The following is a 57,671-nucleotide window of genomic DNA, read 5'->3' as shown; positions in this document are numbered from 1 at the left end:
ACCGAAGATGACAATGACCTGTTTTACGGTAACCTTGCTATAAATACAACTGCACGGATCACGGGTACATCCAATCAGCCTGATATACAGCTAAACGTAAGCCCGAAGTCGGGCAGTAACCTGACCTATGTTATTCCGGAAGAGGAGATCCAGATCCAGGAACGTGAAGGCGTGGTAGAATTTTTTGACAAAGACCTTGAGGAGGATCCGTTTCTCGAAGGAAAGGAAACCTCAGCAACCACTGACTCAATAAGTGCTGCATTGCAAGGGTTAAACCTTACGGCAAAAATTGATGTAAACCGTAACAGTACCTTTAGCGTGGTCATAGATCCGGTTACCGGTGATAAGCTCACGGTGCAGGGAGATGCCAACCTTACCCTGGGGATTAAGCCATCAGGCGATATTACACTCACAGGCCGCTATGAGGTATATGACGGAGCCTATAACCTAAACTTCTACGGTTTGGTCAAAAGGGAGTTTGATATCAGGCAGGGCAGCTACCTCATATGGACAGGCGACCCTCTCAATGCCCGAATGGATATCACAGCCACCTATACGGTTTCCGCGGTATATGAAATCCCGGGCGGCATCAATGAAACTTCTACCCAAAAAGCTCCTTTTATTGTTTATCTGGATATCAAAAACGAATTGCTTAATCCCGATATAACATTCAGGTTGGGGCTGGAAGAAAGCGCGGCAGCATCAGGAGCCGAGGCCTTTGTGGCGCAGGTTAATAAAAATCAGAATGATGTCAATACCCAGGTGTTTTACCTCCTGTTATTTAAATCAACCAAAGACCTGGAGTCATTCAGTACCACCGGCTCAGGTGGCAATATAGCAGAATCTACTGCCAGAAGCAGTGCCAGCCGAATATTGAGTAATCAGTTAAATAAACTTGCAGGAAAAATAGAAGGAGTGGAGCTAAGTCTTGATCTTCAGTCATATAATACTTCAGGCACTGCATCAGGGGGCACTACACAATTGGAACTAGGGCTGTCCAAACAACTTTTCAATAATCGTGTTGTGGTGAAAGTAGCCGGAAACTTTGGGCTGGAAGGTGAGCAGGCCGAGCAGCAGCAAAGCCTCTCGGATTTTGCAGGAGATATTCGCATAGAATACAAACTCACTGAAGACGGGCGTTTCAGGCTCGTCGGATTCCGAGAAAACGAATACGACAACCTGCTTCAGGGAGAGGTAATTAAAACTGGTGCGGGTGTTATTTTTGTGCGCGATTATGACTCTTTTAAAGAACTGTTCAAAGTGAAGGATAAAAAGAACGAGGAGAAAAACCGCCAGACGGAAGAAAATAAAGAAGTAAAACAGTCTACAAACCAGTGAACCGACACCATACAAATATTTTAGTTTTACTAATTATTGCCGTGCTTTCAGGGGCCTGCAGTGGGGCCAAATACCTGGGCGAAGGCCAGAAATATTATGATGGTGCCGAGGTTAAAATAGTTTCTCCAAAGGGAATAAAAGGGAAGGTAGAAATGAAAATAGATCTGGAAGAAATGCTGACCCCCGAGCCCAATGTAAAGCTGCTGGGATCCCGGCCAAAAGTATGGTTTTATAATATAGCAGGGGAACCTAAAAAAGAAAAAGGCCTGAAATACTGGATGAAAACAAAACTGGGAGCCCCGCCTGTTTATTACTCTGATGTCGATATTTCGCGTAATGTTAACCTACTGGAAAACAAACTAAATAATGAAGGGTATTTTCAGGCCTATGTTACTTACGAAGTTAAGGAAGGGAACCTGGCCAATACCATTGTTTTTAAGGCGCATGTGAGCGAGCCCTATCGCTACGATACCGTACGTTTCCCTCCCGGAGAAGAGACGCTACCACGGTCGATCAGAGGAATAAGAGAAGGCACGCTGCTGGAAACCGGACAGCGGTACGATCTGGATAAAATGAAAAGCGAAAGGGCAAGAATAGAAAAAGAACTCAAAGATCAGGGATATTTTTATTTTGACGACAGGTATTTGCTATTCAGGGCCGACAGCACCCTTGGTAACAGAAGAATAGACCTGCATATGACCGTAAAAGAAGATGCACCGACCCAGGCACAGGAAATATATCGCATTGGTGATATTCAGGTTTACCCAAATTATCAGTTTGACGGGCAAGGGACCACGCAAAGTGTGGACACCACTATGGTGGACGATATCCATTATATCCATAGTGACAACGCCTTTAAACCTGAGGTCATTACCCGGCATGTCAGGCTGAGAGAAGGTGATATTTATACCAAAGAGGCAGAGTTGGTTACACTTAACAGGCTCATTCAGCTTGATGTTTTTAAGTTTGTGAATGTTGATTTTAAAGATATGGGGCATAATGAGTTGAGGGCGGATGTATTCCTCACACCTTTTAAGAAAAAGTCCATAAGACTGGAGTTGCAGGCCGTATCAAAGTCGAATAACAATGTTGGTCCGAACTTTACCGCATCCTTTCGAAACAGAAACTTTCTCAGAGGAGCCGAGCGCTATGAGCTTAACCTCACGGCCGGATATGAGGTGCAGGTAGGCGGGCAGACCGACCAGCCACTAAACTCTTATATTCTGGGAGTAGAGAATGTACTGACGGTTCCCAGGTTCGTAACGCCGCTCAAAATCGAAAATGTTTCATCCCGGTTTGTGCCCGAAACAAAATTTAAGCTGGGATTCAAAACCCTTCAGCGCGTCGACCTTTTCAGGTTAAACTCAATAGATATTGACTACGGGTTCTCCTGGCACGAAACAAAAACAAGAAGACACGAGCTATATCCCGTAAGCATAGATTTTATCCAGTTGGGCAATGTTTCAGAAAGGTTTGATAGCGTACTGCAAAATCGCCCCACCTTTGCCAGAAGTTATGAAGAGCAGTTTATAATGGGTACCACTTACTCATTTTACTACAACTCTCAGGGTAAGGAAGAAAGGGTAAACAGAACGCACAATTTCTATTTCAATGGCAATATTGACGTTGCCGGTAACCTGGTACACCTGCTGCAGTCATCCACCAGCTCCGAAAACAACACTGATGACAACCCATATCAGCTGCTGGGGTCGCCATACTCACAATTTGTAAAAACGGATCTTGATTTCAGGCATTTCTGGCGTTTGAGCTCTACCACTAAGCTTGCGTCCCGGCTGATAGCCGGAATAGGATATGCCTATGGCAATTCGGTAGTTATGCCTTATACAAAGCAATTCTCAATAGGGGGCTCAAGTAGTATCAGGGCATTTAGAGCCAGGTCCGTGGGGCCGGGTATATATGAAGCCCCCGAAGATCAAAATTATATAGACCAGACTGCCGATATCAAGTTAGAAGGAAATGTGGAGTACAGATTCGATATTATTGGTGCCTTTAAGGGGGCCGTGTTTGTAGACGCCGGTAATGTCTGGACCATTGAGGAAGACGAAAACAGGCCCGGATCCACATTTGACTCCTCGGAGTTTTACAATCAGATTGCCGTGGGTACTGGTGTTGGCCTGAGGTTCGATGTTCAGTTTTTTGTGCTCCGTTTTGATCTTGCCTTTCCATTGAAAACCCCCGCAGACGACAAATGGCGTTTTGGCGACATAGCCATTAGCGACAGAGAATGGCGCAGCCAGAACCTCGTGCTTAACATAGCCATAGGGTATCCTTTTTAATCAATATGTAGATTTTGTTCTACAAGTTTAAGTGCTGCATATCAGGTAGGAATAGGATAAATGGCATATTCAAAACTGGTATTCATTTTGGTTTCTTTTAAACTAAGATTAAAAAACAGAATTATGGAACAAGTTAGAAATAGACTAATATCACTGGCTACCGCAGCTTTTATATTAATGGCATTTGTTTTTGGCTCTTACCTGATGTCCGGTTGCCAGGCCAGCAATACTACTAAAGGGGGAGCCATAGGAGCGGCTTCAGGCGGGGCTATTGGAGCAGCCATAGGTAGTGCATCGGATAATACCGCTGTTGGTGCCATTATAGGAGCGGCCGTAGGTGGTACTGCCGGAGCCTTAATCGGGCGACGCATGGATAAGCAGGCCGAAGAGCTAAGAAGAGACCTTGAAGGTGCAGAGGTTGAGAGAGTAGGTGAGGGTATTAAAATTACTTTTGATTCGGGACTGTTATTTGACGTAGACTCCTATAACCTGAAACCTGCTACAAAGGCAAACCTGAATGATCTTGCCAATACCTTGAAAAAATATGAAAACACTGACATTCTCATAGAAGGACATACGGATAATACAGGTTCGGACAGCTACAACCAGTCCCTGTCAGAAAACCGTGCCGGTGCTGTGACTAATTATATCAGTGCCCAGGGTGTAAGCAGAAGCCGGATCACTACTATGGGCTATGGCGAGGCACAACCCGTTGCTGATAACGGTTCACCCAGTGGCCGTCAACAAAACAGAAGAGTTGAAGTGGCTATTTATGCCAATGATAAAATGAAGAAGATGGCTGAGAGAGGTGAACTTTAATAAATAAAAACTGATTTAATAAGCATTACTAATATCCATAAACCGTTATACTTTAATTAGAGAAATTAATTTATCTTAAAACCCCGGTCTTGCCTTTTACTGGCAGATGGGGTTTTTCTTTATATAGTGGAGTTTTTTACGTTGAGACAACTAATTATTTTTATTGTAGTGTTTTGGGCTTGTTTACCATTAATGGCACAAAAAAAAGGTAAACAGCTCGTTGACAGTGTTCATGTGAAGGGGCGGAGTATTTTAATTTTAGGAGACTCTTCTATTTATGTGGAGCACGATACTATTTTGGTGTTGCCCGATACAATAGCTGCAAGGCTCAAGCGAGATGAAACTAAGAGGAGTGAGGAGTTTTATAGAAAAGTAAAAGAGAGGCTATATAAGACCAGATTTACCAAAGAACTGTACCGCCTGCTCTTTAATGATGTGAAAAAACCGGAAGAGAACACACCGGAACCCAAGGCAATCATTACCAACGGCAACTATAAAAAGTACGAGGGGAAGGTAATCAACAGTATAAGGATAAAGAAGCTTGAGGTATTCGGAACAAGAATTAGCGACACCACCAAAAATTATGATTCCTGGGCCATAAATCTGGCCAATGATATGCACGTATACACCCGAAGCCGGATTATAAAAAGCAATATATTCTTCACGGAAGGTGACCGCGTAGACCCTGATGCATTAGCTGATAGTGAACGGATACTGAGAAATCTGCCATATGTCAAAGATGCGCGTATTTATGTGATATCCAGGAAAGGAGTGCCTGGTGTGGAAGTGCTGATTATTGTTAAAGACATCTGGTCCATTTCAGGCGAGATCAGCGTCGACAATATCGAAAGGAGCGATTTTGCAGTTATCGATAAGAATTTTCTGGGACTGGGACATGAGTTCAGAAACGAATTTTTGTATAATACCGAATATGTCCCGAAAGTGGGATACAATGGTACCTACAGTGTCAATAATATCTATAAGACGTTCATTACAGGAGAAGTTAATTATGCCCGTTCAGAACCACTGGATAGGGTAGGTTTCCGCCTTTACCGCAATTTTATTACACCCGAGATTAAGTATGCAGGAGGTATTGAAATAGATAAAAGCAATATACTTCTCAGCAGAATATTTCCGGATACCACCATAGAGTTCTATACCAAATTCAATCAGCAGGATCTCTGGGTCGGCCGGTCATGGCTGATCAGTGAAACAGAAAACGGAGGAAGGACCAACCTGCAGCTTGGGGCCAGGTTTGACAGAACAAGGTATCTTGACAGGCCAATGGTAGAAAAGGATACCAATCAGCAGTTCTTCGATAGAAATCTATATTTATTTTCTGTAGGTATCTCCCATCGTAGCTATGAAAAGAGCTCGCTCATATTAGGTTATGGGCGTACAGAGGATATTCCCAGTGGATATCTTCTGGAGTTCACTACCGGTAAAGAGGTTAATGAATTTTATAACCGTGCTTATCTGGGATGGCGCCTTTCCACGGGGCGCTACTTTGGGCGACTCGGATACATCAGGCCATCCCTCCACCTGGGAGGTTTCGTCAGGAAGGGCCGGGTTGATCAGGGAGTATTCACACTGCAGGGAGATTATTTCAGCCCTTTATACAGGCTAAAAAAATTTAATTTCAGGCAGTTCCTCAGGCTGCGCTATACTACCGGCATCAATCGCTACGACAACGAATATGTTAATATCAATAACCAAAACGGTATAAGGGGCCTTAATTACACCTTCCTGCGAGGTACCCGGAAACTGTCCTTCAGCTCCGAAACTGTGGCTTTTACACCATATTATATCATAGGTTTCAGGTTTGCATTTTTTGCATTCTTTGATTTGGCGCTTGTCAATGCAGATCATGGCAAGCTACTCAAAAACCAGCTATACCAGGGGTACGGTTTGGGTGTACGCTTGCGAAATGAAAACCTTGCGATTAATACCATTCAAATCAGGCTGGCCTGGTATCCGGCAACCCCACCCGGCCTGGCTGGTGTTGGATTTGATCTTTCAGGGCAGACCCCTTTACGCATTTCCGATTTTAGAGTTGAAGAGCCATCCGTCGTAGAGTTTGACTAATTTCATTTCATCAACAAATCTGTAGAACCACTTACACGGACCTAAACAAAGTATCTGTGCTAAATCAAAGAGAGCACTGTTTTTGAGGATGGCATGAATTTTTTACTTATATGCTTGAAAGAGGCCTGTTCATCTGAAGTTCAAGGCTGATATCTATCTTTAAACAGAGTTACAAATGAAAAAGACACTGGTAATCATAGGCATATTTATGGTACTCTCATTGGGATGTGAACCCAAAAAGGGGACCATTGAAGATAAGGAAGCCGTAAAACAAGACACCGTTGATCCCAGAGAGGGCGAAGGAGAGGGGGATGTTGGAGAAGGTGTTTATGGCAGGTAAGTAAAAACGTTAAATTTAAACCTAACGGATATGACAAAGGAGGAGCAACAACTACACCTTAATAACATTATCAAAGGCATTGAAGAAATTCAGGAAGAGACGCGTGGATTGAACTACCGGCAGTTTACTGAAGAGGAACAGGTTAAAGAATCAGTCTATATGAATTTCCAAATGATAGGGCAGGCAGCTCATGAACTTGAAAGCGGCTCGGATGATGTTCCCGGCCTGAATTTTAAATCAGATATTTTGAGCGGTTTCAGAAATGCGAGGTACAACGGGGAAGCCGAGCTCGACCACCAGATGATCTGGAATGTAATTGAAAATGATCTCGAAATCATCAGAGATGAAATCATGGAAACTTCTGCCGAAATGGACCGGCCTTCCGAAAACGAACTAAAAGAAGCTGATATTGAAAACACCGATCGCAGGGATTAATCTGAGCGAAGGTAGTTAATATCTCATGAAGGAAGTATTCTTGAAATAATCAAACCAAAAAGTCATGTTATACGATTTAGATAAACGCAAAAAGAGAGAAGATTTAAATGAAGGGTTCTGGGATGATTTCACTAACAGGGATTTGTTCGAGGACTTTCCTGTCAGAGCACGGAGGCAAAGCAGGCCGGCAATAAACATCATAGAAAATAGCAAGGAGTTTATTATGGAAATGATTTCACCCGGCATGTGTAAGAAAGATTACAAACTAGAAGTGGAAAACGACATACTTTCAATATCCGGAGAAAGAAAGCCGCAAAGTACAGCAGAAGGAAAGTATACCCGCCGGGAGTACCAGGCAGCAGCTTTTACGAGATCGTTCCTTTTGCCCGAATATGTCAATAGTGACGAAATATCGGCGCGCTGTGAAGACGGCATCCTTACTATCCACATACCCAAAAAAGAAGAAGCCAGAATACAGCAAAAACGAAATATCAGTATCTCCTGAAGAGTATAGCGTATAAATGCTTAAGTATCATTTTTAAGCCACGCACCTTGTAAATTTGCCACAAGGTTTAGCGTGGCTTTTAACTTCTGTTAATCAGGAATACATAGATTGTATTTCGCTACAATCAGTTCCCCGACAGTTTGCCCTTCTGCTTTAAATCCACTAACTTTTGAGAGTCATAAAAAAAATGGGAATATTAGTTTGATAAACCGAATATATTCCCGGATCAGATTTTGTGTTTTATTGATACCGTTTATCAAAAAAATATGGGTAAAAATGACAGTATAAAGCGGTGTTATTATTTATAAATATTCTAAATAGTTACCCAAAACACGTTTTTTACTTGTATTAGGGCATTTTTGATCTTCTCATACGGTAAAAGCCAGCATCTGGTTGCAAATAGAGTTAAATGGTGTTCTAAATATGTTTGAAATAATAGAATCCGATAGTAGATTTGTGCCCGGGTTACGATATGCAAGAGCTGCATTAACGAGTTATAAAATACATTAACATGACGCCAAACAAATTACTGACTCGCGTTTTTTTAGCATTTACACTAGCAAGTTCACTTTTACTTTTTCACAATTCTCAGGCTCAGGAAGCCGCTCAACAAGATACGGCAGTTGCTGAAGGTAATGATGAGCAACCGGCTGCACAAGGTGCTGCCTCAGGGTTGCCCACAGAGGCTGATCGCATAAGCGAAGGTCAATCATTATTTAATGCCAACTGTAAAACCTGTCATAAGGTTAAAGAGAAACTTGTAGGGCCTGCGCTACAGGGCGTTTATGACAGAGCTCCATCCATTGACTGGATTGTTGACTTTGTGCATAACTCATCAAAAGTAATTGCTAGCGGCGACGATTACGCAAATAAATTATACCAGGAGTACAACCAGACTCAGATGACAGCGTTTCCTACGCTTTCAAGAGATCAGATTCTTAATATTTTAGGGTACATCAAGCAAGAGGCCGAAAAAGCCCCTGAGGTAGTTACTCCAACTGAAGGAGCTGATACTGCACAGGCAACGGGTGAGGGCGTTCCTGCAGGGTACCTAAATGCAATTATGATTGGGCTGGTTATAGTGCTGGTTCTGATACTTGTTGTGTTAATATTAATAACTACTGTACTCAGAAAGTATCTTAATCAACAAAAAGACCTTGACGAAGAGGATAAAGAGATAGTAAACGCATCGTTCAAACTGGATGCGGTATTCAAAAGTAAGCCATTTCTGTTTCTTGTCGTTTTCATTACAACAGCAATCGTTTTCAAGGTTGTAATAAATAATCTTTATGCCGTAGGCGTTCAGCAGGGATATGCCCCTAAGCAGCCGATTGCATTCTCGCACAAGCTTCATGCGGGAGAAAATGATATTGACTGTAACTACTGCCACACAGGTGTCAGGATCAGTAAAAACGCCAATATACCTTCTCCCAATATTTGTATGAACTGTCATACAATGATCAAGAATGTTGCCGGCCAGTCAGGTGTTTCTCCTGAGATCCAGAAGATATATGATGCCATTGAAAATGACAGGCCTATTGAATGGGTAAGGATACATAACCTTCCTGATCTGGCTTATTTTAATCACTCCCAACACGTAGAAGTTGGAGGCATCGAGTGCCAGACTTGTCATGGTGAAATACAGGAAATGGAAGTTGTACGTCAGCATTCATTGTTGACTATGGGATGGTGTATCGACTGTCACAGAAAGACAGACGTTAACACCAAAGGCAATGAGTACTATGATAATTTAGTTGAGTTGCACGAAGGGCAAAGCAAAGAGGCATTGAAAGTAGAAGACATCGGAGGCTTGGAGTGTTCTAAGTGCCATTATTAAAATAAAAAACTGATTATAAGATTTCCATCTATTGATAGATTATGAGCGATAATAAAAAGACATACTGGAAAGGCATTGAGCAGTTATCAAATGACCCCGCATTTGTAAAAAATGCAGACAAGGAATTCCCCGAATTCCTTCCCATCAACCAAAACGAAGGAGGCGGAAGCAGTAGAAGAGACTTCTTGAAAATGATGGGTTTTGGTATAGCGGCAGTATCATTGGCAGCCTGCGAGGCTCCGATCCGCAAAGCTATTCCTTATGTTAATAAACCTGTTGACGTAGATCCCGGTGTCCCTAACTATTACGCGTCTACCTATACCAGCGGTGGCGACTACTGTAGTATTTTGGTTAAGACCAGGGAAGGACGTCCTATAAAGATCGAAGGAAACAAACTTTCTAAAATTACTCAAGGCGGAACCAGTGCTCAGGTACAGGCTTCCGTTCTTACTTTATATGATAATGAGCGCCTTGTAGCGCCTGTTATAGGTGGAGAAAAGGGTAGTTGGGAAGATCTTGATAAAGCTGTAATAGGCAAGCTGGGCAGTATAGCGGCTCAGGGAGGGCAGATCAGAATTGTTAGTAACACAATTCTTAGCCCTACAACCAAAAAGGTGATTGACGATTTTAAAGCAAAATACCCTACAGCACAGCATGTTACCTATGATGCAGTTTCTGCACACGGTATACTGGCAGCCAATGAGCAATCGTTCGGTGAAAGGGCAATACCTTCTTACGATTTCAGTAAAGCTGATATCATAGTAAGTTTTGGAGCTGACTTCTTAGGTACCTGGGTGTCACCTGTTGAGTACACTAAGCAGTACATTAAAACGAGAAAAATTGGTCCTAACAAAAAGACCATGTCCCGTCACTACCAGTTTGAATCAAACTTATCCACAACCGGTGCCAATGCCGATTACAGAACCCCGATTAAACCTTCTGAAGAAGGTAAGGCTGTAGTTGCACTTTATGAAGCCATTACGGGAGGAAAAAAATCGCAGATTAAATATATTGATAAAGCGGCAGCTGAGCTTAAAAAGGCAAGAGGCAAGTCTCTCGTTGTTTCTGGTTCAAATGATCCCTCCGTACAACTTGTAGTCAATGCCATCAATAATGCTCTCGGCAACTATGGAACTACCATCGATATGTCAACACCTGCATACTATCGCCAGGGAAATGATGAAGAGATGAAAAAGTTTGTTGCTGATGCTAAGGCTGGTCGTATAGCGGGAGCGATATTCTACAATTGCAATCCTGTTTATAACTACAAAGGTAGCGAGGACCTTGCAGGTGCATTGAGCAAGATATCTCTTAAAATATCTACATCAGACAGGCCCGATGAAACGGCAGTTGCTTCTGATTATGTGGCACCAGACCACCATTTCCTTGAGTCATGGGGTGATGCTCACCCAAAGAAAGGGCACTACAGCCTTATACAACCTACTATTACACCAATTTTTAAAACCAGACAGGCTGAAGAGAGTCTCCTGAAATGGTCAGGAGTTGAAACCCCTGATTATTACACTTACCTGAAAAATACCTGGAACAGAGATTTGGGTGTTAGTAACTGGGATCAGGCCCTTCATGATGGTGTATACTATGGCAGCGGTGTAAGCAATACAACAGAGGCCGACACAGTGGCAACTGATATATCCGCAGCGGTGGGTGCTGCAGTAGTTACTTTCAGTGGAAATGTTAGCGCAGCTGTTCAGGCTATAAATAAGAACTATAAAGGCTCAGGTATTGAGCTTGCTTTATACCAAAAGGTAGGAATTGGAGACGGTGCACAGGCCAACAACCCATGGTTGCAGGAGATGCCGGATCCCGTTACAAAAGCTACCTGGGATAACTATCTGACAGTATCCAAAAAATGGGCAGATGAGAACGGCGTAGAGTGCTTTGAAGGAAAGTGCAACATGGCCAAGCTTACCGTTAAGGGAGCATCAGTAGTAGTTCCTATACTCATTCAGCCAGGACAAGCCGAAGGTACAGTAGGTTTGGCCTTGGGGTATGGTCGTTTAAATGCCGGTAAAGTTGCTAATGGCCGGGGTGTGGATGCCTATCCTTTCGTAACCACGCTTAATGGTACTGTTAGCTACAATGTACTGAGTGATGTAAACGTTGAAGTACTTTCTGAAAAGTATCAGATAGCTCAGACCCAGACACATCAGACCTACATGGGCAGAGACAACGTAATACAGGAATCAATACTTTCTGAGTATAAGGCTAATCCTCTTGCGGGACGTCATGAGCCTAAGATTTCTACCTGGATGTCAGAAGACGGTAAAGTAGATGCAGGAGCATTATCACTTTGGAAAGGTCACAAATACAACAATCACCATTGGGGTATGGCTATTGACCTTAACTCTTGTACGGGATGTAGTGCCTGTACCATTGCCTGCCAGGCAGAGAACAACGTTCCTGTTGTGGGCAGGGAAGAGGTGATCAACAGAAGAGATATGCACTGGTTGAGGATCGATAGATACTATAGCAGTGATGCCCCGGCTGATGATCTTAAAGGATTGGAGCAGGCAGCAGCAAATCCTGAAGTTACTTTCCAGCCAATGCTTTGCCAGCACTGTAACAATGCTCCATGTGAGACTGTGTGCCCTGTTGCAGCAACCACCCATAGCACGGAAGGGCTTAACCAAATGACATATAACAGATGTATCGGTACAAGATATTGTGCGAACAACTGTCCATATAAAGTAAGACGTTTCAACTGGTTCAAATACCATGATAATGGCAACTTTGAGAACATCAACACTGCCATGAACAATGATCTTGGTAAGATGGTACTGAACCCTGATGTTACCGTAAGATCAAGAGGTGTAATGGAAAAATGTTCTTTCTGCGTTCAAAGAATCCAGTATGCTAAACTTGAGGCCAAGAAAGAAGGAAGAAGACCTGTTGACGGTGAAGTGACAACAGCTTGTGCAAGTGCATGTCCAACTGACGGTATCGTATTCGGTGATATGAACGATAAGGAAAGCAGAATTTACAAACTGTTGAATATCAAGGATACTGAACTGGCCGACTATATCACTGAGAAGGAGATACATGAGCCAAGGGCATATCACGTGCTGGCAGAAATAGGAACAAAACCTAATATCACTTACCTGACTAAAATCAGAAATAAGGATAAAGAGGAAACCAAAGCTTAAAACTTACTTAGAACAAATTAACTAATATAATATGCAAGTTACTTCATCCGTTCGCGAACCATTAGTTACCGGTGGGAAGACCGTTCATGATGTTACGGAAGATATCTGCAGACAAGTAGAAGGAAAACCAACCAAGTCGTGGATGATGGGAATGGCTATTTCCCTGGCCACTCTCGGTATTGGTACCTATGCCGTTTTCATGCTCTTGTGGGAGGGTATAGGTGTCTGGGGATTAAATAAAACAGTAGGATGGGCCTGGGATATTACCAACTTCGTATGGTGGGTTGGTATTGGTCACGCAGGAACACTTATTTCAGCAATTCTCTTACTTTTCAGACAAAAATGGAGGATGTCCATTAACCGCGCTGCAGAGGCAATGACAATCTTTGCCGTTATATGCGCAGCATGTTTTCCGGGGTTGCACATGGGCAGACTTTGGGTAGGTTTCTACTGGGCTCTACCATTACCAAATACATGGGGATCGTTGTGGGTAAACTTTAACTCACCTCTGTTATGGGACGTGTTTGCGATCAGTACATATTTTACAGTATCCCTGGTATTCTGGTACATAGGCCTCATTCCTGATTTTGCATCAATCAGAGATCGTGCAACCAACAAGATTTCAAAGGCCGTTTACGGAGCACTTAGCTTCGGGTGGGACGGAGCAGCCAAAACCTGGATGCGCTATGAGTCTGTAGCACTTATTCTGGCAGGTTTGGCAACGCCTCTTGTACTTTCAGTTCACACCATTGTATCTTTTGACTTTGCTACATCAGTTATACCCGGTTGGCACACCACCATTTTCCCTCCTTATTTCGTTGCAGGAGCAATATTCTCCGGTTTTGCTATGGTACTTACCCTGATGCTGGTGACCAGAAGAGTTTTTAAACTTGAAGATTACATTACTATCAATCACATAGAGCTGATGAATATCGTAATTATCATTACAGGCTCTATTGTAGGTATAGCTTATATCACTGAGTTCTTTATCGCATGGTATTCTGGTGTTGCTGCAGAGCAATATGCATTTATCAACAGGGCTACAGGCCCTTACTGGTGGGCGTACTGGACCATGATGACGTGTAACGTTATTTCACCTCAGCTATTCTGGTTCAAAAAGATCAGGACGAATATTGCAGCTACATTCATATTGTCAATCATTGTAAACATAGGTATGTGGTTCGAGCGTTTTGTAATTATCGTTACCTCGCTGCACCGCGATTACCTGCCATCAAGCTGGGCAATGTTTTACCCTACGTTCTATGATGTAGGAGTGTATCTGTTTACCTTCGGTTTATTCTTTACAGCATTCTTGTTATTTGCCAAGTTCTTCCCTGTAATCAACATGGCCGAGGTTAAGAGTATTATCAAGTCATCATCTTTAAAAAGCAATAAGTAAAAATGGAAAGTAATAAAAACTTTGTATTAGGTATTTATGATGATGAGGATGTTCTCTTGAAAGCCGTAACCAAGGTAAGAGAGAGCGGAGTCAAAATTCATGAAGTATATTCTCCTTTTCCTGTTCATGGTTTAGATGAGGTACTGGGTTATAAAAGAACCAGACTTCCTATAGCGGCATTTTTATTTGGGCTGCTAGGTACTACGCTGGCACTGACCATGCAGACATGGATGCTGGGTTTTGACTGGCCTATGATTATCGGAGGTAAGAACTTTGCATCTTTACCACCATTTGTACCAGTTACATTTGAGCTGACCGTTTTGCTTTCAGCTTTGGGCATGGTAGGTACATTTATGATAGTAAGTGACCTGAAACCTTATAAAAAAGCCAGGTTAATGGATTTAAGAATTACCGATGATAAGCACGTAATGGCCATTGATCTTGCAAAAAATAAATTAACTATAGATCAGATCAAAAGTATAATCGGTGATAGCGGGGCTACCGAGGTCAATGATAAAAAATTTGAAGATTAAGAATTTTTTCGAGCATGAATATATATAAACATATAAAATTCGCTTCTCTTTTTGCTGTAGGTGCTGCACTTACTGCCTGTGGTGCTGAGGGAGACAATCAGGGGTTGGAGTATGCACCTAACATGTATCACTCTGTTGCCTACGAGCCACTAAAGCAGATCACCGATGAAAGTGCCGGTAATATGGCAGAACTTTTTGACAGTAATGAGGATAATCATGGTGAGTATTTCAACTCTAACCCATTGAACCCTCACGGGATGACAATGAGAGTGCCCCCTGCCAATACTGTTCCGAGATCTGATAAAGGGTATTTGCCTTACAGAATTCCAAAAGATAGCCTGGACCTGGCAGCCAGAACTATGAAAAGCCCTCTACCTAAGACTGACGCAGTTTTGGCTGAAGGTCAGATACTTTACGGAAGGTTCTGTGATCATTGCCATGGTGGGGCCGGTCAGGCAGATGGTCCCGTTGCAGAAAAATACCCTGGTATAGCTAACCTTACGGGAGCTGCTTACCAAAATATTACGGAAGGACATATTTTCCACGTTATTACCTGGGGGAAGGGGTTAATGCAGCCTCACGGGTCTCAGATTCAACCTGAGGACAGATGGAAGATTGCCAGATATGTTAAAAAACTTCAAAACCAATAATTCACCGGATACCCTGTTTGGCGAATTATAAATTGATATAAAGACAATGCCTTGGGCATAAAATATAATTGAAATGACTGAAGAAAGATTTTCGTTTACCTCCGGAGCTAAGAAGACCTTAATGATCAGTGGTATCGTTGGATTCGTGCTTTTGATTTTAGGTGTATTTATGAATATGAACTCTGGCCATGGACATGGAGATGAGCATCATGGCGAGGAAGAGCACGCTGCTTTACATCAGGTACCTGATAACCTGGTAGCAAGTTCAGAGACACCTCAGGATGGAGCAGGAGAGCATGCTGAAGAAGCACATGGAGAAGATGGCGGACACCATGGTTCTGCACCCTGGTTAAAAAACCTTTTTAACAACCTTTGGGTAAACAACGTCTATTTTACAGGTTTGGCCATCATCGGATTGTTTTTCGTAGCTATCCAGTATGCCGCACAGGCCGGTTGGTCAGCAGGTATGAAGAGGGTGCCACTTGCTATGGCTCATTGGTTGCCATTTGCAGGTATATTAATGTTTATTTCTTGGTGGATTGTGCGGTTGGATGTATTTCACTGGACACACGGTGACCTTTATCACGGAGACCATGCAGATAAAATACTATTAGGTAAGAGTGCTTTATGGTTCTGGCCTTTAGAAGCGGGTTCTGCAATTCCGTTATTTTACCTTCTTCGAATGGTCGTATTCTTTGCATTGTGGTACATGTTCTTTATCTGGATCAAAAGAGAAATGCTGGCAGAAGATATTGATGGTGATGTTAAACACTGGTATAAGGCAAGAAAGTATTCTGCTATCTTCCTGGTGGTATTTGCCGTAAGTTCTTCAGTGTCTGCATGGGATTGGATCATGTCAGTTGATCCTCACTGGTTTAGTACCATGTTTGGGTGGTATGTATTTGCCAGCTGGTGGGTAAATGGTTTGGCTGTAATCACACTTATCGTAGTTATACTTAAGCAAAATGGTTACCTGAAGGTTGTAAATTCCAACCACTTGCATGACATCGGTAAATTTATATTCGGTTTCAGCATCTTCTGGACTTACATCTGGTTCTCACAGTTCTTGTTGATATACTATGCCAACATCCCTGAGGAAACCATCTACTTCATTGAACGACTGGATTCAAGTCAGTATAAGTGGGTATTTTTCCTTAACCTGCTTTTAAACTTCCTGTTGCCGTTCTTATTGTTGATGACAAGGGATGCAAAAAGACATATGTCTTTGCTAAAGCTCGTTTGTCCCATAGTTATCGTAGGTCACTGGTTTGATTTCTACCTGATGATAACACCTGGTGTTATGCAGGAAAACGGAAGCTTTGGCTTCACAGAAATTGGTATGTTTATGATATTTGGTGTAGCGTTTTTGTTTGTAACACTCTCGAACCTGGCAAAGGCTCCGTTATATGCGAAGAATCATCCTATGTTAGAGGAAAGTTTACATCACCATATTTAATAGAAACAGAATTAAATTTAAAGATTAATATATAGGGATATGTTCGAAGTGATTATTGCTATAGGTGCCATTCTTCTGTTGGTTATTCTATTGACATTATTTAGAATAGGCACACTGGTCAATGTAGTAAAGGGTACAGACAAAAAGGTCGTAAGCACCAGCAACAAGGTAAACGCAGCACTGATGATAGTATTCATGCTGGGAGGATTAGGACTCTTTTTCTGGTATTCATTTGGCTATTTTGACAAATACACTATTCCGGTGGCTTCTGTTCATGGTGCTGACATAGACACTACTTTCTGGATCACCACTGCTATAACAGGATTTGTTTTTATCCTTACCAATGTGCTGTTATTTGTATTCAGCTTCAAGTATCAGCATAAGGAAGGGGCAAGAGCTACTTTCTTTCCTGATAATGTTAAACTTGAAATATTATGGACAGTAGTACCTGCTATTGTGCTTGCTACGCTTGTGTTCTCAGGTTTGAGAGCATGGAATAGCATTACCTCACCGGCATCCTCAGAAGCTGAGGTTGTCGAAGTTATGGGGTACCAGTTTGCATGGGCAGTAAGATACCCTGGAGTAAAAGATAATCAACTCGGTGATTACGATTTTAGATTGATCAATGATAAAGAAGGAAACCTCTTCGGAATAGATGTTACCGATGAGAACTCATATGATGATTTTGTTCCTTTGGAGATGCACATCCCTAAAGGGAAAGAGGTTCTGTTAAACATCAGGGCAAGAGACGTATTACATAGTGTATTCATCCCGCATTTCAGAGTGAAAATGGATGCAGTACCCGGTATGCCTACCCATTTCAAATTTATTGCAACCAAGAGCACTCAGGAAATGAGATCAGAGTTAGGTGACCCTGAGTTTGACTACTTTATCACCTGTACGGAAATCTGTGGTAGGGGACACTTCTCTATGAAATTGAAGGTGGTAGTAGATGAACCTGAAGATTATGAGGCATGGAAAGCTGCCCAGCCAACATGGTTGAAGCTGAATCCGGATTACTTGGAAAAGGTACCGGCCGACAAAAGAGAACTGGCAATCATTAAGGCCGGAATCGATAAAGAAGAATTAGAAGCATCATTATAGAAAGTTAGATATTATGGCAACTGCTGATATACACATTACTGAAGAAACTCATCATGATGGTCATGAGCATGATCACGATCATCATGGCAATTTTTGGACAACTTATGTTTTCAGTACCGACCATAAAATGATCGCCAAGCAATTCCTGATCACAGGGATTTTTTGGGCGCTTATTGGTGGTACATTATCTGTTATATTCAGATTGCAGTTAGGTTTTCCGGAAGCTGAGCTTGGCTGGTTGAAGCCTGTTCTCGGTGGCTGGATCACTCCGGATGGTAAACTTGACCCTGAATTTTACCTGGCCCTGGTTACCATGCATGGTACCATCATGGTATTTTTTGTACTTACTGCAGGTTTGAGCGGTACTTTTGCCAACTTCCTCATACCACTGCAAATTGGTGCACGCGATATGGCGTCAGGTTTTATGAATATGCTTTCTTACTGGTTCTTCTTTGCGTCCAGCGTTATCATGTTCATATCTTTGTTTATTGAGACAGGACCCGCTTCGGGAGGATGGGTAATCTATCCGCCTTTAAGTGCTTTGCCCCAGGCCGTAAACGGTTCCGGTTTAGGTATGACCCTGTGGTTGGTGGCTATGGCGTTGTTCATTGTATCGTCATTATTGGGTGGTATCAACTACATCTCTACGGTTATCAATTTGAGAACCAAAGGGATGTCATTCGCCAAACTGCCGCTTTCAATTTGGGCATTGTTCCTGACAGCAGTAATCGGTTTGTTGTCATTTCCGGTACTGTTTTCAGCAGCTTTATTGCTGATCTTTGATAGAAGCTTTGGTACCAGTTTCTACCTTTCTGATATTTATATTAACGGAGAGGCACTTCCTAACCAGGGAGGTAGCCCAATATTGTTCCAGCACTTATTCTGGTTCCTCGGCCACCCTGAAGTATACATTGTATTATTACCTGCGTTGGGTATTACATCTGAGGTTATTGCAACCAATTCACGTAAGCCTATCTTTGGTTACAAAGCAATGGTTGGGTCAATCTTATTCATTGCTATATTATCCTTCGTAGTATGGGCTCACCACATGTTTGTGTCGGGTATGAACCCTTTCCTGGGGTCAGTATTTATGCTATTAACATTGATCATTGCGGTACCTTCGGCAGTAAAAGTATTTAACTACCTTACTACTTTGTGGAGAGGTAACATCAGGTTTACACCTGCCATGCTTTTCTCCATTGGTTTGGTATCATTCTTTATATCGGGAGGTCTTACAGGTATACACCTGGGTAATTCTGCCATTGACATTCAGTTGCACGATACATACTTTGTTGTAGCTCACTTCCACCTTGTTATGGGTAGTGCGTCTTTCTTTGGTATGCTTGCAGGTATCTATCACTGGTTCCCTAAGATGTTCGGTCGTATGATGGATGCGAAGCTTGGTTACATACACTTCTGGTTGACATTTGTTGGAGTTTACCTGGTGTTCTTCCCTATGCATTATATAGGTATAGCGGGATACCCTAGAAGATATTACTCGTTCACTAACTACGATGCCTTTAATTCATTCTCTGATTTGAATATGCTGGTGAGTATTGCGGCTATCCTTACTTTGGCGGCTCAGTTTATCTTCATATTCAACTTCTTTTATAGCATGTACAGAGGCAGAAAGGCTTCGGCTAACCCGTGGCAGTCAAACACCCTGGAGTGGACAACTCCTGTGGAACCTGGACATGGAAACTGGCCGGGAGAGATCCCTACCGTTTACAGATGGCCATATGACTATAGTAAGCCTGGTGCTAAAGAGGATTATATCCCTCAGCACATACCTTTTTCTATGACTCCAGAATCAAATCTTCCTCACGAGAATGATATGATCAAATTAGAAGGAGATGAGACGAAGGTTGTAGTGGATGAAAAAAAGTAACATAGAGAACAGCAGGCTATTCTCAAGGTTTAGCCTGCTTACTCTTATTGCTGTATATTTATTAATACTGGTAGGTGGCATAGTAAGGAGCACCGGCTCCGGAATGGGGTGTCCTGACTGGCCAAAATGTTTTGGCAATTGGGTACCTCCGACAAATGTTAGCCAGCTTCCGGAAAACTACAAAGAGATTTATTCTCAAAAGAGAGCGAAAAAGAATGAGCGTTTTGCTAAATACCTTTCAGGGCTAGGATTTGATGAAACAGCTGACAAAATACTTACAGATGAGTCTATTTTAGTTGAAGCTGATTTTAACAAGCAAAAAACCTGGATCGAATATATCAACAGACTATTAGGTGTCCTGATAGGAATGTTAATCATTGGAACGTTCGTTTTATCGATAAGATTCTTGAAAACTGACAGAACCATATTCTATGTTGCATTAGCCACTTTGCTGTTGGTCATATTTCAGGGATGGATCGGATCTATTGTAGTGTCAACAAATCTGGTACCCTGGACAATCACATTACACATGTTTCTGGCGCTGCTAATTGTGGCATTGTTGGTATATCTGGTACATAGAACTGATTACTCGGCTGGAGTTGCCATGTGTTTCCGTAACAGAACAGTATTTTTGGTTGTTCTTGTGGCATGTATGATCACTTCGCTTATTCAGGTGGCACTTGGCACACAGGTTCGTGAAGCAATTGATGTCATTGCAGCTCAATACGATTATACCAACAGGAATTTATGGGTGGGGGAAATCGGGACTTCATTCCTGATTCATCGCTCTTTTAGCTGGTTAATATTATTACTACATGCAGTATTGATATATATTCTGTTTAAAACAAAGTCCGGTTCCGCACTTACTGTTGGATTAATGGCTGTAGTTGTGCTTACCGTTCTAACAGGAGTTGTTATGGGATATTTCGGTATACCGGCTTTTATACAGCCCGTTCATTTATTGCTCGGAACGTTGATCTTCGGCATGCAGTTTTTACTATTTTTGCGGGTGAGTGGAGTAAAAGGAAAATTGGCATTATAGCATTATGATTTTAAATGATACATACGGACTTTCAATGGCAGGCAGGCTCAGGGCTTACTTTGAACTAGTTAAGTTTCGTCTGTCTTTTCTTGTAGCATTTTCATGTGGCTTTGGCTATGTGTTGGGTGCCAGTGGCACAATGAACTGGGTACATTTCGGCATGCTGTGTCTTGGAGGATTTCTGGTATCGGGAGCTTCTATTACTATTAATCAGATAATAGAGAAGGATCTTGATAAATTAATGACAAGGACAATGAACAGGCCACTTCCGACAGGTAGAGTTACTGTTGGAGAAGCGGCGGTATTCGCTTTTGTATGTGCAGCGGTTGGGTTAACCATCCTTATGCTCTATACCAATATGTTGACAACGTTACTGTCGCTGCTTTCCATGATCCTCTATAGTTTCGTTTATACACCTTTGAAAAGAGTAGGCCCTATTGCAGTATTCGTAGGGGCCATACCCGGTGCCCTCCCGCCACTTTTGGGCTGGACGGCCGCCACAGGTGCAATTACTTATGAAGCGCTGATCATTTTTGGAATACAGTTCATTTGGCAGTTTCCCCATTTTTGGGCCATAGCCTGGGTAGCCGATGAAGATTATAAAAAGGCAGGCTTTAAGCTTCTGCCATCCGGTGGAGCCAAAGACCTCAATACTGCTATACAAATTATGATATATACCTTATTCTTGCTTCCGTTGGGATTACTTCCTGCAAAGTTTGGAATTACAGGTATTGACTCAGCTATTGTTGTAACTGTTTGTGGTGTTTTGTTTTTAAGCCAGACATTTGCATTAATGAAAAATGGCAACAGAAAGTCTGCCATGAGAATTATGTTTGGATCGTTTTTGTATCTGCCTATAGTGCAGATTGCCTATTTGTTGGATAAAGTGTAAGTAGAATGGAGATGACGTCAGATTTGAAATTAGTAGAAGATCCCAAGAAACCATTATCAATGAACCCGAAGAAATTTGCTCTTTGGCTGTTCATGATTACTGTGGTGATGATTTTTGCGGCTCTTACCAGTGGGTATATTGTACGACAGGCTGAGGGCAACTGGGTAATGTTTGAGTTGCCATTTGAAATGTGGGTGACCACTGGTATTATTTTATTAAGTAGTGTTACCATGCATTGGGCTTATCTTGAGGCCAAAAAGGATAACCTGGAAAGGGTGAAGCTGGCAATATCAGTAACCACCGTTTTAGGAGTCTTATTTTTGATCGGGCAGTTTTATGTCTGGAGTGTATTGGTAGATAGTGAAGTATATTTTGTTGGAAATCCTTCAGGGTCGTTTTTATATGTATTATCAGGTTTGCATGGTTTACACATTGTAAGTGGTGTTATATTTCTGATAATTGTATTAATTTCAACCTTTAAATATAAAGTACATTCAAAAAGCCTTAACCAGATTCAAATGTGTACATCGTATTGGCACTTTCTGGATGCACTTTGGATTTATTTATTTGTTTTTTTATTGTTGAATCATTAATTAGAGATTTAAAGAATCATTTATGTCAACTACCGCACATACAATTGATGACCCAAAGAGAAGTATTTGGGACGGTGGGCAGTCACCTTTGAAGGCAAGCTATGGAAAACTCATGATGTGGTTTTTCTTGCTTTCAGATGCTTTTACATTTTCTGCTTTGTTAATTACTTACGGACTGGTCAGATCTGCGCACCCTGCATATGATGGCGCTGCAGATGCTTTCACGTTCTCCAATACTTACTGGCCTATTCCTGAAAAGGTTTTTGAGGCGGTACCTTTTCTTCATGGCGTAAGCCTTCCATTGGTATTTGTAGGTATCATGACGTTTATACTCATTATGAGTAGTGTTACGATGGTACTGGCGGTAGAAGCGGGACATAGAATGGATAGAAAGAATGTAGAGAAATGGATGCTGTGGACTATCATAGGAGGTTTGGTGTTCCTTGGATGCCAGGCTTGGGAGTGGTCTCACTTTATACACGGTACTGATGGAGGTACAGTCATGAGCTTCCTTGTCAACGGAGAGTGGATAGAGAAAACTATTTTTGGTGCAAATCTGGCTGTTAATCAGTACGGACCACCAGATTTTGCTGCATTCTTCTTCTTTATTACCGGCTTTCATGGTACTCACGTTTTCAGTGGTGTGGTATTAAACTTCATTATTTATTACAATACCGTTACCGGAGTCTACGATAGAAGAGGACACTATGAAATGGTGGAGAAAGTAGGGCTTTACTGGCACTTTGTAGACCTTGTTTGGGTATTTGTATTTACATTCTTTTATCTGGTTTAAGACTTTAAAATATTTAATATATGCACGCTGAAGAAACAACACACGTTCAGGTACAGGCACCTGATAAAGCCAAAATCAGAAAAATATGGGTTACTGCCGGGATTCTGGCATTTATTACAGCACTGGAATTCTTGGTAGCGTTTACAATACCTTTGGATATGGAAGTAACAAGGATCACCATTTTCGTAGGTATGACCATCGTAAAAGCTTTCTACATCGTGGGAGAGTTCATGCACCTTAAATACGAAGTTAAAGTGCTGATCTGGTCTATTCTTATACCCATGATATTCATCGTATGGATGCTTGTAGCCTTTGTATACGAAGGCATGTCTATATTCGATGACCGTTATTTAAATTAATACGTATATATAAACTGATAAAATAAGGCTAGAGTAGATCACTTTAGCCTTATTTTATATACAGCTACTGTGAATAAGATCATAAAAATTGTTTTTCTGATAGTTATGCTGGCCATACCGCTGGCCATATTCATATTTCTTCGAATTTTCGGGGAGAACCGCTTCGATATTCCCGTCTACTATGCCGATGGTGTGGATAAAGCATATACAGGATGTACCTTCACTGAAGGTCGGTTTTTAGTTCCGGACAGCCTTACTGAGGGCAATACATCCCTGTTTATGTTTTTTAAGGACGATGGTACATACAATTTGAGAGAGCTTGATAATCAACTCAGCAGATTAACCGAATTGTTTGTAGCAGATACACCAAAAGTGACTATTTTTGCGACAGATTCATTACCTGGGTCGGAATTGCATATTACTTATTTACCAAAGGAAAGCATGAAAATGATTATGACTTGTGCTTTGGTGACGGACGTCTATAACCAGTTTATTTTAGTAGATAAGGAAGGCCAGGTTCGTGGATATTATGATACAGACCTTGACGAAATAGACAGGCTTGTCGTAGAAATAAAAATATTGTTGGAAAATGGAGCTCGCAAGTAAGGAATTGAAGTATAAGAAATTAATCATTGTGCTGTCTGTAGCTATCCCTTTAGCCGTAGCGGTGCTGTTTGGCGTAAAAATAGAGGGGTATGATTTCACCTTTTTGCCCCCAATCTATGCGAGCATTAACGGGTTAACCGCCATACTACTAGTAGTGGCATTTGTGGCGATAAGAAATGGTAAAGTGAAGCTGCACGAAAGTTTAATGAAGGGATGCATCGGTTTATCAGCTTCATTTCTGGTGATGTATGTGTTGTATCATATGACCAGCGAGTCTACACCTTACGGAGGTGAGGGAGTCATACGCTATGTATACTTCTTTATTTTGATATCTCATATATTACTTTCCATAGCTGTTATTCCGCTGGTGCTTTTTAGCTTTGTAAGGGCACTTTCCAGCCAGTTTGACAAGCATAGAAAGCTGGCAAAGGTCACTTTTCCAATTTGGTTGTATGTGGCTGTAACAGGTGTTGTGATTTATGTCATGATCAGTCCGTACTATGTACATTAAACAAGAACCAAAGGAGAAGAGGCTTTGTTTATTTAAATGATGAAAGTATTGGCCAAAATATTTACACTGGTTTTCGTTTTTCTTGTAACAGGAAGCGGTGAGCTGCTGGCTCAATGTGCAATGTGCCGTGCTACGGTTGAAAATAACCTGAGTAATGGCGACATAGGTATAGGAGCGGGCCTTAACTTCGGCATACTGTATTTATTTGTTATGCCTTATCTGGCTATCGGTGTTGTTGGATTTTTATGGTATAGAAAAAGTAAACTCCAGGCAAAACATGAACAAAGCAGGCGCAATTATCAGTGGTAAATGTCCCAGATGCCGTAAGGGAGATATTTTCAAAACATCAGCTTTTAATCTTCTTGCCTTTTATAAAATGCATCCGCGATGTCCGGAATGTGACCTGCACTATGAAAGAGAACCCGGCTTTTTCTTTGGTGCCATGTACATTAGCTATGCGTTCTCAGTGGCTATTTTTGTGGGCGTTGGGCTGGCTTTATCCATTCTGGGCGACTTCTCTTTAGAGGTCTATCTTTTTGCAATTATTGGTGTTGTCGCTGTGCTTTTGCCATTCCTCTTCAGGTATTCGCGTATTTTGTTTTTACATCTTTTTGGTGGGGTGCGTTATGAGCCCGAGTATAAGAAGAGTGTGTCAGAAGCAGTGTGATTATCTCCGTTTACCAAATAGTTTTACTTGTGCCATTCAATTGGATTTAACAGTGTGCCATAACTAACTAATAAGGTACCTTCCTTCTTTTTGCCTAATTGTCTGACTAGTCAGCAGCTTATAAAGTGTGGCTGGCTTTCACAAAATTTTTTTAGCTAACAGCATTCCTGCATTCCATTTAGATGCATTAATAGAAGTAAGAGATACCTGATGCTTTCTAATGGAATCGAATCTGGCAAGATTTAAGATATGTTCCTTCCTACTGTAAGTTTAACAGCGGATAAGATGTAATATGCACCTCCCAAAACTTATAAACTCCCCAAAAATAGGGAGATAACCATGTCACTAGTTTTAGGTATTTTTAGCTATTCTCCTTACTTATTTCTATGAAATTCTAACAATCGAATTAAAAATTTATAATTTCGAATCTCGTCTTTCCATTGTTGCTTTAATATCATACTTAACTAGTATTTATTAATAGTTGCTGATCTGTTTATTTGATATTTTAATAATCTAATTTTTTTATTTATAAAATATACATGCTAATCAAAGTTGATTACAAGTGGATTGCACTAATTGGCTTGTTGTTTTCATTTATTTCGGGGTATTCGCAGCTGACCGCGGACTTTACCTATGTGACCCCGGGTGACTCCTGTGGAAGCAGAACCGTTCAATTTAATGCAGGTACATCTACCGGCAGCATAACTGATTATATATGGGGCTTTAATGATAAGGATACCGGTACTTCTTTAGGTACAGGTTCCGGTATGAATACCATGAAGAACTTCCTTTCACCAGGCACATACGTAGCCACACTGACGGTTTCTGGCCCTGGAGGGGTAAGCTCTAAATCGGTGGATATCAGGGTTTATAATAAACCGGTGGTGGATTTTAGTACAGATGTAGTCGAGGGGTGTCCTCCACTTGACGTTACTTTTACAGACTTAAGTGGTGCCGGGGATGGGGTAATCACAAAGTGGGAGTGGAACTACAATGATGGTACAAAAGATGAATTCACATCTTCCTCATCTCCTACACATGGCTACTCTGCCAGTGGAGAGTATACGCCAACACTTATTGTGACAAATAGTTTCGGGTGTACCAACTCGAAACCAAAGAACAAACTCATTAAAGTTTACAATAAGGTGACACCAGCCTTTTTAGTTTTTGATAACTATAGCTGTAGTACACCTCATATGGTTAATATAGAGAACCTTTCTCCGCTGAATGGGGCTTTTAACTATTTATGGGACTTTGGCGATGGCAGCACCCCTGCAATTGATAATAATAATATAGTATCCCATGAATACACCAGCTCAGGTGTATTTAAAATTAAACTCACGGCAATAAACTCTCCGGGAACGTGCTCCGCATCCAAAACAAGCAGTGGTTCGCAAAACGTTTACATTGGAGAGCCACAGGCGGATTTTAACCTCCCAGCTCAGGTATGTGTGGGGCAAGGGCTTAACATTGGAGCACTTGCTGATCCAACCGGATTAAGTAATTCAGGACGATGGTATTTTGAAGATACAAATACTACTGCATCAGGTACTTCGTCATACCATGTATTTAATATTCCTGGCGTATGGAACGTTTCCTACATTTCAAAAAATTCTTATTCCTTATGTGAGAGCAAAGAAGTGATCAGGAGTATTACCGTACTGCCTTCTCCTGACGCTGACTTTAGTCTTGACCTTCCGGACGGGTGTCAGGTGCCACATATTGTTACGTTTAATAACTTAAGCACCGGTGCCGCCAACTATGAATGGAATTTTGGAGATGGCACCCCTGTATTAACTACAGCCAGCACTGCTCCGGTTACGCATAGCTTTAATACTTATGGTACTTTTACCATTAGGTTGAAAGCAATAAATGCTGACAATTGCAGCGATACCAAGCTTTATCACTATGTCAGAAATAAAAAACCTTCCGTTGATTTTGATTATTCTCCTCAGGAAGGGTGCAGACCGTTAGCTGTTAAGATCAAGGCCAAACCTGTAGCTAATGATCCCATTGTTCAATACTCATACATATTCAGCGATGGTACAGTCCATACCAGTAACCTTCCGGACTTTACCCATACGTTTACGGCTTCCGGCAGCCATACCATTAAGGTGTCTATACTTACACAGCAGGGATGTGTGGCTGTCTCTGATGAAAAAGCTGTCTCTGTTAGTGACGTGTGTTTTGGTACCGGAGGTGGAGCCGGTGGTGGTGGGGGCGGAGGCCCGCTTGATTTTATAAGAGCGCCGGGTTGCTCGGACAGATATACATTCACCTTTGAAAATACCATTCCTAATTCGACGGTTATTTCCTGGGATTTTGAGGGTACGCTCATGGTTACAAACCAGAACCCTATTACCTATACCTTTCCTGATAACCTAGGTAAGAAGGAATGGATAGTTACAGCCAGAGTGCAGGAAAACGTAACGGGTGCACCGATAGTTGAATATAAAACAGGTGTATTGATTGTTGATGAAAGGGCTGATTATTCTATAGATAACACCGATATATGCAAGAATGTGGAAGTCAATTTCAAAACATTGGGAATAGACTCAACCCTTATAAAGACTTATACCTGGGACTTTGGTGATAGTACCGGGCGGCTGGAAATTGATAATGAAACTTATTATAACGATAATCTCACCTATCATAGTGGTGATGTCAGTCATATCTATAAAGACAATGGTGTTTTTTACACAAAACTTATCATCGAAGATGTGTTTTCCTGTCTTGACTCATTAGAGTATCCGGTACCTGTGGCGGTTAAAGGCCCAGAGGCTGGGTTTGAGCTTGATAAGAACAAGTTTTGTGGAGATGATTTTATAGTAGCGCTTTCAGATACTTCAGTAGCTAATGGCATAACGCCGATCATAAGCCGTATGTGGGAGTTGGGAGATGGCTCCCCGGTGCTCACTCCGGCAGGGGATACTACCTTTCTGCATAACTACACACATAACACTTTCTATAAAGATTATACCATCAGACTTGAAATTGAGGACGCTGTAGGGTGTAAGGATAGTGAAGAAAAAAAGGTGCAATCCTATGCTCCAAAGGCTGATTTCTGGTCTAAAGATACACTGAGGTGTGAGAAATTCAATGTCTTTTTCTACAACAGTTCTAAGGCACAGGTATCAAGTAATAATCAATATACCTGGGAGTATGGGGATGGTATTACGAGCAACGGATATTACGGTAATCATACTTTTCCGTCGGATGGTAAATATTCTGTCAAACTTAAGGTAGTTGATAATGGTGGCTGTGTTGACTCTCTGGTAAGAGAGGATTTTGTAAAACTGGTTAGGCCGGTGGCTGACTTTGACATTGGCTCGGATACCTCCAAGTGTGTTGGTACCTTTTCACTTCCTTTTGTCAGCACTTCGACATATAGCAAGAGTTTCGAATGGGATTTTGGGGACAATGAATACTCTTCAACAAATCAAATTGAAGTAAGTCATTTTTATGAAAAGGCAGGACTTTATGATGTGAAATTGTCCGTAACAGGTTTGGATGGTTGCACTGATGATACTGTAAAACAGGTGAAAATAAAAGGACCTGTTGGAGAGCTAAAAACATTTGGCGATTACTTCTGCCTCGGCAATGACTATTCGATAAAAATTGATGGCAACAACATCAAGGATTTCTATTGGGACTTTGGTGATTTATCCCCAACCGACGGACTCGTCAATCAGGATTCAGTAGTACACCAATACCAGGCCCCTGGCAAATACCTGCCAAATGTTATTCTTCTGAGTCCGGAAAACTGCCAGATTACTCTTCAGGTTTTGGATACCGTATATGTTGATAAGTTGGATAACGGCTTGCCCGCAAATATTGAATGCGGAGATACACATACCACCCTTAAAGGGTCAACAGCCCTGAACCTGCCCGGAAAATATTACTGGGAGGGGCCTGCCACCGCTGATTTTCAGCCAGACATATACTCGATGGAAATACAGGTGAACACTCCTGGTTTTTATTCTTTACGTGCCAAGAACAGTAGTTGTGGTCAACAGGATAGTGTGGAAGTAACAAGCTCAGGCATTATCCCGGATGCAGAGGCCGGCGCCGATCAGAAAATTGATTGTATTGATGAAGATGCTCAGCTATATGGTGCTACCACCACGGCAGATACTCGTTACGAGTGGTCCGGACCGGCGGGTGCCGTATTTATTCCCGATCATACTGTATCAGACCCCATAGTGAATGTGCCGGGCACTTATAAACTGAGAGTAATACAAAAAGAATGTGACAAAACAGATCTGGTTCAGGTATTGCCGTGTTCACTTGATCCAACGGATAAAATCATTACTCAATGTGCTGATATACCTGGCTTACCTGCAACATACCAACAGTTTGACCTTACCTTGCTGGATAACACGGTTGTAGGCTCGGTTCAGGCCAGTGTGTCCTGGTATGAAGACCAGGAATTTATCCAGATCGTAGCGACCCCTAAAAGCGTACCCCTCACCCATAATAAGCCATATTTCGCAAAAATAAGCAGTATGGATGGCACCGAAACAGCCCGGGCAAAGGTGACTGTGATCGTGCATGATTATGTGAAGGCCAGCATTGTAGCTGATGCCGATAGTATCTGCATTGATGATGGCCCCATAACACTGAAAAGGCAAAATTTTGGAGGAAATGAGCCAGGTTTTGAATGGTATTTTGAAAATAGAAATAATCCGCTGCCGGGGGAAAAGGAGCAGGTTGATATCAGTGAACCATCTGCGAGTGGATGGTACTTTTTAAGGAGCCATAGCCCTTTTTGTCAGGACTCCTGGGATTCTGTAGGCGTAAAAATTTACGAGAAAGCCCAACTTTCATTTACCAGTTCTTCCCTTGGTATCACTTACCATGATGAGAATATGGTCGAGCTTCCATTGGAAATCTACCTTAAGTACCCTGAGGATATCAGCAATATAGTCTGGTATCCGGACGGAATGCTGAGACAGCAGACAGCTGGAGGATCTTTTCTTTCTCTTAATCCTGATAGCTTGGTGGCACGGCCATTCCACCAGGCAGTAAATGAAGAAGAGGTGTTTAACTATGAGGTTACCGTATTTACCGGGCCTGAAGGAATAGGTTGCGAATCCAGTGCTTCAATCATCGTAGAGAATTTCAAACCTGTTGATATCCCGAACATATTTTCCCCTAACAATGACGGGATAAACGATACATGGGTAATTGATGGACTGGCCAAATATCCCAATACATCAGTAAAAGTATTTGACAGGTATGGCAGCCTGATATATGAAGGTGATCATGGGTATCAAACTCCGTGGGATGGCACCTACAGAGGGGCTAAAGTGCCTTTTGGTACATATTATTATGTGGCTGACTTTCAGGGAAGTGAAGATAATACCGATTATCAGACGGAAGGTTGGGTAATGGTCGTGAAATAAGGAGTGGATAGCATGAAGAGTATAACTATAATAATAGTACAGATCGGATTATTTGTGTTTGGAATTGCTGAGCTTTTTGCGCAGCAGCAATTTCACTTTAGCCAGTATATGATAAATCCGTACGTACTGAACCCTGCAGTGGGAGGTACGTCCGACGCACTGGATTTAAAATTAGGGTACCGAAGTCAGTGGCAGGGTTTTGATGGAGCCCCTGCATCATATTACTTCACTGGTCATACACCACTAAGGATTAAATCAAAGCCTGACCCTACTAAAAAAATTGTCCCGTTTCATAGTGTAGGCGCGCTGATCTATCAGGATGAAGCCGGTCCGCTGAGGAGGCTCTCTGCTTTGGCTTCCTATGGGTACAATTTACCACTTACACCTAAACTACGCCTGGCCATGGGACTTTTTGCAGGAGTGTTAAACATTTCCATAGACCAGTCTAAGTTAAACTTCGGTCAGGACGACGAGGTACTTAGTTATGACTCCAAAACAGTGCCGGATGCAAGTGCGGGAGTATGGCTGCATGGTGATCACTTTTTTCTGGGGCTTTCGTCTAACCACCTTTTTTTTAATGAACTCAATTTTATAACAGATAGTAATGATGAAAAAGACAACCTCACCTATCACTTTCATTTTATTCATGGATACAACATCCCACTCGGATACGCCGGCAGGCAGGGGTATGATTACTATATGGTTCCTTCTGTACTGGTGAAATATGCGGGAAGTGGCACCTCTCCGTCGGCTGATATCAATTTAAAGGTGTTCAGGAAGGATCTGATGTGGCTGGGAGCATCTTACAGGCATAAAGATGCCGTAGCTATGCTTTTCGGCATGACCCTGTTCAAAAACAACGGCCATGCACTCGAATTGGGCTATTCGTATGATTATACCTTAAGCAACATCAACGTGTTCTCCAACGGCAGTCATGAGATAGTACTCAGCTATAAGATTCAACATAAACAAGGGGTTTTATGCCCGGATAATTTCTGGTGACAGAAAAAACTAAAACTAAAACTAACTAAACAACTATGATAAAACGATTACTACTATTTGAGCTTGTATGTATCCTGTTGGCTGGGGAAATATACGCTCAGTCCGATGAGCCGGTCCTTGAAGGGTTTAAATCCTTTAACCAGGGACAGGCTTTTACCGCCATAACTGTTGATGCCAATAACAACGTATGGGCAGGAACGGACAAAGCCGGAGTGTTTCTGCTTGACCAGCAAGCAAATTCTGATGCATCAGCCTTCGACCTTAAAGCCATTGCAGACGGTAACTTTGAGGTGAAGAATTTTTCTGTTCAAACCATGGCTGCTGACCGTGAAGGCAATCTCTGGATTGGTCACTCAGGACTTGGCGGTGCCAGGGCATCACAGGGCGGTGTGGAGCGCGTGGATATCAGTAGTTTAGCTACACAACATTACTCTCCTGACAGGGATGCTAAATGTTTTACGTACTTACAGCGCGATGGTATAGGTACTGCAAATGCTAAATCCATTACCGTAGATATTAATAACACCGTATGGGTAGCCCATCGTTATCATGACCTGTTGGTGACGGGTCCGGGAGGGAGTTATATAGTGACACCCGGTACCTTTTCGTATAAAAAGGCCGGAGATACCTATTTTAATGCCCGGGGCACTTACAACGATATTCAAAATAGCAATGCTGCTCCCGAACTGCCATACCCGGCTTATACCTGTAATCCACCCATTGATAAAACCCCTCAATCCAGATCATTCAGCGCTATTGGAAGTGATTCATCAGAGGTGTGGGTGAGCCATTTTCCCTATGTGGCGGATGATGAGGTAACAAACTTTCCAGCGAGAATATTAAAGTACGATCTGGATGGTAACTACCTTGGAGAGGTTCATTTTGCAACTATAGGTATGCCTGTCGGTGGAGTGTTTAATAGTATATACCTCTCTCCCAAAGGCCATAAATGGGTAAGCAGCAGTTTTGCCGGAAAAGGTTTTAGTGTAATGAAAAACGGAGTTTGGAGCTACATTAGTATTGATGATATTCCCTGTATTATACCTTCAGGGGCACGCGTTAATGATAATGGTATTTGGGGTAACAAGCATGGCAATGTATTTATAGGTACTAATAAAGGGCTCATTGTATATAATGGCAGAGGGCCGGTACAGCACTCATCGTCCTATACCTTTTACAGCACGACTATGCATAGCGATATGATTTCCGATAACATTATGGGAGGTTATTCTGAAAACGACAGTATTCAGTGGATCGCCACTGATAATGGAATTATGAGAACCATAATAGGAAGGTATGAGGCAGAACTACCGCAGGATTCGGATTACACTTCCTGTAATAATGCTGATATGAATGCAATCGAAAGCATTCTAAGTGATCCAAATGTTAAAAATGACAAAAGCTACCATATATATAAAGTTGAAACAGAAATTTGTCGGCAGGATGGCCCCAACGGACACCTGTGCAATGCTGAGAATATTTATGCCATGATGAAGGCCAATGTCAATTTAACTGTGGTTAACCCATTTGACTTCCCTCTGGATGGTCTTACAAAACCCTTTCTTGATGAAGCTACTCCTGCTGACCTTCTGGATCTACAGGATAATGTAAATGCCTGGGAACCTGGAAATAACAGTAACCCGGAAACCGGGGAAATTCAGTACATAAGAGATGTAGTATCGAGACCTGAGCTGAAAGAAGAACTTGAAAGCAATGGAGCTCCTTTTTCTTTTATCAATTTTTTCGGATCAATCGAAGATAGTTTGACTGAGAATAATGTAAACAGAGCTCACCTCTATAACCTGCAAAAAGAGGTCAACTCAGGAAAAGTAATTGCATGTGATAACGTATACCAGTTATATAATTCGCCGAACTTTATCATTTCCAGAAATATATTTCAAATCGTCAATAACTCAATGCTTAATTTAGGCTTGAATTGCGATATCCAGGGTGGATTAAAATCTTATTTATATGACCCGGTGTACATATACCCGAATGATCAAACGTATACTTTGGTCAATTATACGGCTGAAGGACATATGCTGTATCCCGGTAAAATAACCAGGCAGGTAATTGAAGAATGTGGTGCCGTAAAGGTGGTGACAGTAGGAGAAGGGACACAATTCTGTGGAGACAATACAGCCGGGGAAAACAATGCTAAAGGTAATACTGTTGGCGGGCTCATTTTGTTTAAGAATGTGGATTTTCGATTGAAAAAGGCATTTGAGGATCTGGAGAACTAATAACAACTAAATGAAAACAGCAATGAAATATATACTTACCATAACTTTAATATATCTGCTTGCCGTAGTAGCAGCCCATGGTCAGGATGACCTTTTTGATAAAGAATGGGAAATCCATCAATATCAGGTTACTTTTCTTGAAGAGACCTCTGATTTCTATAATAAAAATTCCTCGGAGAATATATTTGATTTTAATGGTATAAAGTTCTCTTTTACTTCAAACGGCGTTTATACCACAATCAAGGGAGAAAAACAAAAGGATGGAGAATGGTCTATTAATAATAATGGCGACAGTCTTAAAATTGATGGCAGGCAATACCATCTGGTAGAGCTTAGTGAAGAAAATCTGATTTTTAGAAATTATACCCTTGAATATGCCGATACCTCGGCCCGATTGGATACTGTTTACTTTTATAATAAACTCAAACCTGTACCCGGAAGCGAAAAAGTCACGGGAATAAAGAAACAAACGCAGGAGAATACTCTTGCAGTATACCCTAACCCTTCTGATAATATTATAACTATAAGGCTGCTGTCTGATGCTCTGAAAGAAGAGCATGTACAATACAGAATATTGAATATAAACGGAAAGGAAATGGATAAACAGCCTGTTCCCAAAGGCAGATCTGCTTTTGATATTCAAATCGGGACTTTACCAAAGGGCGTTTATATTCTGGAAATCTTGAATCAACACAGTAGAAGGCTGGCTATTCATAAGCTTCTCAAAAAGTAACCGAACAATTTGGTGGTTAAAGGCCAATCTTACCTGAACTGGTGAGATTGGTTTTTTATTTTAAAGTTGACCAGGAATAACATTTACCGAAACCCTGCCGTAAAACACATCGTTCTACAATAACCTAGACACCAAAGCCATGAAAAATCACATAGACCTATCTGATGCTGAATTTTCCCGTCAGTTCGCCAGTTGCCAGGTTGATCCTGCCATCTTTAATCATGAAGCCCATTTGAGGCTGGCATGGGTACACATCAGGCAGTATGGTATAGAGAACGCCATTGTAAGAATACAAGAGCAGTTGGAAGCCTTTGTGGCCTATGTAGGAGCGCGGGATAAATACAATAAGACATTAACCATAGCGGCTACCAAAGCAGTATATCACTTCATGTTAAAGTCAGTGTCTCATAGCTTTCATGATTTTATCAATGAGTTTCCTCAGTTGAAGTCAAACTTTAAAGCACTGATGAACGCTCATTACAGGATTGATATTTTTAATTCACCTAAGGCCAAAGCGGAGTTCCTGGAGCCGGATCTGCTACCGTTTGACTAACTTCAGATAGGTTATATGGTACTCCATCATCAGGCATTTGATTTTGGCTCAAAACGGTTAATTGAAAAGATTACCGTAAAGGCCCCTTTCAGGTTGTCAGTGAATTTCCCTGATGAAGCCTGCTTTATTTACTTTGAAGAAGGGACTACAAAGGTAAATTCGCCATATGAGCAGGTAGCCGCAAGCTCAGGGGAGTCTGTTTTGCTGAAGTGTGGTAATTATTTCGCTGATTTGCAAGAACTAGCCACTAAAAATCAATATGACATTCTTGTGGTGCATTTACCACGTACTGTATTAAAAGAGATATATAAAGGAGACATTCCCTCATTTACCGCGAGGCAGGAAAAAGCAAGCTTTATCAGCAAGATCAATGAGGCTGCCATGATCAGGGAGTATATTAAGAGTCTCAATTTCTATTTTGAGCACCCGTCTGTAGTAAATGATGAACTCCTCTCTCTCAAAGTAAAAGAACTGGTACTCTTACTCATCCAAACCAAAAATGCGGGTTCTGTTGCCGACCTCTTTGGTCAATTGTTCACTTCAGTGCAGATTGACATCAGGCAAGTTGTTGAGGCCCACATCTACTCTGGTATTTCCATAGAAGATATGGCAGCGCTTTGTCATCTGAGTGTATCCACTTTTAAGCGCCAGTTTAAGAAGCTATTGAACGATACACCCGCCAGCTATATAAAAAAGAAACGGTTACATAAGGCAAAAGAATTACTTGCCTTGAGCCATTTGACTATAAGTGAAATAGCCTATCAGACAGGTTTTATTGATGTTGCCCATTTTTCCAACTCTTTTAAAGCTGCTTATGGGTGTGCACCATCATTGTACAGGCAAAAAATAATAACCTAGTCTGCCTGGGCCAAAATTTCAAATAAATGGACTTTTCATACAAACCGGAAAGTCAGATATCTGTCAAATTTGTGATAGGAACTAATAGATAACTATCATGAAAAAGACCTTTAATATACACCAGTTCGGCCCATGGGCACTTATTACAGGAGCCTCGTCCGGCATTGGACGTGAATTTGCCCGTCAACTTGCGTCAGGAGGTATTAATGTCGTACTTGTTGCCAGAAGAAAGAAATTACTTGAAGAACTGGGAAAGGAACTTGAACACAAATACGGTATTCGGTATCGCACAGTTGAGGCTGATATGTCAAATGAGAAAGCTTTTGACAAAATACGTAGCATAACGGATCCCCTGGATATTGGACTTGTAATATCCAATGCGGGAACCGGTGCTCCGGGGGAGTTCATCCGTTTACAGCCTGATAACTTGCTGAAAATGGTACAAACCAGTGTGGTGGCGCATTTGAAAATAGCCCACCATTTTGGAAACCGGCTGGCAGATAAAAGAAGAGGGGGCATAGTGCTGGTCTCGGCTATGGGGGCTGCGGACGGTTTGCCATTCATGGCCAATGATGCCGGAACGAGAGCCTATATTCGAAGTTTTGGGCTTGGCCTGCATACGGAACTGAAAAGATATGGCGTTCATGTAACCGTGCTTGTGCCTTCACCCACTGATACACCGGTGGTAGCACACCTGGGGTTCAGTGCTGAGAAAATGCCAATGAAACTGCTCTCTGTCGAGCAATGTGTCAGAGAGGCCTTGCATGCACTGGAGAAGAACCGCCCCAGTATTATACCAGGCTTTATGTACCGCCTCATGGATGCCATTGTGCCCTCTTCATTGTCAAGAAAAATGTTTGCTAAAATGCTCGCAGAGGGGAATGGTATCAAATTAAAAGTAACTTAGATGAATGGATAAGCTATTGGCAGAAATACGCAGTTGTACTATTTGCCTGCCTCACCTGGAGCATGGGGTAAATCCGGTATTGGCTGCTCATAAAAATAGCCGGATAGCTATAATAGGTCAGGCTCCGGGCAGTGTGGTACACCGGACGGGTATCCCCTGGGACGATAAAAGCGGCGACCGCCTGCGCGAGTGGCTGGGGTTGAGCAAGCCAGAATTTTACAACCCTGAGATAGTGGCACTGATACCTATGGGCTTTTGCTACCCGGGCAAAGGCAAATCGGGTGATCTGCCACCGAGAAAGGAATGTGCAACGGCGTGGCATAGTAAACTGTTTCAAGAGCTGAAAAGGATAGAGCTTACCCTGTTGATTGGTGCTTATGCTCAAAACTATTACCTGCAAAACCGACAACTGTCAACACTCACTGAAACGGTTAAAAACTTCCGGGCTTACCTGCCCGGTACATTTGTCTTGCCACATCCTTCTCCAAGAAATAACATCTGGATCAAAAAGAACCCCTGGTTTGAAAGGGAGCTCCTCCCTCAACTAAAAAATGTTGTTGAATCTATTGTCGGTAGTTCAGCATAAGTAATAATGATACTTTAAGCCAGGCTTAGGATCCTCTCATTTACTTCATTGTAAAACGGGGTGACAAGGGCATGCCGGGCGCTCTGTTCCATTACATAGTCAACGAGAAACTTTTTTTCAGACGCCTTTCCACTTTCGACATCCAGTTGCAATGAAGATTTGGCACTATATGGGAATTTGGAAAGCATATGGTAAGAGGTTGAAACGTCATCGTCAGACAACAGTATGCCCTCTTTCTCAGCCAAAAGCTGTATCTCCACCATCATATTCTTTAGCACATCCATGAGATGCCTGTTGGCAGATAGCTCTCCGAAAGAAATGTTATATGCAGTAGTAATAGCAGCCACCGGAGCTACAAAAAGATACTTCTTCCATAATACGCCCTTAATGTTTTCCTCAAAGGTAATATCAAGACCTCCCTTGACCAGTAAATCCATAAGCCACCGGTAATCATTGTGGGATTCGCCCCCGATAAATATCTTGCCCGGTCCGCCAACATGTTGAATGTATCCCGGATTTTTTACGTTTGAGGCCACATAAATACAACCTTCGATGATTCTGCCTTTATTCAAATACTGCCGGATGAGTTCTTTACCATTGACCACATTTTGTAATGTTATAACTACGGTATCATCACCAATACAGCTTTCATAAGCTTTGATTATACTTTCGAGTGAATAAGACTTACAGGCAAGAATCAGTACATCCAGTATTCCTATTTCTTCCGGGGCATCGGCTACCCGGTGAGGTAGTACAGTCAGCGTGCCAGCCGCGGATTCCAGAGTCAGTCCGTTTTGTACGATGGCTTCCTTTGTTTCATTCCTACAGATGAATATGATCTCCTCCTGTTTACTCTTGTGATAGTTTTTGGCCAATGACACGCCTATAAAGCCTCCTATTCCGCCGATCCCGGCTATTGCTATCTTTTTCATATGCTCAGTTCTATTTAATGGTATAGGCAAAGTAAACTTCTATGAAATTTTGAGTTGTTGTATAAATATAGGTTACTTTTGTGTAAACAAAGGTTTTGAAGTGGACAGAACATTCTTTATATACCAGGATTTTGAGGTTTACTCCGTAGATGAGTTTTCCTGGCAGAAAGAAAGGCACAGGCATAATTTCTTTGAATTACTTTTTATTGAGTTCGGCATGGGTACTCACGTTTTAAATGCCAATCACCATCATTTTAAAAGCCATGATATCTATTTTTTGACACCAGGGGATGTACACTCATTTAAAACCTCGGAACCCACACGTTTTCATTGTCTTCGGTTTTTGCCAGGTTTCTTTAGTAATACAAATGAGGCCGGCGAACTGGAGAAACTTTTTCATTATCATAACCGAACAAAAGGAAGCCTGACACTTGGGAGTGCCGATAAATTATTCATGGAATCTTTGGTGCTTAAAATTATTCGGGAAGCAGCCCAGCACAAAAAGCGGCATAGCGAATTGATCCGATACCTGATGTATTCCATTTTACAGCTGATCCTAAGGTATGCGACAGTTGATGAAAATTCATTTGGAAAAAATACTGAAGATCTTAAAATAGATAACATTTTGAGCTATATCCGGGCAAATATTGCAAACCCCCACAAGCTAAAGAAAAAGATAATAGCCGATCGATTTAACGTTTCAGTTAATTATATCGGAGAGTACGTTAAAAAGCATCTTAACATCTCGTTGCGAGAGTATGTGGATGTAAGTAAAATGCACATAATCACGGAAAGGCTTCAGCAGAGTGACCGGACTTTTTCTGAAATAGGAGGTGAGTTGGGGTTTGCCGACAGTAGCCATTTCAACCGGTTTATACACCGGCATACAGGTAAAACACCATCGGAATATAGGAGGTCATTAAAGAGATAAAAGAAGTTGCTCAACAAATCAGGGCATGGTACAAAATTTGAGCATTACCCCTTCATTTGCAGGAAGCCCGGTTTAATTTTAAAAAAGCACTAAATTGTTTGCGATTGGTATTTGCTTTCATTCATGTTAGATATTTAGCTTATTTTTAGGCAGCTGTTAGAGCCGGGGAAAAGCAGGTTGGATCAAGTATTTTTTATTATTTTAAAGTTGCTAAAGTCAAAACCATATTATCTGTTAGGTATATCGCTGGTACTCCTGTTAGCAGCTGTTATACTTTCCATTGGATTTGTAAACAGACAACAGCCGGAGGAGGCCAACGTACGTGAAATCCAAAATAATCTTGCCTCAGAGATCACCAGCCTGCAAAAACAGGTGGTGCCAATACTCGAGATACTGGAACGGGACGAAAATATTGAATTTTCGGATGTTCAGCCCACTCCCTATGCCTTCTATATTTTCAAAAACGGGCGGATGGTTTACTGGTCAGATTACCGTTTTGTACCCGACTACCGATACCTGAAAGGTGATTATACATTGAAACTGATAAGAACCCTGAGAAAAGATTTCCTGTCCAGAAGGTGGGCTATTAACAACAGCGACTTTGAAGTATTTGGGATCATTCCGTTGCACAATGACTATAAGATAGACAACAACTATGTGCAGTCGGGATACAACAGGAGCATCTTTCCAGCTCAGGACCTGACCATTTATGATTTAAAGCACAAGGAAGGAAGCGAAGTATGCATTAATGGCACCGAGTGTTTATTTAAAGTTGAATTTCACGAAGGTCATGTACAAAAGAACCTGGCAGTGAACATGGCTACATTGGTGCTGTATTGCTTTGGAGGTATACTTCTGCTTGTTTTTGTGATAAGCAGAGCCCGTAGAATGGCCAAAGGAAACATAGAATACAGCTTACTGTTTGTCGGAGGCTCACTACTGACGATAAGGTTACTGATGCTTATTTTTAATTTTCCAGACGCACTGGTACAAACTTCGCTTTTTGATTCAAGGCATTTTGCATCATCCTCATTCAACCCTTCATTCGGAGACCTTTTTCTGAATATTAGCTGTCTTTTGGTAGTATCTGTACTCTTATTCAGGCATTATCATCGTTCGCTTTTTGTAAGATATATTCTTCAGGCACCGGAAATAGTCAGGCGAATAACCGCAATTGTACTGGGCGGTCTGCTGTTTCTGACCTTTCATTACCAATATCTCATATTTCAAACTATCTATCACAATTCGCAGATCACATACGACATCAACCAGACTATACGATTTGACGGAAACAGGGTGATGGGGTTTGTGATATTTATCACCAATACCGCTATTGCATTTTTGCTATTTCACGTCCTTTTCAGGCTATTGCAGGTCATAAGCAAGGGCAAACGGTTTGCTATATATAACGTTTTTGCCGGAATGCTGGCCTTTGGAGTGGTTAACTGGCTAATTGGCCAGCAATTTCTGCCTGCGGTGATCGTGGCAACGTTATTCTTTGCTATTCTTATCATTACCAGGCTGCCCAAATATATCTCGAGGTTAAGATATAATACCTTTCTCTACCTCTTTTCAGGCATACTTGCATCTTCATTAATTGGTACCATTGCCATATATGAATTCGAACATGAGCGAGAACACGATCGCAAGCTTAAATTTGCCAACCAGTTTTTAATAGAGAATGATAACCTGGCCGAATTCCTGCTTTCCGAGGCCAATGATAAGATCAGAGAAGACGTGTTTATCCAAAGCCGGATGTCAAGCCCTTTTCTTTCCAAGGATATTGTAAGGTCAAAGATCAGGCAGGTATATCTTAGTAACTACTTTGATAAATATGATGTACAAATCTACCTGTACAATGCCAATGGGCAGCCCTTCGAAAGTAGCTCAGGCAGCCTGATGCCCAGTGAGATCAAGAAGTTTAATGTAGAAGAGTATAAAACGCCATACGATGGTATTTACTTCATCAACAGACTTGGACTGAAAGCGTCTAAACGATACCTGGACTTTATAGAAGTTAAAAAGCGTGGCATACTCGTGGGCTATGTGATACTTGACCTGAACCTTAAGCGGATAATTCCTGACAATGTCTACCCTGAACTGCTTGTTGACAACAGGTTCCTGTTTCCATATCAGAATTCAAATTACAGCTACGCCGTCTTCATTGATGGCGATATTAACTACCATTCAGGTGACTATAACTACATTGTAGACTTTAATAAAGAGTACCTTACTATTCCTCAGCTTTTTGGAGGCGGTATCAAAGCGGCAGGTTACCGGCATTTGGCTGTGAAAGACCAAAAAGGAAGAATTGTAGTGATCAGCTCCAATAACCATCCATACTCTGATCTGGTTTCAAATTTCTCTTTTCTCTTTCTCATCCAGGTATTTATTATACTGCTGATGGCTGGAGGCTATGCATTTTATTTCAATTTTCAGAATACCAGCCTCAACTACTCAGCCAAAATACAACTATATCTTAATGTAGCGTTTTTTCTGCCATTGTTTGCTGTAAGTATTACTACCCTTAGCCTTATCAACTCCTCTTTTAAAAAGGAAGTTAATGAAGAGTATTACCGTAAGGCAGAGAGCATAAGCAACAATATAGGTGATGATCTCGACCAGTTCATGCGGAGTGTTGATGTTGACCGGGAAGATCTGCCGAATCAGCTGTCCGAAGTTTCCAAATTTGCAGGTGTTGATGTCAATTTATTTAGTATCAGAGGTAAACTGCTGGCTTCCAGTCAGCCAATGATCTATGAGAATAACCTGCTTTCCAGGTTTGTAAACCCTGTAGCCTACGCCAAAATAAAGGAGCAGGGGCATAATGCCTACGTAACCCGTGAGTCTGTGGGTAAGCTCCAGTACAACACCACCTTTTATGGTGTAAAATCCTTCGATACAGGTGAGTTGATAGGCATGGTGAGCATCCCTTTCTTTCAGTCTGAATATGCCCTTGAACAAAATCAGATTGAGGTGCTAACCAATGTGATCAATATATTCACCATTATCTTTATAGTGTTTTTGATGATTTCATACCTGGCAGCAAAATGGTTGACTTTCCCACTGGTTTTCATTACTCAGAAACTAAAAAAAACCACCCTCACGGCTTTCAATGAGCCCCTGGTATGGCACGCCGACGATGAAATAGGCCTCATGGTGGGAGAGTACAACCGGATGTTGGTAAAGCTTGAAGAAAGTAAGAAGGCACTGGCCAGAAGCGAGAAAGAATCCGCATGGAGGGAAATTGCCCAGCAAGTGGCTCATGAGATAAAAAACCCACTTACACCCATGAAGCTCACACTGCAGCATCTGAGCAGGAGGCTGAAGGGCAAACATGATGATGATGAACTGGAAAAGCCGATCAATAGTTTATTACAGCAAGTGGATACACTTAATGACATAGCATCTTCATTTAGCTCTTTTGCGAAAATGCCTATCCCGGAACATGAACCGTACGAATTTAGCGCAGTGCTTAAGAATACAATTAACCTTCATCGAAGTACGGAGAACGTTACCATTCGCCTGAATATGCCGGATTACCCGGTGTACACAATAGGTGATGAACAACTGATGGGGCGCATCATCTCCAATATTATTATCAATGCCATACAAGCTAAGGAAGGGGAGGTACTGACTATCGAGGTAATATTGAGTGAAATGAAGACGATGAAATTGTTATTGGAAATAAAAGACAACGGCCCGGGCATTGATGAGTCAATTTACAGTAAAATATTTATACCCAACTTCAGCACGAAAGAGACCGGGTCAGGCATTGGTCTGGCAATCGCCAAACATGGTGTGGAACATGCCGGCGGAAAAATCTGGTTTGAGACCGAGCTGGAAAAAGGTACCTCGTTTTTTATCGAATTGCCAACTGTTAGCTAGGTGTTGAGGCCAATTATCATATTGGTTACCCTTTGTTGCATTAGTTTACCTGCCTTAAGCCAGGAAACCGGAATGAAATGCAAATGGGTCAAACATTTTGGCGCCCCCTTACAGTTAGATAGCCTTTCCCTTATTCCCAATACGCTCAAAATACAGCATTCCGATAGCAGTGCATTTTCGGTTGAGCACAATATGAGTCGTGGCGAAATAACCATCAATACACAATTGCCCGTAGACTCAGTTCTGGTATGCTATCAGGTTTTTCCGTTTAGTTTTCACCGGCAATATTATCATAGAAGCCTTGAAGTATACGATTCCGGCGCTTATTTCAAAGACCCGGTCCGGGAAGAAGACCAGCTGCTGAAAAGAGAAGAGCTGTTTGCCATTGAAGGATTAAATAAAAGCGGGAGCATTAGCCGGGGTATCTCCTTTGGTAATAATCAGGATGTGTTTGTCAATTCAACACTTAACCTGAACCTGGAAGGAAAGCTGACCGATGACCTGAACATCAGGGCTGCCATTACAGATCAGAATGTGCCCTTCCAGCCTGAGGGGAATACTCAGCAGTTGCAGGATTTTGATAATGTTTTTATCCAGGTTTATAATGACAACTTCTCTGTAACAGGCGGCGATGTGGTGCTGAAAAGTAAGCCATCATATTTTATGAAATATTATAAAAACGCGCAGGGCGGGCTGGCAGAAGTGAATTATAACCTTACAGACAGCATGCAGGCCACTACATCACTAGGCATCTCCGTAGCTAAGGGGCGGTTTGCGTCCGTATTGGTGCCTGCACTGGAAGGCGTACTCGGTCCATACAGGATACCTGGCCCCAATAACGAGAGCTTTGTCATTATACTGGCCAATTCCGAGCGGGTATTTCTCGATGGCAAACAATTGGAGCGTGGGTTTAACAACGACTACGTTATTGATTATAACAGTGGTGAGATCACCTTTACCAACCAGGTGTTGATCACCCAGTTTTCGAGGATCAGGATAGATTACGAATATTCCGACCAGAATTACAGTCGTACCATATCAGCAGCAAGCCACTATCAGGAGATGGGCAGGCTGAGCCTTTTTGTAAACGCTTATAGCGAAAAAGATAACCGCAACCGGCCTTTGTTACTGGATCTGTCAAATGAAGATAAATTGTTGCTCAGTACCGTTGGCGATGAACTTGAGCGGGCTGTGATATCCTCTGCAGATAGTGTGGAATACAGCAATGAGCTTATCCTGTATGAGAAAGCGGATACTACCGACCTTGACGGAGTTACCAGGGAGGTATACCGGTACAGTACCGATCCGGAGAAGGCCATGTATAAAGTCACTTTTTCTAATGTTGGTATAGGGAATGGCAACTACATGCAGGCACAAACCACTGCCAACGGAAGGGTGTTTGAATGGGTATCTCCTATCAATGGTATACCTCAGGGGCAATATGAACCCGTAATAAAAATACCTGCTCCCAACAAAAAGCAACTTATCAATATTGGTGGAGAATATAAGATCAACAAATTTGAGCGGGTATTTTCTGAAATAGCCTTCTCCGATCAGGATGTGAACCTCTTTTCTGAGCTCGACAGTAATGATGATAAGGGGTTCGCGATCAAATCGGGCGTTATTTCTGAGGGAAGGCCTGCCGGTTTTTTGCCTGATTACAAATGGACCTTATATGGTGACTTTGAGTTTGATGAAAAGCATTTCAATCCCATTGACAGATTCAGGTACATTGAATACGACAGAGATTGGGGCTACGACCCTGGCACGGACAGGCGGAGGGCAGATGACCGGATAGTTAATGCAGGTGTATCTCTCAGAAAGAATACTGATAACGGAGCGTCTTATGATGTCAGCTACCGGAACCGTCCCGGACAGGTTGATGGTTTTCAACATCGGGCCGGGTTTGATAAAAATGTGGGAAAATTTTTTATAAAGACATCTTTATTCAGACTGGATACCGAGCAGGATTCGATTGCTGAAACCTGGACAAGGTATTCAGCGGATATATCTTACAGATCAAAGTGGGTAGTGCCCGGCTATGTGCGTCAGATAGATAAAAACAGGGTAGAGGCTCAACTTTCTGATTCCGTTGTGAGGTCAGCCATGTATTTTGAAGAACACGCCTTTTATATCAGAAACGGGAAGGAGGCACCTGTTGATTTTGAGCTCAGGCACAGCATCCGGGAAGACAAAAAGCCACTGGAGGGAGTAATGGCAGAGTATTCAAATTCGAACACTAGCCAGCTTACCGCAGGAAAAGACCTTGGCAAACATAAAATTAATGTGCTGTTTACCTATAGAAATCTGGAAAACCTGCTGCTGGATGAAAATGAAGAAACCGTATCCGGCCGGCTTGACTGGCAAAGTACCTGGCTCGACAGGCACATCAGGTCGGACCTTACCTATACCATATCAAATAGCAGGGAGCCCAAACGCGAATTTGTATATATCAAAGTACCCCCGGGTGAAGGTACACACACCTGGCGAGACCTGAATGAAGATGGCGTGCAGGATCTTAATGAGTTTTTCGAAGCAATCAATCCCGATGAACGGAACTATGCAAAAATATTCATCCCTACCAATGAATTCGTAACGGCATTTCAAAACCTGTTCATCTGTAGGGTTACACTGGAAATGCCCAGGGCATGGAGAAAAGAAAAGGGCTTAAAGAAATTTTTAAGCAGCTTTTCCAACAACACCTCATGGTCGGCCGATGTAAAAACCACGGATAGAGACCTGGATACAAGGCTTTTGGCATTTGCCAAAGGTACAGGTGAAGACGACCTGCTGTCCGAGAAAAACATTCTGCGTTCAACATTATTCTATAACCGCACCAGCCCTAAATATGGTGCTGAAGCTGGTTATCTGAACTCAGGCCTTAAACAGCTTTTACAAGGCGGATTTGAGTCCAGAGATATTAAAGAATATACCTTTGGAGTCAGGGTTAACCTTTCAAGGGTTTACAGCTTAAATATCAAAACATCTGCGGCCACCAAAGCCGTGAATTCAGATTTTCTGGAAGGCAGGAACTACCTGATAGATTCGAGGAAAATAAGCCCTGAAATAGCCTGGCAGCCCAAAGGTAATATCCGCATCTCCGCTCAATACGGATATGAAAGCAAAGAAAATAGCCATTCTTCAGAGTCAGGAGAAAGGGCATATCTCAGCGAGTATATTTTTGACATTAAACTAAATAAAGCTGTTAAAAGCACCTTTAACGCCCGGCTGCGATATGTGGAGATCGACTTTCAGGGTGAGGAGAATAGCCCGATTGGCTATGACCTGCTTAATGCCCTACGGCCGGGGAAGAATATCTCCTGGGGGATCAACTGGCAACGGAAAATAACTTCCGGCCTGCAATTAAACCTGAGCTACGATGGCCGTAAATCAGAAGATATAGATGTTATACATATTGGTCGTGTGCAGGTAAGCGCGCTGTTTTAAAGCTACCTTTTTAAGGGACCATAAATTATTTTATTTCCTCATACAACCATTTGGTCACCTCAAACCACTAACTTATATCACCTATCGATATAATTAAATGCATTCGGAAAAAGAACTTGCTGATCAGTTTTTAAAAAACAGGAGTGAGGAGGCATTCAGAGAGCTCTACCGTCAGAAAACACCCGGCCTCTTTCGGCTGGCGCTCCACCTGTGCCGGCAAGATCAGTACCTGGCTGAAGAAGCGATACAGGAAATGTGGATCATAGGGGTAAAGAAGCTGAAGGATTTTCAATGGCGTTCGTCACTGCAGACCTGGCTCACCGGTATTCTGATCAATGTGGTAAGAGCATATCAAAAAAGGCATATGAAACAGCAGGGTGATCTGGAAGAAAGCCTAAAAGCGAAAGAGAGTGTAGTGCTGCCCACAATATTTACCTCCTATGATCTGAGAGAAGCCATAGGCCGTTTGCCGGATGGTTACCAGCAAGTGATCATCCTGCATGATATAGAAGGATATACACACAAGGAAATAGGCCAGATGCTAGATGTCAATGAAGGGACCAGCAAAAGCCAGCTATTTTATGCGCGCAAAGCCGTGCGCACATATTTAAGTGAAAAGCACATTAAACCATATCAGTCATGAATAACCACGAACAACTAACACCTGCTGAGCAAGAGGCATTTGAGGCCTTAAAGCAGCCTGTTCAGCCGGATATTCAATTGGAAGACCGAGTTGTGAACGCGCTGAAAAAGGAGAAGCTTATAAGCACAAACTCAGTATGGAAAGGGTGGACGTTGAAAATAGCAGCCTCCATAACACTGCTTGCTGCGGGAATCATAATAGGAAAAATAATATATTCACCCATGGAAACACAATCACAATTCAACTACATGCTGGTACTTTATGAAGATAACCGTTTTACGCCGTCGGACCCTGAAGAAATGTTTATGGAATATTCAAAATGGATGACAGGTATTCAGGAGCAGGGAGTGACCATAGACGGGCAGGAAATGAAACCATCTTCACTGTTTCTCGAGCCTGATGGCAGCCAGGTTACTACCGATAGCAAACGTCGGGTAGGCGGGTATTTTGTAATCAACGCCGGTTCGCTGGATCAGGCTATGAAAATAGCCAGGGATAGTCCTCATCTTAAATATGGAGGGAGTATAGAAGTTAAAGAATTTATGATCAGATAAACATATTAAAATGAAACAGTTAATTGTAATTACCTTTCTGCTGTGCTTCTGCATGGAGCCCGGCATAGCACAGTCGGGTGAAGCCGGCGAAAAACCTTCCATACCCATCGAAAAGCTGGAGTGGCTTAAAGGATACTGGCTGGGAGATGGTTTTGGTGGTGTGTCAGAAGAAGTATGGACTCATGCAGCAGATAATACCATGATGGGGATGTATCGTCATATTAAAGACGGGAAAGTTACTTTTTATGAATTCATGCACCTGACCCCCGAAGGTATGAAACTAAAGCACTTCAATCCGGACCTGACCGCCTGGGAAGATAAAGAAGATTTCGTACGATTCCCTTTAATAGAAGTCACCGAAGATAAAATCATCTTCAAGGGTCTCGAAATATGGAAGAAATCAGAAGACGAAATGGAAATGTCGCTCCGGCTCAACCGCAATGGAAAAATTGAAACAGAAGTGTTTCACTTCAAACGATCGGCTCTATGAATTTTATCAATAACCTTAAAAAACTCTTTTCCTTCAGAGCCCTTCTTTCCTGTAGTGTTATTTGATGAGGATTACGCGTTTTCAAGGCAGTGTGGGCTGAACCTTAAATATGCTTCAACTTCTGCATTACCTTATTGGCAAACACGAAATCGTCAAATTCCTTCACGCCGGTATTCATCAGGTCGTTTTTATTTCCTTCCCAAAGCTTTTTACCCTTATAGAGAAACATAATGTTTTCGCCGATTCCCAGCACCGAATTCATGTCATGTGTTACAACAATGGTGGTGATGTTATATTCTTCGGTAATCTCCAGGATAAGATCATCGATAAGGATCGAAGTTTGAGGGTCCAGGCCTGAGTTAGGCTCATCACAAAACAGGTAGTGGGAATTGTTGACAATAGCCCGCGCAATACCTACACGCTTTTTCATTCCACCACTGATTTCCGATGGCATTTTGTTATTTTGTCCGGCCAGTCCCACACGTTCCAGGCAAAAATTTACCCGGTCCGTTTTTTCGCCTTTTGGCATTTTAGTAAGTACATCGAGAGGGAACATTACATTTTGCTCTACAGTTTTAGAATCAAACAGGGCACCTCCCTGAAAAAGCATACCAATCTCACGCCTGACCTCGGTTTTGACATCACGGTTGGCACGAGTGAACTCCTTGTCATCGAAATAAACCAGACCTTCATCAGGCGGGATAAGGCCCACGATACATTTTAAAAGTACACTTTTGCCAGTACCACTGGACCCGATGATCAGGTTGGGTTTACCTTTCTCAAACGTGCCACTGATACCCCTCAGGATTTGTTTGTCTCCAAATGATTTATGTATGTTCTCTATTCGTATCATTTTATAAAAGCAATTGGGCTAATAAATAATCGGCAAGCAGGATGGCAATTACACTTTGAGTAACTGCGGAAGTACTTGCACGGCCCACTTCCAGTGCCCCCCCGGTAGTATAATAACCTTTAAATGAGGATATGGAAGCTACAAGAAAAGCAAAAACAAAAGATTTGATCAGTGCAAACGTCACTGTATATTCATTAAAATCAAACCGGATACCGTAAACATATTGCGTTGGTGTAATGACACCGGTAAGTAATCCTGCCAGGTAACCCCCAACAATAGAGAGCAGCCCTGCAATGATCACCAGCATAGGGTACATTAGCAAAGAACCCAGTATTTTGGGCAGTACCAGGTATGATGCAGAGTTAATACCCATTACCTGTAGTGCATCAATTTGCTCCGAGATGCGCATGGTACCCAGCCCGCTGGCCATGCTTGAGCCCACTTTTCCTGCATAGATCACGGCTATAATGGTCGGGGCCAGTTCCAGTATCGTCATGTCCCTTACCACGAGTGATATTACATAATTAGGGATCAGCGGACTTACCAGGTTGTAGGCCGTTTGAATGGTAGTAACTGCTCCTATAAAAAAGGCCACTAGTGCTACCAGAAAAATGGAACCAATTCCGATGGATACGCATTCATCAATGGTTAGCTTGAAGTAGGTTTTGAAACTTTCCCGGTTAACGAAAAGAGATCCTAAAAAAATAAAATACTTGCCTATGGTTTCCATTAATTCTCTAAAAGATTATCGCGTTCAGGCTTTAAATTTCTACCTTTAATCCACTCCTTACAAAAAGATAGTAATATTATGATTAATGGTTTGGCTTTAAAAATGTTTTCATAAAAAAAACAAATTGTACAAATAGAAAATGAGTAGACTAGTAGTAATTACAGGTGGTACAAAAGGCATAGGAAGAGCGCTGGTAGATATTTTTTCTGAAAATGATTTTGATATCATTGTTTGCTCCCGCAACCTCGACGATCTCAATGTTCTGAGAGATGAAGTGCAGGAGAAATATGGCAATAAAGTTCATATTATGAGAACCGACATGGCTGATAAGTCAGAAGTCGATTACTTTATAAAATTTATACATGCCCAGGAAGGGAAAGTTGAGGTTTTGATCAATAATGCAGGACTTTTTATTCCCGGCAAGATCCATAAAGAAGATGATGGTGTGCTCGAGCAAATGATCGAAACCAACCTGTACAGTGCTTATTATATGATTAGAGGCCTGATAAAAAAAATGAAAAAGGCCGGATCCGGTCATATATTTAATATGTGTTCAACGGCGTCATTTGTGCCTTATGTCAATGGCGGATCATACTGCATATCCAAATTTGCCATGTTGGGAATGTCAAAAGTATTGCGGGAAGAAATGAAGGAGCATGGAGTAAGGGTGACCGCAGTGATGCCCGGTGCTACTTATACGGCAAGCTGGGAAGGTGCGGACCTGCCGGAAGACAGGTTCATGAAGTCCGGTGATGTAGCGGCAGCCATTTGGAATGCCTTTAAAATGTCTGACCGAACGGTGATAGAAGAAATTATAATGCGCCCTCAGTTGGGCGATATTTAGCAGTGCACAATGTACAGTGCTTAGTTCGTAGCTGTTGAAAAGGGTGAAACCTTTGTGGTGTGCGCCATCGTTAAACCGGTAGATGTTGGTGATCGGTAAACAGAAAGCGATAAACCAAGAACAGTATATTGAAAAACAGTAGATGGTAAACTGAGAACGGTGAACTGTAAACTGAAAAAAAACTAACTTTGCAGAAACAGATCAGCAGGAAAGAAGTGAATACAGAAATAATAAGGACCAGACAATATTGTAACAGCCTTACTTCATATTCGAGAAGGAAAACCCGCGTGGTAGATATTGGTGGAATACCATTGGGAGGTGACTATCCGATCCGTGTGCAGTCCATGACTACGGTAGATACCATGGATACCTTAGGTTCGGTAGAGCAGGTCATACGCATGGTAGATGCCGGTTGTGAATATGTGAGAATAACCGCACCAAGTATTAAGGAGGCCCAAAACCTGGAAGAGATCAAAAAGGAATTGCGAAGGAGAGGGTATAATGTTCCGTTGATCGCAGATATTCACTTCACCCCCAATGCTGCAGAGCTTGCAGCCAGAATTGTCGAAAAGGTAAGGATAAACCCCGGTAATTACGCCGATAAGAAGAAATTTGAACAGATAGAATATACCGACGAGTCGTATAACGCCGAACTGGACAGAATAAGAGAGAAATTCACGCCTTTAGTCAAAATATGTAAAGAGTATGGTACCGCCATGCGCATAGGTACCAATCACGGTTCTTTGTCAGACCGGATCATGAGCCGTTATGGAGATACACCGCTGGGTATGGTTGAGTCTGCACTTGAATTTCTCAGGATCTGCAATGACCTGGACTATCACGATATCGTACTGTCTATGAAAGCCAGCAATACCCAGGTTATGGTGCAGGCTTACAGGCTTTTGGTCAACAAACTGGATGAGGAAGGACTACAGCCTTACCCGCTGCACCTGGGAGTTACCGAAGCTGGAGAAGGTGAAGACGGGCGTATCAAAAGTGCTGTAGGCATAGGTGTATTGCTTGAAGATGGCCTGGGAGATACTGTACGGGTTTCTTTGACAGAAGAACCTGAGCTGGAAGCACCGGTTGCCAAAACTATGGTAGACCGGTATAATAACCGCGCCGGGCATAAATCAATTGAACCTGTAAATGAAAATCCGGTTGACCCTTTTAGTTACAGCAGGAGATACACACACGAAGTTGCCAATGTGGGCGGACAAAACGTGCCTCGGGTAATTGCCGATATCAGCAAATTGGATACAGATGATTACAAGGATCTGAAAGGCATTGGCCATTTCTACCTTCCCGAGCCCGATAAATGGAGGATGAATGACCTTGGAGCTGACTATGTCTACTCCGGCAATAGCCCGGTACAATTTATGTTGCCCAACGGATTAAAGGAAATTCTGGATTATAAAATATGGGCGGAAGCTTCCGATAAGGTCAATAAAGTTCCGATGCTGACCGTTGATGAGTATTTAAGCAATAATTTAAAGCATAACGAAATCAACTTCATAAGATTGGAGTTAGAGGATCTTGATGAAGGGCTACTATCTTCGCTGATAGCAGACCATACAGTAGTTATAGTGTTGGAAACACATAATGAACACGGAATGGCTGAGCAAAGAAGGGCTTTCTTTAAGTTGATCAATGCGAAAGCGGATATACCTGTAATTATAAAAAGAAGCTACCCCGCACTTTCTGATGACCAGCTACAGATATACGCAGCAACTGACGTGGGTGGGCTTTTGATCGACGGACTTGGTGACGGGGTAATGCTGGGAACTGAAAATGCAGGAAAGGGCAGAAGTAAGGAACAGCTGTTGAACCTTATAGAAAACTATAATAACACCGGCTTTGGTATTTTGCAGGCGGCAAGGACCCGGATGACCAAAACGGAATATATTTCGTGTCCTTCATGCGGAAGGACGCTGTTTGACCTGCAGGAAACCACTGCCATGATCCGTAAGAGAACCGATCACCTCAAAGGAGTTAAAATCGGTATTATGGGATGTATTGTAAATGGCCCGGGTGAAATGGCCGATGCCGATTATGGATATGTTGGATCAGGAAAAGGGAAAATCACATTATACAAGGGGCAGGAAGTAGTGAAAAGGGGAGTGCCTTCGGAAAGAGCGGTAGACGAACTTATAGAGATCATTCGTGAGGGCGGAGACTGGTTAGAAAAAGAAGAAGCATAAAAGCTTATAATCATGAATAACGACAGCAAAATGAGAGAAGATAGCCACAAAAATTCATTGAAAGACTATTTTGCATTAGGTGAAGTATTTGGGTACTTTTTTAGAAAAAAAGACCCTTCAAGGCCGTCCAGTGTTAACCTGAAAATGATGCACGGAATCAACAAGATATCTATGATCATATTTCTAATCGCCATAATAGTTTTAATCGCCAGACATTTGTTTTAATGGATATAGAAACATTTCGAGATATTTGTATTAATAAAGCCGGTGTTACTGAGGAGTTTCCATTCGATAATCAAACGCTGGTGTTCAAGGTAATGAACAAGATGTTCGCCCTGGCAGATGTTGACCTGTTCGAAAGTGCCAACCTGAAGTGTGACCCTGAAAGAGCCGTACAGCTTAGGGAGCAGTATGCCGGCATTAAGCCCGGGTATCATATGAACAAAAAACACTGGAATACGGTAATGGCGGATGGAAGTGTCCCGGACCCTTTAATTGTCGAACTTATCAATCATTCTTACGATCTGGTGGTAGCCGGGTTGTCCAGAAAATTGAGAGATGAACTGGAGATGTACAACAATACTACTAAATTGTAAGCGTTAGACTATTTTCGCCTTTTTCTCTTTAACTTATGATTTTTTCAATCTACCTTTGAAGTTTGGTAAGAACTATGCTTAAATGGCTTATAATCATGGATTTTAATATGGTTAGGAGCCTGTTTGATTTTTTTGCATGATAAAAATATATCACCTCATAGCTGGCATTATCCTCTTTGGCGCCATTCAGGCTTGTACTGAAAGAGCGATCTGTCCTGCTTATCAGAGTGCCTTTATTCATGATAAAGAGGTGCTTGAGAGGCATTTTAGCTATTTCGGTGAAGACTCCATGCCGAAAGTAATGGAGGCCAGTAAAGACAAATTCCTGATCATTGAGCCCATGTCTTACCGCAAGAAGCTCAGAAGTCTGCAGACCATCCCTATGGAAGATGTCTACCCGCAGGAAGACGATTCCCTCGCTTTTGAAGATGAGTTTTATCTTGCAGAACGGGAAGGATATGACTCAACGGCGGTTATAGCTGTAGATACCCTCGAGGCTACAGCTGCAGATAGCGTATACATGATCTCTCTTAAAAAGGAGAAGTTTAACATTGATCAGGAGTTATACCTATGGTATCTCCGCGAGTATCTCGTATATCCGGACGTTGCCCTCAGCAAGCAGCAGGCTGCCGAGGCAAGTGCACTTGAAGCCCAAAAGGGGAAAAAGAAAAAAGGATTCTTTGGCTTCTTTAAAAACCTCTTTAGTAAAAAAGATAAGTCTGATAATACTAATTTTGATGTAGAAACATCGGCAACAGAGCTGAATCAGGAGGAACCTAAAGAAAAGAAAGGCCCTTTTGGTTTCCTGAAAAAGAATAAGGATAAGAAAAAGAATAAAGCACCGAAGGAAGAAGACGAAGATGCTCAACCTACATCAGCACCGCCATCGAATGAGGATGAGGATGACGGTGAAGATGATTTCTGATGTATTCTGTAATCTATAAAAACGAGAACATAAAGGCTCATTCCTGATTGCTAACCCTCCCTTATTTTATCGACGACACCTACGTCTCGCAAAGCATTGTGAATAGTGAAATTTAATAGATCGGCTGCAAACGTTTTCAGGCAATTTGCGTTATATAAATATGAATTTTAAAGCTTAAGAGATGTTTAAAAAACTGCTTTTTGCACTGTTTTTAATTTTCATATCCCCACTCGATAGTATGGCTCAGGAGCGATTAAAAGGACCGAGGGCTAAAAACCTTAAAGCCTGGGAAATGGAGCCTGCTATTGCATCTACGGTTTCAGAAAACAGACCCGAGAATACCGGACCTAAGGCTAAGAATAAAAAAGTATGGGAGACCAAGGGCTCTGAGGAAAAACAACATATTACTATAGAAGTTGCTGTTGAAAAAGATCAACTATACGGTGTCAAAGCTAAGAACACCAAGCCATGGCAGGATAATAGCATCGGCAGTCAGCATAAGATTCCGCGTTTTATTGCTCCGGTATTGATTCTTCTTATTTTAGGGCTATAACCTCGTTAGTGTAATAACAGGTCATTTATAATCGGGAATATTCACGCCCAGTATAATATCTCTGCGGGCAACCCACATGTCTCCCTGTTTTTCTAAGGTAAGCAGCCCCGAACCTGCTCTGGGAGAAGAGCTCAGGTCACTCTTCTTCAATAACGGATCATCTTTGAAATGATAAGTGTCTATATAATACTCATTCAGGCCGGGTTCCTTAATGGTAGGATGGATGTGTGCTGCAGCAGTACCGCCGGGATATGACCCAGGCTTGAAGGTATAAAAAGTATACTTTCCGTCATCACCGGTTTTGACCCAACCGCGAATGTATCCGTGCCTTTTTGCCCAACCTTTTTCATCCCCGCGGGTGGGGTAAATACCGGCTTCGTTGGTATGGTAGACATATAATATCACGTCTTTGGCGGGTGTTTCTCCATCATTTTGATAAATGATACCCGTGATTTTAATTTTGTTGTCATGCTGATCAAAATCAGGGAGGGTATCGATGGAAGTTAATACACGGCTTCCATATTCATAAATGGCCTCACAGCCTTCACATGGCCCGCCTATATGGCGTGCAGATTGTTTCGTCCGGGTTTCTTCAGAAGGGTTACTTTGCTGTGCGTTACAGGCTGCGATACATGGAACAGCCAGTACAAGAAGAAGTAATTTTTTCATAGGTCCATTAGCTTATTGATCTAAGATCAATTTAGTTAAAAGACAGTAAAATTTCCAGGTAGTATGTAGTGAGCAAGCTGTTGTTTGACCCTCATAGAAGCCTAACTATCAGGGGTGCTAAAAGCATTTTTTGATAAGCTTTTCATCGATTTCGCCTTGTTTCATACCGAGCTCCACAGCTTTATGAACATCATTACATGCTTTTTGTTTTTTATTGGTTTGTAAGTAAACCAATGCCCGGAAATAATAACCGAGATAATATTTTGGTAAACCTTCCAAACCTTTGTTCAGGTCTTCCAGGGCTTGTTCAGGATTATTAGAGAGGTAATGGCTATAACCCCGGTTGATATAAGTGTACGATTCTTCGGGAAGAATATGAAGGGCCTTATCAAACGCTTCAATGGCTGAATCATATTGAGCTGCCTGAAAGTGGCTCAACCCTTTATTGCGCCAGGCTTCGGCATTGTCAGGGTTTAATTGAAGTACTTTATTCCAATCTTTTAAAGCTTCCGGCCATTGCCGCAGCTCGCTGTAAAGCACTGCTCTTCTGAAATATATCTCTTCATTGGCTGAGTCAAGGGCAACAAAGCTATTATATTGCGCAATGGCTTCAGGGTAATTTTCTTTTTGTGTATAGATGAGGCCGGAATAAAGATAAGGCCATTTGAGGTCACTTTCCTTTTCCTGGGCAATCTGATAATAATAAAGGGCACTGTCTGTATTTTGCACCTTATAGTGTACATTGGCGAGGTTAAAATATGGTTTGTAGCTGGCCGGGTCAAGGTTTCTGGCCTGATGCAAAAGTTTCAGAGCATCATGTAGCAGTCCGATTTCAAGGTAGGTAAGTGCCAAATCGGTGAGCGTCTGGCTAGTGACCTTAAGCTCAAGCGCCTTTCTGAATTCCTCAATCGCATCCTGTCTTCTCAATTGCCTTGCGCGTACTACACCTTTAAGATGGTGAATGTCAGCCTGATCACTTTTATACCTGTCAAGCTTGTTTTGGGCTTCTGCAAGTTCACGCTGAGTCAGCTGTTTACCCTGGATTTTTTCCCGGATCTGGATTTGATAATTATCGTTAATATCCAGGGCAACATTCGTGAATTGAATAGCTGTATGATAATCCTTACGTTGCTCATAGATCTCGGCAAGTCGCATGGCAGCAGTAAAACTTTGCGGATAAACCAGCAATACTTTCCTGAAATGCTCAGCGGCCATAATGGTATCCCCTTTTAGCAGGGTTTCTTCGGCTTTTAAAAGAAGCTCAGTTTTACTTTGAGCAGAGGAGGCTAAAGGTATGGCAAGCACAAAGAGTATGTATAAATATTGTTTTGCAATAGATTTCATAAGCAAATGTTTATAAGCGCCAACCATGGAAATCGAGACCCAGTCAAATATAAAAAGCCTAATCAAAAAGTGAATAATTACCAAATTGATCGGCAGGAGCCATGGGTTTGATGAGCGTGGCACCCTCATTATTGATGTCGCCGATTCTGGGAGAAACGGAGTAACTTCCCATTTGGTCCGATGGGTATGGAGCCAGCAACTCCAGTAACTGCTCCTCCGGGGTATTGCTGTCAAGCCAAAGCCTTTCTGCTTCCGGGGTCAGCACTGCAGGCATTCTGTTATTCACTTCAGAAACAATACTATTGGCCGGTGTAGTGATGATCTTGAAAGTATGAACAACATTCTCCTCATCATCCTCAAATTCTTCCCAGATCCCGGCAAAAGAAACTGTCTGGTCATTGCCAAAAATAAAGCGGTAGGGTACTTTTCCTTTTTTAGAGATCCTTTTCCAATCATAAAAACCATCAGCAG

General features: G+C 42.1%; 50 protein-coding genes (2 of these 50 only partly in view). 44 read left to right on the top strand and 6 right to left on the bottom strand.

The window, feature by feature from the left end; translation table 11 throughout:
• From LVD17_RS27690 to LVD17_RS27535, 32 genes are all read left to right on the top strand, one after another.
• Positions 1 to 1,338, top strand: the final stretch of a protein-coding gene (locus tag LVD17_RS27690) for a translocation/assembly module TamB domain-containing protein (RefSeq protein ID WP_233763604.1). 3,675 nt of this gene lie to the left of the window's left edge; the window shows 1,338 of its 5,013 coding nt (coding positions 3,676-5,013); its start codon lies off the left edge, out of view; it ends in the stop codon at positions 1,336 to 1,338.
• Positions 1,335 to 3,635 carry a translocation and assembly module lipoprotein TamL gene (gene tamL, locus LVD17_RS27685; RefSeq protein ID WP_233763602.1) on the top strand — a complete coding sequence of 767 codons (2,301 nt, stop codon included), beginning with the start codon at positions 1,335 to 1,337 and terminating at the stop codon, positions 3,633 to 3,635. Before LVD17_RS27690 ends, tamL begins: the two co-directional genes overlap by 4 nt.
• 123 nt (positions 3,636 to 3,758) lie before the next feature.
• The gene (locus LVD17_RS27680; RefSeq protein WP_233763600.1) at positions 3,759 to 4,454 is read left to right on the top strand and encodes a YiaD family glycine zipper/OmpA-like lipoprotein; all 696 of its coding nucleotides are present in this window, start codon (positions 3,759 to 3,761) and stop codon (positions 4,452 to 4,454) included.
• Positions 4,455 to 4,646: 192 nt separating this feature from the next.
• Positions 4,647 to 6,539 (top strand): BamA/TamA family outer membrane protein, encoded by a 1,893-nt coding sequence (locus LVD17_RS27675; RefSeq protein ID WP_233763598.1) that lies wholly within the window; start codon positions 4,647 to 4,649, stop codon positions 6,537 to 6,539.
• Positions 6,540 to 6,714: 175 nt separating this feature from the next.
• A complete protein-coding gene (locus LVD17_RS27670) occupies positions 6,715 to 6,879 on the top strand; it encodes a hypothetical protein (RefSeq protein WP_233763596.1) in 165 nt (54 codons plus the stop codon).
• Positions 6,880 to 6,909: 30 nt separating this feature from the next.
• Positions 6,910 to 7,314 (top strand): HepT-like ribonuclease domain-containing protein, encoded by a 405-nt coding sequence (locus LVD17_RS27665; protein WP_233763594.1) that lies wholly within the window; start codon positions 6,910 to 6,912, stop codon positions 7,312 to 7,314.
• A 64-nt stretch (positions 7,315 to 7,378) separates the two neighbouring features.
• The gene (locus LVD17_RS27660) at positions 7,379 to 7,819 is read left to right on the top strand and encodes an Hsp20/alpha crystallin family protein (protein ID WP_233763593.1); all 441 of its coding nucleotides are present in this window, start codon (positions 7,379 to 7,381) and stop codon (positions 7,817 to 7,819) included.
• A 511-nt stretch (positions 7,820 to 8,330) separates the two neighbouring features.
• Positions 8,331 to 9,656: a c-type cytochrome gene (locus LVD17_RS27655; RefSeq protein WP_233763592.1), complete on the top strand. Its 1,326-nt coding sequence runs from the start codon at positions 8,331 to 8,333 to the stop codon at positions 9,654 to 9,656.
• A gap of 41 nt (positions 9,657 to 9,697) precedes the next feature.
• Positions 9,698 to 12,820, top strand: coding sequence for a TAT-variant-translocated molybdopterin oxidoreductase (locus LVD17_RS27650; protein ID WP_233763591.1), 3,123 nt, complete (start codon positions 9,698 to 9,700; stop codon positions 12,818 to 12,820).
• Positions 12,821 to 12,851: 31 nt separating this feature from the next.
• A complete protein-coding gene (gene nrfD / locus LVD17_RS27645) occupies positions 12,852 to 14,219 on the top strand; it encodes an NrfD/PsrC family molybdoenzyme membrane anchor subunit (protein WP_233763590.1) in 1,368 nt (455 codons plus the stop codon).
• 2 nt (positions 14,220 to 14,221) lie between these two features.
• A complete protein-coding gene (locus LVD17_RS27640; protein WP_233763589.1) occupies positions 14,222 to 14,752 on the top strand; it encodes a DUF3341 domain-containing protein in 531 nt (176 codons plus the stop codon).
• Positions 14,753 to 14,766: 14 nt separating this feature from the next.
• Complete coding sequence (locus LVD17_RS27635; protein ID WP_233763588.1) at positions 14,767 to 15,402, top strand: c-type cytochrome; 636 nt, start codon at positions 14,767 to 14,769, stop codon at positions 15,400 to 15,402.
• Positions 15,403 to 15,475: 73 nt separating this feature from the next.
• Complete coding sequence (locus LVD17_RS27630; protein WP_233763586.1) at positions 15,476 to 16,858, top strand: quinol:cytochrome C oxidoreductase; 1,383 nt, start codon at positions 15,476 to 15,478, stop codon at positions 16,856 to 16,858.
• A 39-nt stretch (positions 16,859 to 16,897) separates the two neighbouring features.
• Positions 16,898 to 17,962: a cytochrome c oxidase subunit II gene (locus LVD17_RS27625; protein WP_233763584.1), complete on the top strand. Its 1,065-nt coding sequence runs from the start codon at positions 16,898 to 16,900 to the stop codon at positions 17,960 to 17,962.
• A 13-nt stretch (positions 17,963 to 17,975) separates the two neighbouring features.
• Positions 17,976 to 19,850: a cytochrome c oxidase subunit I gene (locus tag LVD17_RS27620; protein WP_233763582.1), complete on the top strand. Its 1,875-nt coding sequence runs from the start codon at positions 17,976 to 17,978 to the stop codon at positions 19,848 to 19,850.
• Complete coding sequence (locus LVD17_RS27615) at positions 19,837 to 20,892, top strand: COX15/CtaA family protein (protein WP_233763580.1); 1,056 nt, start codon at positions 19,837 to 19,839, stop codon at positions 20,890 to 20,892. Before LVD17_RS27620 ends, LVD17_RS27615 begins: the two co-directional genes overlap by 14 nt.
• Positions 20,893 to 20,896: 4 nt before the next feature.
• Complete coding sequence (gene cyoE, locus LVD17_RS27610; RefSeq protein WP_233763577.1) at positions 20,897 to 21,784, top strand: heme o synthase; 888 nt, start codon at positions 20,897 to 20,899, stop codon at positions 21,782 to 21,784.
• Between the two features lie 11 nt (positions 21,785 to 21,795).
• A complete protein-coding gene (locus LVD17_RS27605; RefSeq protein ID WP_233767997.1) occupies positions 21,796 to 22,377 on the top strand; it encodes a cytochrome c oxidase subunit 3 in 582 nt (193 codons plus the stop codon).
• Between the two features lie 22 nt (positions 22,378 to 22,399).
• The gene (locus tag LVD17_RS27600) at positions 22,400 to 23,170 is read left to right on the top strand and encodes a cytochrome c oxidase subunit 3 (protein ID WP_233763575.1); all 771 of its coding nucleotides are present in this window, start codon (positions 22,400 to 22,402) and stop codon (positions 23,168 to 23,170) included.
• A 20-nt stretch (positions 23,171 to 23,190) separates the two neighbouring features.
• The gene (locus LVD17_RS27595) at positions 23,191 to 23,529 is read left to right on the top strand and encodes a cytochrome C oxidase subunit IV family protein (protein WP_233763573.1); all 339 of its coding nucleotides are present in this window, start codon (positions 23,191 to 23,193) and stop codon (positions 23,527 to 23,529) included.
• Positions 23,530 to 23,598: 69 nt separating this feature from the next.
• Positions 23,599 to 24,135 carry a hypothetical protein gene (locus tag LVD17_RS27590; protein ID WP_233763571.1) on the top strand — a complete coding sequence of 179 codons (537 nt, stop codon included), beginning with the start codon at positions 23,599 to 23,601 and terminating at the stop codon, positions 24,133 to 24,135.
• On the top strand, positions 24,119 to 24,646 hold the full coding sequence (locus tag LVD17_RS27585; RefSeq protein ID WP_233763569.1) for a DUF420 domain-containing protein: 528 nt from the start codon (positions 24,119 to 24,121) through the stop codon (positions 24,644 to 24,646). The genes LVD17_RS27590 and LVD17_RS27585 overlap by 17 nt, the downstream gene beginning before the upstream one ends.
• 39 nt (positions 24,647 to 24,685) lie before the next feature.
• Positions 24,686 to 24,955 (top strand): CAMCR motif-containing small membrane protein, encoded by a 270-nt coding sequence (locus tag LVD17_RS27580; RefSeq protein ID WP_233767996.1) that lies wholly within the window; start codon positions 24,686 to 24,688, stop codon positions 24,953 to 24,955.
• Positions 24,924 to 25,313 carry a DUF983 domain-containing protein gene (locus LVD17_RS27575; RefSeq protein WP_233763567.1) on the top strand — a complete coding sequence of 130 codons (390 nt, stop codon included), beginning with the start codon at positions 24,924 to 24,926 and terminating at the stop codon, positions 25,311 to 25,313. The genes LVD17_RS27580 and LVD17_RS27575 overlap by 32 nt, the downstream gene beginning before the upstream one ends.
• Positions 25,314 to 25,852: 539 nt before the next feature.
• Entirely contained in the window at positions 25,853 to 30,718 is a 4,866-nt protein-coding gene (locus tag LVD17_RS27570; RefSeq protein WP_233763564.1) for a PKD domain-containing protein, read from the top strand.
• 12 nt (positions 30,719 to 30,730) lie between these two features.
• Positions 30,731 to 31,720, top strand: a complete 990-nt coding sequence (locus LVD17_RS27565) for a PorP/SprF family type IX secretion system membrane protein (RefSeq protein WP_233763562.1) — start codon at positions 30,731 to 30,733, stop codon at positions 31,718 to 31,720.
• Between the two features lie 35 nt (positions 31,721 to 31,755).
• Positions 31,756 to 33,963 (top strand): ligand-binding sensor domain-containing protein, encoded by a 2,208-nt coding sequence (locus tag LVD17_RS27560; protein WP_233763560.1) that lies wholly within the window; start codon positions 31,756 to 31,758, stop codon positions 33,961 to 33,963.
• Between the two features lie 22 nt (positions 33,964 to 33,985).
• Complete coding sequence (locus tag LVD17_RS27555) at positions 33,986 to 34,696, top strand: T9SS type A sorting domain-containing protein (RefSeq protein WP_233763558.1); 711 nt, start codon at positions 33,986 to 33,988, stop codon at positions 34,694 to 34,696.
• A 139-nt stretch (positions 34,697 to 34,835) separates the two neighbouring features.
• Positions 34,836 to 35,249 carry a hypothetical protein gene (locus tag LVD17_RS27550; RefSeq protein WP_233763556.1) on the top strand — a complete coding sequence of 138 codons (414 nt, stop codon included), beginning with the start codon at positions 34,836 to 34,838 and terminating at the stop codon, positions 35,247 to 35,249.
• Between the two features lie 15 nt (positions 35,250 to 35,264).
• On the top strand, positions 35,265 to 36,107 hold the full coding sequence (locus LVD17_RS27545; protein ID WP_233763554.1) for a helix-turn-helix transcriptional regulator: 843 nt from the start codon (positions 35,265 to 35,267) through the stop codon (positions 36,105 to 36,107).
• 97 nt (positions 36,108 to 36,204) lie between these two features.
• Positions 36,205 to 37,014 carry an SDR family NAD(P)-dependent oxidoreductase gene (locus tag LVD17_RS27540; protein ID WP_233763552.1) on the top strand — a complete coding sequence of 270 codons (810 nt, stop codon included), beginning with the start codon at positions 36,205 to 36,207 and terminating at the stop codon, positions 37,012 to 37,014.
• A gap of 4 nt (positions 37,015 to 37,018) precedes the next feature.
• On the top strand, positions 37,019 to 37,600 hold the full coding sequence (locus tag LVD17_RS27535) for a uracil-DNA glycosylase family protein (RefSeq protein WP_233763550.1): 582 nt from the start codon (positions 37,019 to 37,021) through the stop codon (positions 37,598 to 37,600).
• A 14-nt stretch (positions 37,601 to 37,614) separates the two neighbouring features.
• Here LVD17_RS27535 and LVD17_RS27530 read toward each other — a convergent pair whose 3' ends face one another.
• Positions 37,615 to 38,532: a ketopantoate reductase family protein gene (locus tag LVD17_RS27530; protein WP_233763548.1), complete on the bottom strand. Its 918-nt coding sequence runs from the start codon at positions 38,530 to 38,532 to the stop codon at positions 37,615 to 37,617.
• A gap of 100 nt (positions 38,533 to 38,632) precedes the next feature.
• Between LVD17_RS27530 and LVD17_RS27525 the strand changes: the two genes are divergently transcribed.
• The 6 genes from LVD17_RS27525 (at position 38,633) to LVD17_RS27500 (ending at position 48,485) form a co-directional block, all read left to right on the top strand.
• The gene (locus tag LVD17_RS27525; RefSeq protein ID WP_233763546.1) at positions 38,633 to 39,463 is read left to right on the top strand and encodes an AraC family transcriptional regulator; all 831 of its coding nucleotides are present in this window, start codon (positions 38,633 to 38,635) and stop codon (positions 39,461 to 39,463) included.
• Positions 39,464 to 39,670: 207 nt separating this feature from the next.
• A complete protein-coding gene (locus LVD17_RS27520; protein WP_233763544.1) occupies positions 39,671 to 43,351 on the top strand; it encodes a sensor histidine kinase in 3,681 nt (1,226 codons plus the stop codon).
• A 72-nt stretch (positions 43,352 to 43,423) separates the two neighbouring features.
• A complete protein-coding gene (locus LVD17_RS27515) occupies positions 43,424 to 46,798 on the top strand; it encodes a DUF8818 domain-containing protein (protein WP_233763542.1) in 3,375 nt (1,124 codons plus the stop codon).
• 97 nt (positions 46,799 to 46,895) lie between these two features.
• Entirely contained in the window at positions 46,896 to 47,441 is a 546-nt protein-coding gene (locus LVD17_RS27510; RefSeq protein ID WP_233763540.1) for an RNA polymerase sigma factor, read from the top strand.
• Entirely contained in the window at positions 47,438 to 47,995 is a 558-nt protein-coding gene (locus LVD17_RS27505) for a YciI family protein (protein ID WP_233763538.1), read from the top strand. Before LVD17_RS27510 ends, LVD17_RS27505 begins: the two co-directional genes overlap by 4 nt.
• Positions 47,996 to 48,005: 10 nt before the next feature.
• Positions 48,006 to 48,485, top strand: a complete 480-nt coding sequence (locus LVD17_RS27500; RefSeq protein WP_233763536.1) for a DUF6265 family protein — start codon at positions 48,006 to 48,008, stop codon at positions 48,483 to 48,485.
• Positions 48,486 to 48,588: 103 nt separating this feature from the next.
• Here LVD17_RS27500 and LVD17_RS27495 read toward each other — a convergent pair whose 3' ends face one another.
• Both LVD17_RS27495 and LVD17_RS27490 read right to left on the bottom strand, forming a co-directional pair.
• Entirely contained in the window at positions 48,589 to 49,338 is a 750-nt protein-coding gene (locus LVD17_RS27495; RefSeq protein ID WP_233763533.1) for an ABC transporter ATP-binding protein, read from the bottom strand.
• Position 49,339: 1 nt separating this feature from the next.
• Positions 49,340 to 50,068, bottom strand: coding sequence for an MlaE family ABC transporter permease (locus LVD17_RS27490; protein WP_233763531.1), 729 nt, complete (start codon positions 50,066 to 50,068; stop codon positions 49,340 to 49,342).
• 139 nt (positions 50,069 to 50,207) lie between these two features.
• Here LVD17_RS27490 and LVD17_RS27485 point away from each other — a divergent pair, with 139 nt between their 5' ends.
• The 6 genes from LVD17_RS27485 (at position 50,208) to LVD17_RS27460 (ending at position 55,187) form a co-directional block, all read left to right on the top strand.
• On the top strand, positions 50,208 to 50,912 hold the full coding sequence (locus LVD17_RS27485) for an SDR family oxidoreductase (protein ID WP_233763530.1): 705 nt from the start codon (positions 50,208 to 50,210) through the stop codon (positions 50,910 to 50,912).
• Positions 50,913 to 51,100: 188 nt separating this feature from the next.
• On the top strand, positions 51,101 to 53,113 hold the full coding sequence (gene ispG, locus LVD17_RS27480) for a (E)-4-hydroxy-3-methylbut-2-enyl-diphosphate synthase (protein ID WP_370688782.1): 2,013 nt from the start codon (positions 51,101 to 51,103) through the stop codon (positions 53,111 to 53,113).
• Between the two features lie 12 nt (positions 53,114 to 53,125).
• Positions 53,126 to 53,338, top strand: a complete 213-nt coding sequence (locus LVD17_RS27475; protein ID WP_306415970.1) for a DUF6728 family protein — start codon at positions 53,126 to 53,128, stop codon at positions 53,336 to 53,338.
• Positions 53,338 to 53,709, top strand: a complete 372-nt coding sequence (locus LVD17_RS27470) for an MmcQ/YjbR family DNA-binding protein (RefSeq protein WP_233763528.1) — start codon at positions 53,338 to 53,340, stop codon at positions 53,707 to 53,709. The genes LVD17_RS27475 and LVD17_RS27470 overlap by 1 nt, the downstream gene beginning before the upstream one ends.
• Before the next feature lie 136 nt (positions 53,710 to 53,845).
• Positions 53,846 to 54,634 (top strand): hypothetical protein, encoded by a 789-nt coding sequence (locus LVD17_RS27465; RefSeq protein ID WP_233763526.1) that lies wholly within the window; start codon positions 53,846 to 53,848, stop codon positions 54,632 to 54,634.
• A gap of 181 nt (positions 54,635 to 54,815) precedes the next feature.
• Positions 54,816 to 55,187 (top strand): hypothetical protein, encoded by a 372-nt coding sequence (locus LVD17_RS27460; protein WP_233763524.1) that lies wholly within the window; start codon positions 54,816 to 54,818, stop codon positions 55,185 to 55,187.
• A gap of 21 nt (positions 55,188 to 55,208) precedes the next feature.
• On the opposite strand, the gene LVD17_RS27455 is transcribed toward LVD17_RS27460, so the two are convergent.
• From LVD17_RS27455 to LVD17_RS27445, 3 genes are all read right to left on the bottom strand, one after another.
• Positions 55,209 to 55,856: an intradiol ring-cleavage dioxygenase gene (locus tag LVD17_RS27455; RefSeq protein WP_233763522.1), complete on the bottom strand. Its 648-nt coding sequence runs from the start codon at positions 55,854 to 55,856 to the stop codon at positions 55,209 to 55,211.
• Between the two features lie 117 nt (positions 55,857 to 55,973).
• Positions 55,974 to 57,200, bottom strand: coding sequence for a tetratricopeptide repeat protein (locus tag LVD17_RS27450; protein WP_233763519.1), 1,227 nt, complete (start codon positions 57,198 to 57,200; stop codon positions 55,974 to 55,976).
• 58 nt (positions 57,201 to 57,258) lie between these two features.
• Positions 57,259 to 57,671, bottom strand: partial view of an SOS response-associated peptidase gene (locus tag LVD17_RS27445; protein ID WP_233763516.1) — the 3' portion only. 283 nt of this gene lie beyond the right edge of the window; 413 of the gene's 696 nt are visible here — the last part of the coding sequence; its start codon lies off the right edge, out of view — the gene reads right to left on this strand; its stop codon occupies positions 57,259 to 57,261.

The sequence above is a fragment of the Fulvivirga ulvae genome, from assembly GCF_021389975.1.
Lineage (GTDB): Bacteria > Bacteroidota > Bacteroidia > Cytophagales > Cyclobacteriaceae > Fulvivirga > Fulvivirga ulvae.
Note: the sequence above shows the minus strand (reverse complement) of the source record. Positions and strands in the feature narration are given on the sequence as shown.

Excerpts from the sequence above, each read along its gene's own strand:
- LVD17_RS27680 (WP_233763600.1), top strand. The coding sequence starts at position 3,759 with ATGGAACAAGTTAGAAATAGACTAATATCACTGGCTACCGCAGCTTTT.
- LVD17_RS27675 (WP_233763598.1), top strand. The coding sequence starts at position 4,647 with ATGGCACAAAAAAAAGGTAAACAGCTCGTTGACAGTGTTCATGTGAAG.
- LVD17_RS27670 (WP_233763596.1), top strand. The coding sequence starts at position 6,715 with ATGAAAAAGACACTGGTAATCATAGGCATATTTATGGTACTCTCATTG.
- LVD17_RS27665 (WP_233763594.1), top strand. The coding sequence starts at position 6,910 with ATGACAAAGGAGGAGCAACAACTACACCTTAATAACATTATCAAAGGC.
- LVD17_RS27660 (WP_233763593.1), top strand. The coding sequence starts at position 7,379 with ATGTTATACGATTTAGATAAACGCAAAAAGAGAGAAGATTTAAATGAA.
- LVD17_RS27655 (WP_233763592.1), top strand. The coding sequence starts at position 8,331 with ATGACGCCAAACAAATTACTGACTCGCGTTTTTTTAGCATTTACACTA.
- LVD17_RS27650 (WP_233763591.1), top strand. The coding sequence starts at position 9,698 with ATGAGCGATAATAAAAAGACATACTGGAAAGGCATTGAGCAGTTATCA.
- nrfD (WP_233763590.1), top strand. The coding sequence starts at position 12,852 with ATGCAAGTTACTTCATCCGTTCGCGAACCATTAGTTACCGGTGGGAAG.
- LVD17_RS27640 (WP_233763589.1), top strand. The coding sequence starts at position 14,222 with ATGGAAAGTAATAAAAACTTTGTATTAGGTATTTATGATGATGAGGAT.
- LVD17_RS27635 (WP_233763588.1), top strand. The coding sequence starts at position 14,767 with ATGAATATATATAAACATATAAAATTCGCTTCTCTTTTTGCTGTAGGT.
- LVD17_RS27630 (WP_233763586.1), top strand. The coding sequence starts at position 15,476 with ATGACTGAAGAAAGATTTTCGTTTACCTCCGGAGCTAAGAAGACCTTA.
- LVD17_RS27625 (WP_233763584.1), top strand. The coding sequence starts at position 16,898 with ATGTTCGAAGTGATTATTGCTATAGGTGCCATTCTTCTGTTGGTTATT.
- LVD17_RS27620 (WP_233763582.1), top strand. The coding sequence starts at position 17,976 with ATGGCAACTGCTGATATACACATTACTGAAGAAACTCATCATGATGGT.
- LVD17_RS27615 (WP_233763580.1), top strand. The coding sequence starts at position 19,837 with ATGAAAAAAAGTAACATAGAGAACAGCAGGCTATTCTCAAGGTTTAGC.
- cyoE (WP_233763577.1), top strand. The coding sequence starts at position 20,897 with ATGATTTTAAATGATACATACGGACTTTCAATGGCAGGCAGGCTCAGG.
- LVD17_RS27605 (WP_233767997.1), top strand. The coding sequence starts at position 21,796 with ATGACGTCAGATTTGAAATTAGTAGAAGATCCCAAGAAACCATTATCA.
- LVD17_RS27600 (WP_233763575.1), top strand. The coding sequence starts at position 22,400 with ATGTCAACTACCGCACATACAATTGATGACCCAAAGAGAAGTATTTGG.
- LVD17_RS27595 (WP_233763573.1), top strand. The coding sequence starts at position 23,191 with ATGCACGCTGAAGAAACAACACACGTTCAGGTACAGGCACCTGATAAA.
- LVD17_RS27585 (WP_233763569.1), top strand. The coding sequence starts at position 24,119 with ATGGAGCTCGCAAGTAAGGAATTGAAGTATAAGAAATTAATCATTGTG.
- LVD17_RS27580 (WP_233767996.1), top strand. The coding sequence starts at position 24,686 with ATGAAAGTATTGGCCAAAATATTTACACTGGTTTTCGTTTTTCTTGTA.
- LVD17_RS27575 (WP_233763567.1), top strand. The coding sequence starts at position 24,924 with ATGAACAAAGCAGGCGCAATTATCAGTGGTAAATGTCCCAGATGCCGT.
- LVD17_RS27570 (WP_233763564.1), top strand. The coding sequence starts at position 25,853 with ATGCTAATCAAAGTTGATTACAAGTGGATTGCACTAATTGGCTTGTTG.
- LVD17_RS27565 (WP_233763562.1), top strand. The coding sequence starts at position 30,731 with ATGAAGAGTATAACTATAATAATAGTACAGATCGGATTATTTGTGTTT.
- LVD17_RS27560 (WP_233763560.1), top strand. The coding sequence starts at position 31,756 with ATGATAAAACGATTACTACTATTTGAGCTTGTATGTATCCTGTTGGCT.
- LVD17_RS27555 (WP_233763558.1), top strand. The coding sequence starts at position 33,986 with ATGAAATATATACTTACCATAACTTTAATATATCTGCTTGCCGTAGTA.
- LVD17_RS27550 (WP_233763556.1), top strand. The coding sequence starts at position 34,836 with ATGAAAAATCACATAGACCTATCTGATGCTGAATTTTCCCGTCAGTTC.
- LVD17_RS27545 (WP_233763554.1), top strand. The coding sequence starts at position 35,265 with ATGGTACTCCATCATCAGGCATTTGATTTTGGCTCAAAACGGTTAATT.
- LVD17_RS27540 (WP_233763552.1), top strand. The coding sequence starts at position 36,205 with ATGAAAAAGACCTTTAATATACACCAGTTCGGCCCATGGGCACTTATT.
- LVD17_RS27535 (WP_233763550.1), top strand. The coding sequence starts at position 37,019 with ATGGATAAGCTATTGGCAGAAATACGCAGTTGTACTATTTGCCTGCCT.
- LVD17_RS27530 (WP_233763548.1), bottom strand. The coding sequence starts at position 38,532 with ATGAAAAAGATAGCAATAGCCGGGATCGGCGGAATAGGAGGCTTTATA.
- LVD17_RS27515 (WP_233763542.1), top strand. The coding sequence starts at position 43,424 with ATGAAATGCAAATGGGTCAAACATTTTGGCGCCCCCTTACAGTTAGAT.
- LVD17_RS27510 (WP_233763540.1), top strand. The coding sequence starts at position 46,896 with ATGCATTCGGAAAAAGAACTTGCTGATCAGTTTTTAAAAAACAGGAGT.
- LVD17_RS27505 (WP_233763538.1), top strand. The coding sequence starts at position 47,438 with ATGAATAACCACGAACAACTAACACCTGCTGAGCAAGAGGCATTTGAG.
- LVD17_RS27500 (WP_233763536.1), top strand. The coding sequence starts at position 48,006 with ATGAAACAGTTAATTGTAATTACCTTTCTGCTGTGCTTCTGCATGGAG.
- LVD17_RS27495 (WP_233763533.1), bottom strand. The coding sequence starts at position 49,338 with ATGATACGAATAGAGAACATACATAAATCATTTGGAGACAAACAAATC.
- LVD17_RS27490 (WP_233763531.1), bottom strand. The coding sequence starts at position 50,068 with ATGGAAACCATAGGCAAGTATTTTATTTTTTTAGGATCTCTTTTCGTT.
- LVD17_RS27485 (WP_233763530.1), top strand. The coding sequence starts at position 50,208 with ATGAGTAGACTAGTAGTAATTACAGGTGGTACAAAAGGCATAGGAAGA.
- LVD17_RS27475 (WP_306415970.1), top strand. The coding sequence starts at position 53,126 with ATGAATAACGACAGCAAAATGAGAGAAGATAGCCACAAAAATTCATTG.
- LVD17_RS27470 (WP_233763528.1), top strand. The coding sequence starts at position 53,338 with ATGGATATAGAAACATTTCGAGATATTTGTATTAATAAAGCCGGTGTT.
- LVD17_RS27465 (WP_233763526.1), top strand. The coding sequence starts at position 53,846 with ATGATAAAAATATATCACCTCATAGCTGGCATTATCCTCTTTGGCGCC.
- LVD17_RS27460 (WP_233763524.1), top strand. The coding sequence starts at position 54,816 with ATGTTTAAAAAACTGCTTTTTGCACTGTTTTTAATTTTCATATCCCCA.
- LVD17_RS27455 (WP_233763522.1), bottom strand. The coding sequence starts at position 55,856 with ATGAAAAAATTACTTCTTCTTGTACTGGCTGTTCCATGTATCGCAGCC.
- LVD17_RS27450 (WP_233763519.1), bottom strand. The coding sequence starts at position 57,200 with ATGAAATCTATTGCAAAACAATATTTATACATACTCTTTGTGCTTGCC.